The sequence below is a fragment of the uncultured Microscilla sp. genome, assembly GCF_947493425.1.
GTDB lineage: Bacteria > Bacteroidota > Bacteroidia > Cytophagales > Microscillaceae > Microscilla.
Map to the genome: position 1 here is coordinate 1 of NZ_CANLRP010000035.1, position 57671 is coordinate 57671.

The window sequence follows — 57671 nt, forward strand, 5'->3', positions numbered from 1 at the left end:
AAACAGCATATTTTGAAGCTTTCATGCTACAAAGATAACTTTTTAACCAATATTAATATTTTCGCAAGAAGTCTAATGTGGGTTTTTTGTATAAACAAACAGGCAACAATGCCAAGTCGATGGAATATTACCAAAAGGCACTGGCTTTGAGTCAACGCACAAATGGGCAGGATAAAGCCCACTATCAAACTAAAATACTGATTAACCAGGGAGTGGCTTACTCGCAAGTGGGCAATTTTGAACAAGCAAGCACGCAGTTCGACAAAGCTTTGGATTTGTCTTTGAAACAAAAAAACCAGGCACAAACAGCCAATATATACAACTATATGGCGGCCAATCATTATATCAATGGTAAAAATAAAAAAGCCTTGGGTGAGGTAAAAAAAGCCGTTCAACTTGCCCAAACCAGTGGCAATAAACAGACACTTGCCACTAGCTACGAGATTATGGCAAAGGTGTACGAACAAGAAGAAAAGTTTAAAGAGTCGCAAAAGTATTATCAACTACAGCAACAGCTCAAAAACCAGTTTAAAGACGAAGCCAGGGCACAGCAAGAAGATATTTTGCAAAAAGAAATTAACGCCGAAAAGATGGAGAACAATCTGAGGCAATTGCTTGCGGACAAAGATAGACAAGCGGCGGCGCTAAAGCAGGCAAAACTAGAGAAAGAAAAGAGAGACAAAGAATTAGCTTTGCTCCGAAAAAACCGGGCATTGGAGCAAGCTGAGCTTAAAAATCAACAGTTGGAAAAACAACGGGTAGAACAATTATTGGCGCTTGCCGAACAAAAAGCCATTGCCGAAAGGCGCAAACAAGAAACCGAAAAACAAAAGTTGTTGACGATTACCGAAAGGGTAAAAAAGGAAAAAGCAGAGGCAGATCGTAAAAAAGCAGAAGCCGACACAGAAAAAGAACAAAAAGCCAGGCAAGTAGTTGAAGCCCAAAAAGCACTGCAAGACCAAGAGCTAAAGCAAGAAAAGCAACTGCGGTACTATGGGCTAGGCATTATAGGGTTGGGCATTGTGGTGCTTGCGCTCACTATGATTGGCTTTGTAAACATTAGACGAACTGCCCGAAAGTTGCGCACAAAAAATGTACAGATTGAAGAGCAAAAAACGGAAATTTTGACCCAAAACGAAGAGCTACAGCAACAACAGGAAGAACTGGCCGCCCAACGTGATTTTGCCGCACAAAAAAGTATCGCGCTGGACAAACAAAACCAACAAGTAAAGAAGAGTATTGTGTATGCCAGCAATATTCAAAACGCATTGTTGCCTACTTCTGCTACGCTTGCCCAGCACTTTCCTGAGTACTTTATTATCTTTCACCCCAAAGACATTGTATCGGGCGATTTTTACTGGTTTTCGGAGATTGACCAACAAAAGGTACTGGCAGTGGTAGATTGTACGGGGCACGGGGTACCAGGGGCGTTTATGAGTATGATTGGCAACACAGTATTTAATGAAATTGTAAACGAAAAACGGATCACTGACCCTGCCGAAATGCTGCAAAGACTTCACTTAAAAGTACGCAAAGGGCTCAAACAACACGACTCGAAAAACACAGATGGAATGGATGTATGCCTGTGTCGTTTTGCCGATGGTGAACAGCCAGGACAAACCATAGTGACCTACACGGGTGCCAAGCGTAATTTGTACTATGTACACCAGGGAGAACTTGGGATGCTCAAAGGAGACAGGGTATCTATTGGAGGACACCAACATGAAAAAGAACGGGTTTTTACCAACAAACAAGTTACGCTTCACTCTGGCGATACGCTTTACCTAAGTAGCGATGGGTTTGTTGATTCGCCTAGCCCCCAGCGCAAATCTTTTGGTACGGGCAGGTTTGAAGAAACGATTTTGGCTTGCGCCCAAAAAAGCATGAAAGACCAAAGGGCATATCTGGAAGAAACCAGGAAAGAGTTTCAGAAAAACGCTGAACAAAGAGACGATATTTTGGTGATTGGGGTGAGGGTATAGCTTTTGGCAAAGGACAAGCCCCATAAAAGCAGTAAAAACGCTAAAAAAATTACCAAAGTTAAGCCCCACTATACAAAACTCTTAGATTTTACTTATTTTTGAAGCCAATTGGATAGTAAAGTCAAATTAAGAGAAGTATATGTACACGATCATTGATGTAGAAACTACCGGACTACGCCCTACTGACGACAAAATTACTGAAATTGCCATTTATAAACACGACGGCGAACAGGTGGTAGATAGTTTCCATTCGCTGGTTAATCCTGAATGCTATATTTCTGACCGCATTACCCAAATCACGGGTATTACCAACGAAATGGTAGCCAGTGCCCCCAAATTTTACGAAATAGCCAAAGACATTCTTGCCATTACCGAAGGAACCGTATTTGTAGCACACAATGCTCATTTTGACTATGGTTTTGTACGTGAAGAGTTCAAAGCCCTGGGTTATAAATTTACCCGCAAAACCTTGTGTACGGTAAGGGTAAGCCGCAAGGTGTTTCCAGGGCTACCATCCTACAGCCTTGCCAAGCTTTGTAAACATTTTAAAATACAACTAACCAACCACCACCGTGCCTCGGCCGATGCTTTAGCTACCGTAGAAATTTTTGAGAAATTGTTGGAAAAAAACAGCAGCAAACTCACCAAGAATGTGGTGGAAACAGAAATTAAGGCAAAAAACCTTCCGCCTAAAATAAATCTTGACGAATACCAGGCACTACCCGAAGCTACTGGGGTATATTATTTTCATAATGAAGAGGGCGACATTATTTATATAGGCAAAAGCATCAACATTAAAAAACGGGTAGGCAGTCATTTTACCCAAAACCTCAACAATCGTAAATCAATTGATTTTAAAAGTCAGGTAGCGGGCATTAGCTATGAGCTCACCGGAAGTGAGTTACTGGCTTTGCTGCTGGAATCGGACGAGATAAAACGCCACCACCCCAAGTTTAACCGTGCCCAACGTCGTACCCGCTATTTTTGGGGTATCTACACCCGCAATCACCGCGACGGCTATTTGGGCTTGTATGCGGCAAGACTGGAAACCGAGCCTAACAAAACTCCGCTCACCATGTGTGGTTCGGGGCATACCGCACGGGAGATTTTGTACAGTAAAGTACGCGAATACCAGCTCTGCATGAAACTTTGTGGCTTGTATCAAACCAAAACATCTTGCTTTGACTACCAGATTAAACAATGCAAAGGGGCTTGTATAGGCGAAGAAACCCCTGAAGACTATAATGAAAGGGTAGAAGAAGCCATTGCTACTTTTAACCGTTATTCTTTGCGGACTTTTTTGGTGTTGGGCAAGGGGCGTAATAAAAATGAACAATCAATAGTAGCCATAGAAAAGGGACGGTATTTGGGTTTTGGTTATGTTGACAAAGACCTAACCATTGCGAGCTTTGAAGAGGCCAAACAATATGTAAAGTCTTATAAAGATAACCTGGATGTGCAGAAAATCATTTATGGATATTTGAAGCAGCACAAATGGAGTGGGGTGATGGAAGAGAGTAAAGAAGAGAAAAAAAATTAATTCCCTTCGCTTATAAAAGCCAAGGGAATCAATTATAATAGATGATATAAACTAAAAATTTAAAAATCCTTTTTGTACTGAATCTCTTGCCCTGGTAACAAACGATCACACACTATAGCCAAGGTATTGTCATCGCTGTGATGAGTAATAGTGAAGGTCTTTTCTTCACCCGGCAATAACCCCTTGAGCAAAGTAGTAGCCCGGTTGCCACCAATAGAAAAATAAGCATCATAATACAAAGGTGCTACACCATTATTGCGTGCTTTGATGGTAGTAACACAAGCCTCAGTGCTTAGGCTGGTAACTTCAAACTTGTAGCCACTTGCCATACTTGCAGCCTTTATTCTTTCCATAGCGTGATAGTCGGGCTGGTCGTTGCCAATCATGTAAGTAATATGAAAACGCGCAGCGTACGATTCATAAGACTCTCCATACGCCCCGTTAGGTTTCAGTACATTTTGTTGGTCGTAGTCGCTGTAATAGCTAAACTCCCCTCCTGCTGGTGCGGTAAAGTACCTTTGGCGATTAAAAAAATTCCAACTATTTTCATTGTAATCACTGTGCTCTTTATGCATAAACGAATCGTCAAACAAGCCAAAGTTGATATTCAACAAAAAGGGATTGGCACTCAGGGGCGAATAGGTATCACTGGCAGCATCTATAGAAATGCTCCAGGGGGTATGCTCAAAAACCCGGTCGAGGTGTTCAAAAAAACGGGTTTGAAAAACTTTGTCAGGAAAGGTTTTACCTAATTGCACTGGTGTAGGGTAAGTATGGTATTCGGCATAATGCCCAAAACCCAACTGTACAAAAGCCAGGCGTTTGTCTTGGTCATAGCGGGCAGCATACTTTTCGTAAAACTCAAGCACAAAGTTTTTAAGTGCTGTATTTGACCAATCGGGATAATAGGTTTGCTCACCCCATACTTGTGCGGTGGTTTCGTTGTAGTTACTCATTGCCTTGATGTAGTCAGGTACTGAGGTCTGGTAGCCAGGATAGGTAAACCTAAACCTTAAAATGGCTTGGTGCCCTCTGGAGGCAATTTGATTGAGCTTTTGCTCTACTTTGCTCCAGTCATATATGCCTTTTTGCTTGACAATGTCATTGTACAACATATAAGAATACTCCAGCGAAATAGCATCAGATGTATTATGCGGGCTAGTGTCCCAAAACACAATTCCGGTCATGGGTTGTACTTTGGTGATGGTACTGGTGGCAAAAACGCTTTTTTGAGCAGTAGCGGTAGCTTCTGGTTGTACAGTGGCTTCTTTTTTGGCACACGATACCCATAGCATCGCGGCAAGTGCGAAACATGCAATTTTTCTCATTGTAATGGTGGTTAGTATTTAAACTCTCTTTGAGTTTTTTGTTAAAAATAAGTAACAGCAAGCCTTGGTCATCGAATGCATACCAATGACACAATAGTAGGCTAATTTCAGCCACGACTCGGTGCTTCAAAAGATATTATTGTTTGTGTAGCTGTTGTTTTCAAGGATATGCAAAAAAACAAAATCAATCTATTTAACCCTACATTTTACCAAAAAAATACCACATCAGCCCTATAAAAGTGCTAATATGGTATCACATTTAAACTTCAATATATTGAGTGCTTCTTTAATTAGCCTACCACACAGGCGTTGGTGACCAAATCGATGATTTGCTTTGGTTCAGTCACAATTTTACTTGCTCCTGCCTCTTGCAATTCTTCTACCGAGCGAAACCCCCACGCTACTCCTACTCCATACATACCCGCATTGCGTGCCGTGTGCATGTCTGTAGGGGTACCTCCTACCAAGGCTATATTGTTTGGGGCTATTCCTATGCTCTGAGCTATATGCAAGGCAGCATTGGGCGCGGGTTTTTGTGGAAACAAACCCTGATAGCCCATCAGATGAAAAAATCTCCATCGGTCTAAATAAGCCTGGGCTACTTTAAGCGTCATTTCCTGTGGTTTATTGGTCAACAGGCTCAGGGGTACATTGGCAGAACTCAATTCGTCAAGCAGGTCTACAATGCCAGTATACAAGGTAGTATAATTACAACAGTTGGCGGTATAAGTACGCTTGAATTGTTCAAGGCATTTCTCAAATACCCGGCTACCTGGCTCATAGCAAGCAGGCAATATGCTTTGCACAAAGTCTACCAGACCGTTGCCTAAAAAACGCTGATAATCTTGTAAAGTATGGGTAGGAAAATCATAGCTGTTTAAAACATCGTTAGCAGTGTCGGCATAGTCTCGTACAGAGTTTACGAGCGTGCCATCCAAGTCAAAAATAATGGCTTTGATATTCATTTACTTAAATGTTTAGTGGTTGAATGAATACACGCTGTCAGCTTTGCCTTATTCCCTCTTATTTGTAAGAACAACAGATGTCTTACAATACAGACAAAGCCACAGGATGCTTCATTGGGGTTAGAAAAATACATACAAAAAACAGTTTTCCTGGTACTCAGGGAGTCACTGGTAAAACCTTGCAATTGTTGATTTGCAGCTTCTCAAAGAAGCCACAAAAAAAAAGCCTAATAGTACAATATTCACTGTATTTTTATCAAGCCTTTATAACTAACAGGTTTTATGATTGAAAGACTCATAATAGTAATTTGTACTCTTCTAACGTCAAAGTTATATCAAATAATAAGTAAAGATAGCTATAAATTGAGAAAAAATACGCCTCTCTAAAATCTAAAAGTAAAATTATAAAAAAGAAACAGAATGTATCAAAAGCAAAAGCTCTACAAAATAAAATGTAGAGCTTCGGTTGATAAGTAATAATACATCAACGTCTGAATCGAAAAATAAGGGAGAGAATACAGACCAGGAACAATGACGCGAGGCAAGCTAAGTACTAATCCATTGCATCTACTCTTTCGGCAATTTGTATACTTACTTTTACAATTTTTTCTATGCGGTCGGCTTTGTCTTCGTCAAAGGTGTTGGTAGGCTCCTTATAGGTGAGCATGCCGTGGTTCAATTCAAATATTCCTTGTACCAATTCTTGTGCGTCAACGAGTGTATCGCACACGTCATCGTTCAAAAAATGAGCAAAAAAACCATACTCCTCTGATTCAAGCGCATATTTTTCCATCACAAAATCTTCGCGTTCATACGCATCACTGTGGTCATACGCAGGTCTCAAAATTTCGGTAAACATATCTCGTTTATAAATCTTGAAAGCGTGGTGCAATAAATTATGACAGGGCACCTCTACATAAATTTGATGCTTTTCTTCTTTGGTAATGCTGGTATCTTCTACATATACGTGTACTGGACGCTGGTTTATTTCGCCCGATACATCGGGATAACCTATTTTTTGATCTTTTTTGGCAAGAGGTTTTTTATGAAACTCAAGTGATAAGTTACTTGCCAAATAAAGCATAAACTGCTCTACTTTTCTTAGGGTGTCTTTTGCGCGTAAAACAGGGGCAATAAAAATTAACCCAAAAAGGAAAGTAAACATCAAAACAATTGCTAAATTTCCCATACATCTACAATTTTAAATGTCACTATTTTGCTATTTGTTATTGTGTCTTGGTCAAAAATACTGATTTTAGCTCTCAAAAAAGAAAACTTGTCCAGTAAGTTCTTCCAAAAACACGCGGGTATTATCCAAAAAAACATATTAAAGTACTGCAAATAAATGCTTTATGAAGCAAAAGGAGGAGGCAAAGTAAAAATATACAAGGAAGGTTGTTGACACCACTTGATGTGGTAAGTAAAGGTTACCTGGTGATTGTTTTTCATAACTATTAATGTTTGATCTTGTAACTTGAACGCGTCATCAATTGTTTTTGTTGGGTACAACTTAAATGAGCACCCACCTTGGCGTATATTTAGCTTTGAGGAAGTGATTTCCCCAAAACCGCCTCTGGCAAAACGCCCATTGCCTGACCTTGGCTCATCAATGAGCTAAAACCTGACCTTGGTATTAGGCAACCATTTTCTGATCTTGGCTTTTTCTTTTTCGGCATCGTACCCAGTAGCAGACTGCGACTCGGTGGGAGTAGTAAAGTTGCCCCGTAAATCGAGTTCCTTTAGGTTTTTCATCTGTGCAATTTCTTCAGGCAACACGGTCAAGCGATTGTTACGCAGTATCAGTTTTTTTAACTTGGCAAGTTGTAATACCGATTTAGGCAACACAGTCAATTGATTGTTACGCAAGTCAAGCTCTTCAAGGTTTTCTATTTCGCCCAGGCTATCGGGCAACGCCTGTAGTTGATTATTGTGAAGAATGAGCGTTTTTAGGTTCTTGAGCTGTACAATGTCTTTAGGCAAACGTACCAATCTATTTTTGCTCAAATCAAGGGTCTTGAGGCTTTGCAGTTTTCCCAAAAAACGACTTTTGGCAAAACTGCTGTCCAGGCGGTTATTGCTCACATACAAGTGCTCCAGTTTTACCAGGTTTTTCAATTCGTTGGGCAGCGAATCTATCAGGTTATTTCTTAGGTACAAGTACTTGAGACTACGCAACCCTCCTATGGTGTAAGGTATTTGTTTTATTTGATTGCTGTCGAGGTCTAGCACTTCTAACTGGCTCAGGTTGCCCAACTGACTCGGAATAGTTGAAATGCCGTTTTTTTCTAAGTCGAGCACCCGCAACGATTTCAACGCCCCTATTTCGGATGGTATACGGGTCAGCTTATTGCCTTCCAGGTCTATTACCTGTAGTTGAGTCAGCTTTTTAATACTTTTGGGTAGCTTTACCAGCTTGTTATAGTCCAGGTAAAGAAACTTCAAATGCACCAAATTGCCTATAGTATCAGGCAAGTAGGCTATTTTATCTCCCCATAAGTCTAATATTTGCAAAAATTTCAAACTACCAATACAAGGAGGCAAGGTATCTATTTGGTTCAAGCCCAAATCGAGCATCTGGAGCTTTTTGAGTTTCCCAATTTCTTTGGGCACTTTTTTCAAGCCTTTGTTTTTCAGGCTAAGCAAATACGCGTTGGCAGCATCGTGTACAGCATCGTCCATTACTTTGTACAACTCCTTTTGCTCAAGTTCCTGCAAACTTAGCAAGGTATCCTGCGCTTTTACTGGTTGCCAGCACAGAAATAGGGTAATTAAAATAAATACTAACCAGTTTTTATATTGCATGAAAATGTATTGGTTTTGATATGACTCCCCTGCTGATATAAAGTTATACAACCAGCTTGATAGGAAGTTCAAATTATTAATTTTACACTAAATATATAACATAAAGCTATATTAAATTATCGTAAACTCAGACAACTTTTTATTTTGCAGCACCACCATACACAGAAAAAGCTGGATGAAAAGCCACCCAGCTCTTGTCTAAACTCTTCAAAGTAAGGAAGGCTTAGCTTGTTGCCAACACTTTACGCTCAAGCAGCACTACGTTTTCTACATGGTGGGTATGCGGAAACATATCTACTGGCTGTACTGCTATAATGTCGTATTCATCGGCAAGCATAGCCAAATCGCGCGCCTGAGTAGCTGGGTTACAGCTCACATATACAATTTTATCGGGGCTTGCTTTTTTAAGCATATCTACCACATCGGCGTGCATACCCGAACGCGGTGGGTCAGTAATAATTACGTTGGGGTGCCCATGTAGTTCCACAAACTCTTCGTCGAGCAAATGCTGAATGTCGCCCGCAAAAAATGAAGTATTGTTTATGCTATTAATCTCTGAGTTTACCTTGGCGTTTTCTATAGCCATAGGCACATACTCAAGCCCTATTACTTTTTTTGCTTTATGGGCAATAAAATTAGCAATGGTACCCGTGCCAGTATACAGGTCATACACTACCTCATTGCCTTTAAGGTCAGCCATTTCGCCCGCTACTTTATACAATTCATACGCTTGCGAAGCATTGGTTTGGTAAAACGACTTGGCACCTACCCTAAATTTAAGCGTAGGTTTTCCCTCATCAAGCGAAGGCATTGTTTCGGTAATATGGGGCTCTCCGGCAAAAAGTTTTACTGGTAAGTCCTGATAAGCATCGTTTTGCTTAGGGTTAATGATGTACTGCAACGAAGTAATTTCTGGTACTTCAGAATGTAAATGCTCCAATAGGGGAACAATCAGGTTTTGATCATCATAGAAAAAGATCATAATAACCATCAAATCGCCGGAGTTGGCATTACGGATGACCACATTACGTAAAAAACCTTCGTTATTTTTTTGATCAAAAAACGTAAGTTCATTGTCAACTGCATATTTTTTCAGGGTCAACCGTATCTTATTAGAAGGGTCAGGCTGAAGATAGCAATGGTCTATGTCCAAAATTTTATCAAAGCGTTTGGGAATATGAAAACCCAAGGCATTGGGATCTTGAATTTTTTCTTCAGTAGCAATTTCTTCCTTAGTCATCCAACGACGGTTAGAAAAGGTAAACTCCAGTTTGTTGCGGTAATACTGGGTATGGGCTGAGCCCAAAATTGGCTTTACTTCTGGTAAATCCAACTTACCTATTCTTTCCAGGTTGTCAATGATTTGCTGTTGCTTAAACTGCAACTGTTGCTCATACGGCAAGTGTTGCCACTTGCAACCTCCACACGTACCAAAATGGCTACAGAAGGGTTCTATCCGCAAGGGAGAGTATTCATGAAACTGAACAGGTATTGCCTCAATGTAGTTTTTTCGCTTTCTGGTAACTTTTAAATCAACCACATCTTGTGGAGCTACTAATTTGCCGTCTACAAATATGACCTTATCTTCGTATCGTGTTATACACTTTCCTTCGGCCGCCACCCCTTCTATAGTAAGGTTTGGTATAATAACTTGTTTTTTTCTTCTCATGTTAAGAACAAAGTTCAACAGTTTTTAACTTATTACAAAAAAAAGGATACTTTAGAGCTCTTTTAAAATTCACCTAATAGGCACTTTACGCGAATTTTGCCCTCATATATTGTTAAATTTATCTGCAATAGCGTAGCTATTCCTTCAAAATTTAACGCATCTGAAAACAAAATTCATCGAAAATCACGCTAAATGCGAAAATTTAAACAAGCTCTTAGGTAAAATATATAATCCACATACAATGAAAAATTTTTATTTAACGCTTGCTTTCCTGCTGCTAGGGTGTTTTACATTACGCGCCACCCACATAGTAGGGGGCGAGTTTCAGCTTAAATACATTGACGGCTTCAACTACACACTTATACTCAATCTTTATTTCGACGATGTCAACGGCAACCCTCAGGCAGAAGACAACGACATAACAGCTTCTATTTACTCTAAAGGCACCAACACCTTGATGGGGCGGGTGTTGCTAGAAAAAGTAGAAGATCAAAATGTACCTTATACTAACCCTGATTGTTCTATTGGGCAACTGGTTACCCGCAAGATAATTTATGGAGCCAACTTAGAGCTCTCAGCAAATGTATTCGACGATACCAGGGGCTATTATGTAGTATGGGAGCGTTGCTGCCGCAATAATATCATTACCAATATAAACAACCCTGGAGGCACAGGCAATGTGTTTTATATGGAGTTTCCGGCGGTAGTCAGAAACAATGCGCAATTTATCAATTCTTCGCCTGAGTTTTTTACCCTCAAAGGTGACTATGCCTGCATTAACCAACCTTTTACCTTTGAATTTGGCGCTACTGACCCTGATGGCGACCAATTGCGTTATTCTTTTGTGACCCCTTTGGCAGGCAATACCGATGTAAACCAACCTGTATTAGAAAATAGTTCGTTTCCGGCACCCTACAGCAACGTAAGCTGGCAACTTGGCATAAATGCTACCAATGCCATTGCCCCAGGCATGGCTATAGACGCCAACGGACGCATTACGGTTACGCCAGATAAGCTCGGCTTATTTGTCTTCTCAGTGTTATGCGAAGAAATCCGCAACGGAGTAGTCATAGGAAGGGTTCGCCGAGACTTTCAGATTTTGGTGATCGACTGCCCTACCAACCAATCGCCCGCAGTATTTGTACGAGAAAAGGGGAAGGTAAACTATTATTCGAGCAGCGACACCATTTACATTGATTTAGAAAAAGAGAGGTGTTTGGATGTGTTTGTGCGTGACCCTGATTTTGGGCAACAAATTTCTGTGTCGGTCAACCCCATCAACTTTCAACTCAGAGACGCCATATTTAACAATGCATTGCAAACCAACAGCAACCCCAACGACTCGCTCAGCTTTGACCTCTGTTGGCCCGAATGCCTCGCCACCGATGCCACCAATACGCCGTTTATTTTTGATGTAATTGCCTCTGACGATGGCTGTGTGCTACCCAAACGCGATACCATCAGGCTTACACTTATAGCCCGGCGTCCCGCCAATAACCCACCCAACCTCAGCAGTAACCTGACAGGCAACAGCACCACGGTAACAGTAGAAGATGTGATTGGTTTTAGCTTGTTGGGGGTAGACATAGACAACGACAGTCTGTGTATAGAAGCAGTAGGACGAGGGTTTGACCTTGCCGCTTTTGGCATCAACTTTAACCCAATATTGGGCAAAGGCAATATTTCGGGCGATTTTTCGTGGACTACCAGCTGTGTTGCCGTTCCTGACTCCGTCAATGAGTACTTGATTGATTTTATCATTACCGAAAAACTTAAGTGTAACAGCAACCAAGACACACTCACAGTAAAACTTATCATAAAAGACAAGGTAGTGGTGCTCGACCAGTTTTTGCCTGCCAATGTATTTACCCCTAATAATGATGGTAAAAATGATGTATTTAAAATGCCCAACTTGCCCGATGAAAATTGTAAGTATCAGTTTCGGCAAATAGACATTTTCAATCGTTGGGGCAGGCGGGTATTTCGCAGCAAAGACCGCAACTTTGAATGGAGCGGTGGCAACGCCATACCGGGCATATATTATTACCATATCGATTTTAAATCGATCAAATACAAGGGTACAGTTACGCTCAGAAAGTAACCACAAAATGCCCTTTATGCTACCAAGTAGTAGTGCAAAGGGCATTCTTTTATTTTGTATCAATCTGAGAAAACAATCAAGTCTATTGGTCAATAAATTAAGCCTATTTTTATGAAAAAAGCTACCAATGAGCTTGCGTCTCTTTACCGCCTACTCGTGTTTAGTTCAATATACGTCTTGGCATTTGCGGCTCTTTTTCTCGACAGGCAACGCCCCTTGTTTTTTACGATTACTGGAACATTGTTAGCCTTGGGGGTTTTAGTTGGGTGGTTGTATATACGCCGCAAAAAAGGGCTCAGCAGCGGGTTTGCCACCATGGGGCTTATATTGGTCTATATGATTGCCTGGAGCGTGTTCATTATCTTACTATTAGGCTTTGAGCTTCAGGTAGTTTTTAAAACCCTTCATGAATGGCGCTTATATTTTTTTGACCAAACCTGGACTGTAACACTCTTGTTTTTTTTCAAGCTTACTCCTCTGCTTTTATTGGTCATCAATCTGGCACAACTCAGCATTGCCTTTGGCAAAGGTAAGCGCTAATTCCTTCTGTTGGCTTTCGCCAAAAATAATGAGGTTGTACACCTACCAAGTTTTGTGTATTATTGAAGAAAAATAAAACCTGATCACTGATGACAACTACTAACCTTAGTTATCCCATTGGGCAATGTATGATACCCGACTCAATGCCACAAGAATATTTGACCCAATGCATTGCCGAAATAGCTGATTTGCCTAAGCAAATGCGGGCTGCTACCCAAGCCCTAAACGATGCCCAACTCGATACGCCTTACCGCCCTGAAGGTTGGACAGTACGCCAGTTGGTACACCATGTAGCCGATAGCCACATGAATAGTTATGTACGCTTTCACTGGACGCTGACCGAACCCACCCCTACTATCAAGGCTTACGACGAAAAAGCCTGGGCAGCCCTCGACTACCACCAAACAATGCCCATTGAGGTGTCGCTACAGTTGCTCGATGCCTTGCATCAACGTTGGGTCGTATTGCTTCGTGCCCTCACCCCCAACGACCTCCACAAAGCCTTTGTACACCCTGCCACCCAACAACAGGTAAGCCTACGCGAGGCGGTGGCTACTTATGCCTGGCACGGCAAACACCACGTGGCGCACGTTGCTTCGTTGCGGACACGCATGGGGTGGTAAACTCACCGTTTGCCCCATTGCTAGAACAGCTCCAGGTCTAACTGGTTGTCGTTGTTTGGGTTCAAGTACTTAAAACCATATTCAGGAGGTTTGAGCCCGCCGTATTCAATAATTTTGGTTTTGAACCCAGCAAATATTTCGTCTAACTTTTGGTCTACCTGATCGGGCGTAAGGTAATACATAGACCAGCCCAGATTTTCGAGGGTGTTTTTGGCTTGGCGGTATTGCGCTATCTCTTCGTTGGTAAACTGGGTGGCATTGGCAGGCATCACACACTCTACCCCTATGTTTTTACGCTTACAAAATATGGCAAAATCGAGGTGGTGCGATTGGCTACCCTGAGGGTTAGTGTCTACCCTAAATTGGCGCTCTACATAAATTTGCCGCTTTAAGAATGCCTTCCAGACCTTTTCTTCCAACAAACTATTGTCAAATATATCGTTGAATTCCAAGGCGTTGAAGAGCTTGTAAGAAGTAGTAGGCACAAACAATAAACGGCGAGGGCGGGCGCTTACTATAGGCCTATAGAGTACATTGGGGGCTGAAAACGAGATTTTGTAATATTGTTTTTTGGTCTTGCTGTTAGGCGTTTCGTCCGGAAAAAGTTCGATGCGTTTTGCCAGGCTAATGTCGTTTACTTCGGCAAACCACTTGATGGTGTACTTGTCGTTGCCAAAGGCTTTGGTAAAGTAAAAGGCAATGAACTTGAGTTGTCCTTCTTTGACAATGGTGGGGGTGTGGCGTACTGGTATGCGGTACCAGCCCTGGGTTTTGGCGATGTCAAAATCTGCCCGGTTGTTCATCAACACCACGAGGGTATCTTTATAGTTATCCATCATTGAATGTTCAATATTTTATATTTGGATGAAGTATTTTTATCAATTCAATATACCAAAGATTGATACAGGCAACGGAAGTTTTTCGGATTTTTTTATTCGCAAACGCAAGCCTCCCTCTGGCAAGTTCGGCAAGTTCAGAATGTTGGCTTAAATTAATGCGCACTTTGCTATCCTATTTGCAAATATGTACTTCACAAAAGGGAACAGTCCACTATAGCGGCACTGTCGCTACGCTTATCACTTGCGATTTGTAACATTAGTACCTAACTAAGGCTGTAAATCTCCCAACCTTCCCTCATAAAAAAAGCCTTGAAAAACCCTGAAATGTCTAAAAAAACTGCTAACTTAAAGCCAGTATCAAACCCATTCAAAACCTTACGCTCTATGAGATCATTTACGACCAAAGAGTCTACTCCCAAAAAAACGAGTACCAGCTCAAATCTTACCCCTTTTGACAAATCGAAAGCCCGCTCGATAAAGCCACCCAAGTATGGCATTCAAGCAGCAGACAACCCTCAACCCTTGCAAGCCAAGTTTGGGAGCAGTTTTGCTAAGGCGGGTAGTTTGCGGAGGAAGGGGGAAGAAGGTTTGCTTACACACTATGGACCCGGAGATGGTGAAGACAAGCCTGACCCTATCAAAGCTCTCATTCTTATGCTGTTTGCTGTTATTAGATACAAGAAGTACATAAAAAAAAGTAAACATCACATATCACAAATTTTAAATAAAAAACCACCATCTGATGAAGAAATTATTGCCAAGGCTAATGAAAAATCCAAGAATTTCAAATTAAGTGATAAAAAAGGGTTGCTTTCTCCAGAAGATTTTAAAGAACATTTACAAGAATTCGTCAGCTCTGTTTTACGCTACAATCAATCAGGTAAAAACCCTAAAAAAAATGATCAAACGTTGTGGACACTTCTGCGTCAATTAGAAAATAAACGTTGGCCAGGGTATGATGGGCGCAAGAAAAATAAAGATCTAAACTTGCTCAAGAGGCTATTGGTAAGGCATGCATATGATGCTATTGAAAAGGAGGAAATAAAAATGGAACTATTAAATTTGGCCTTGGCCATAGAGCATTACCAAAACCGTGGCCCCAACCTTATATACCCAGACATAGACCCTAACACCATTCGTTACCCGAGAAGACATTCAGAAGGAGCAGCCTTACCTCATGATATAGAAGATTATGACTCTACCCAGAAACTAATTTCAGGTGTGTTCATTACCATGAATTACGCCCTATTGAACGCCTTACGTGCAAAAGCCAGAGTAACAGCTCGCTCAACTTTACGGGGATTTTCTACAAGCTTCGAGAGCTTTTACCCTACATCCAAAGGCTACACATTACGCACAAAGTCTCCTGGCAACCTGATTAACAAAAACAATAACGACTACAGACGGAATGTCAAATTTTCTCTGAAAATTGCTAATAAAACGGTTCAACTTAGTGCAATGGTTGTTTTTTATCATGCCACATCCAAAAACTCAAACCAAGATGCTCTTAATACCATCGCCTATGTAGGGCATATTAATCCAAGTATGGAGCTTGTTGGAGGTACAAACTTAGGAGTATTGTATAGTGAATTTAGGAAAAAAGGGGAATTACCTCGAGTATTGTATTTTTATAGTCTCAACAAACGACGCATAGGCTACCTTAAAATGAACCATAAAGATGCCGAAATTTATGCTACAGCTCTAGAGCGGTGGTATGAAGAAATAGTTTTGGATGAGATACTTTTGCTGGCAGAAGAACAAGCTTACAAAAGTACAGATGAAATAACTAAAGAACAGTTAAGAAGAATGTACCTTCATCTAGCAAAACAATACAAGAAAAGGAAAATAGACCCTCACGGGACACGACAAAAAGATTTTTCACCAATGCTGGATAAAGTCAGTAAGAATATTCCTGAACTAGATGATTAAGTGGCATACTCTCAATACAGGTTGTGTTATTATACCGTTACTTTAGAGAACATGGCAAGTAAGCAGTTTTTTTCACGTATTACAAGTTGTGTTTCTATCTTGTCTATCATTTTTAGTTGCAATACAAGGCAAAACCAACCTAGAAACACCCTGGTAGAGCTGAAATGGCAAAAGGGTCTTTTACCTCTTCGTGAGTTTATCAAAACGATCGGCATTTCACCAGAAAATCAAGAAAAGATTAATTTGGCAGGATACAACCGTTATGGAAAGTTAAGCATCATTAATAATTCTAATTGTAGAGTTTTGATTCGCCCCTTCAAACATAATTACTTGAGTCCGTTACAAACCTATTATTTTTCTGATGGTGTAGGTATTACTAATTTGGAAGAGCCCACAAGTTTCTTTTTTGCTCCAAGTAGTCTACAAGTACTTCACCCAAGCGACAGTTTACAATCTTTTATAATGTTTAAAACCCATGCCAGGAAAAATGAATCAGCAAACACCTTAACATTGGTTGATTCTGTCAGTAATACTTTTAGATATTTCATAAAATATACTGATATAGGTTCCAGAAAAGACTCTATGTTTATAGTAAAATTGATGCTAAAAAGACGAGGCACAGCGTATCAAATGTCGAGCAAAATATATTCTAGACACGTTTACCCCCACTAAGCCTTTAGATAAAAGAAGGTTTGTCACTTTCGTTGAGGAGCAACACACCCCGCTCTTTCAAGTCTTCCGAAGGAGACTTGAAAGCATAAATACAGGGAAGTCTCCAGGCTTCCTTGCGTAGCAAAACCCACATAGCGCTTATATCAATCGGGTAAGGGCTGCATTCGCAGATTAAAAATCCTCTGTGAACAAGCTGGGAATTGTGAACCTAACTTGTTTTCGGGAGAAGTCCGGAGACTTCTATCCATCCATAGTGTCAAGTCGCCCTACGGGAACACTTGACACAGCAAGGTTTTGACGCTGCTCTTACGCCGTTGCTTGTGTCTTCACAAGCAACCAAAAAACAGTGCGTCATGAATAATCGCAGAACAACCTTCTATGCTCGTTTTTCGGAATACTGAAAAACGCCCTCAGGTGCTGGAATCGAGGTCGGTTGTTAAAAACCTTCCGTAGAAGGCTTAGATGAATGAAAGTCTCCAAACTTACTTGACAAAATACTATGGAGCGCCAAGCAATGAAATTTACTACGCCAGGGCAACCATAAAGGATTGCCCCTACAAAAGGCACTTGAATGGGTTTTGGGTGATGTGATAAAACCGTTAACCACATACTTGTAATTCAATTGAAAAATTCGTAATTCAACTTTGTGTCTTCACAAGCAACCAAAAAACAGTGCGTCATGAATAATCGCAGAACAACCTTCTATGCTCGTTTTTCGGAATACTGAAAAACGCCCTCAGGTGCTGGAATCGAGGTCGGTTGTTAAAACCCTTTCGTAGAAGGCTTAGATGAATGAAAGTCTTCAAACTTACTTGACAAAATACTATGGAGCGCCAAGCAATGAAATTTACTACGCCAGGGCAACCATAAAGGATTGCCCCTACAAAAGGCACTTGAATGGTTTTTGGGTGATGTGATAAAACCGCTAACTACATACTTGTAATTCGTAATTTGTAATTAGGAGTGTACGAAGTCTTGGGTGACTTGCGTAAAACGTTCATTTTTAGTATTTTATATATCTATGAAATCACAAAAATACGCAAAAAATATCCAAGTATCAGACATCTTAAGCCTTATACCAGCCGAATTAACGGCTAAATTAGGTGAAAAACACCGGGTAGACCATAGTATTCAGCGCCTTCGTGGTCGTGTTTTTTTTGATTTGTTGCTGTATGCTATGATCCGTTCTCCTCGCCCAAGTACTCACATACTGGAAGAATTTTATAATTCTCCATTATTCGAACATTACTCGGACAAAGATGCGGGACATCAAACTCGCCATTCCTCCCTGGCGGACCGATTAAAAACGATTCCCTCGGATTACTTTAGGGAGCTTTTTGAGTGGATGAGTGATTTTTTTCCGAGGCGTTATGGGGGCAATAAAAAGCTTAAGAATGTGCAACGTTTTGACTCTACCCTTATCCAGATAAGTAGTGCCTTAGTGGATTGGGGGATGCGCGTGGGCCGTCCCCCAAAAAACAAACCTCGTAAAGTGCAACTTAAGGTCACATTAGGGTTGAAAGGGCGTTTTCCTAAAACAGTGAAAGTACACGCAAAACAAACCTACCTGTCGGAAGAAGTGGCACTGGCAGACATTATTAGGCACAATGGTAATAATTCGGATGAAATGATTTGTTTTGACTTGGGACTCCAGGGGAGAAGAAAGATGAAATCATTTGATAATGAGGGAATTAAGTTTGTCACCAGAGGTGCGCAGAATTTGAGATACAAGACCTTAGATTCCAAAAGGGAGCTACCTGAAGATACGCAACGTCTGAGTTTCAAGCAGGATAGTACAGTATACCTTTATGCGGACTCAGATCAGGCAATTGAACATCCATTTAGGCTGATAGAAGCCTGGGACAAAGAGAACAAACAAACCTTGTTTTTTATTACCAATATGGAGGATTTAACAGCGAAGGAAATTGCTGAAATCTATCGCCACCGATGGGATATTGAAGTCTTCTTTAGGTTCTTAAAACAAGAGCTTAAAATTGAACATCTCCTGAGTCATTCAGTCAACGGAGTGAAAGTCCAAATTTATGTCGCATTGATGGCTGCAATGTTGTTGACTGTTTTCAAAATCGCTAATAATCTCAAGGGGTATAAGAGACCTAAAATAAGGTTTGAAGACCAACTCATTGTACATATTGTCGGACAAATGCATTACGGAAAGTGGCTCGTTGAGTCTATGAAAAATAAAGAGAAGAGTGTACAGAAAAAAAACTTCGTACACTCCTAATTTGTAATTGAAAAATTCGTAATTCAACTTTGTGTCTTCACAAGCAACCAAAAGACAGTGCGTCATGAATAATCGCAGAACAACCTTCTATGCTCGTTTTTCGGAATACTGAAAAACGCCCTCAGGTGCTGGAATCGAGGTCGGTTGTTAAAAGCCTTCCGTAGAAGACTTGAAAGAGTAAATACAGGGAAGACTTCTATTCATCCATAGTGTCAAGCCTTCCCATAGGGCGACTTGACACAAAAAGTTTGCTTGTGCAAGAACAGTTGCTCCGAATCAAGCTCGGAGTGCAAGCACAAACTGTTTGTTCATCATCGTTAGATTGAAGTTACCGCTGCACTTAAACTTAAATCAGTGTGGTTCAGAACAACCTACCCTCAACTTTTACTCTGGCAGAGATACAACAAGGGGCAATGTATTACATTAGTTCCTCAAACAATGCATATAACGACTACATTAATTTATGAAGAATATAATAATGTTTTATGTTGGTGCTGTAAACATGGCTGAGTTAGAAAAAAAGCTACAGCAAAGATTAAATCTCAGATACTTTTCTCACATTGACTTGATTTGGGAAGAATATGAGCTGAAGAGTGAACTGGGAATAAAAACTTACAAATACATCAAAGAACAATATCTGCCCGAAACAGATGTGATATTCGAATTGTTGGAGTCATATTTTATGAGACCCAATGATCTGCCAGGAATGTTGTTTAGTCCTTTTTTTGAAAAACAAAATTGGGTGAAACTTTTGAAACTCCACAAAGTTTGTCAGCATCAATTGTGTATTATTCACTTTCATGAAACAGTTGAACAGCATTACAAAAAATCTTTGGAAGACCTCAACCCTTATGCTCATCAAATTCCTAATTATGAAGAAAAGCTATGGCAAAGAGCACAAGAACACAATCAGGTTATTCAGGAAAGGATAACCCTGACAAGCAAGTACCCAGATAAACTTATTTTGGATGCTTACCTTCCATTGGAGGAGCAATACAAACACATTGTTGCACTTTATGAGGCAAAATAAGTAATTGACCTCTGCTCCCCACCTGGCGCAAGCGTCCCTCGCTTGTGCCTTTTTTCGAGGAAGCATCTTGCTTCCATGTTTTTGCAAAAAACAAATACTCAAGCTTGCATTGGCTACCTTGGGTTTGCTTGTGCAAGAACAATTGCTCCGAATCAAGTTCGGAGTGCAAGCACAAACTATTCGTCATCGTTAGATTTAAGTTACCGCTGCGCTTAAACTTAAACCAGTGTGGTTTTGAGTTGGAGCGTCAACTACTAAAAGATTCCTCGTTTTTTCAAGTCTCGGGTGAGCATTGCTCAGGTCACCCTGCGGTAAGACCTTCGCGGGAGGTAGAAGCCTCCACCTCAACCTGGCAGGTTTTCGAAGGCAACTCAAGCCCAAAATCCTACACAACAATCGTTTTTTCAAGTCTGGGATGAGCATTGCTCAGTGACGTCAATAAAAACAATTTTGAAGCTAAAGTAAATTTAACTTAATTGCATAAAGACATAATTTAAATTACTGGTTTTCAAACCTGCAAAATGAAAAAAAGAAAAGTAGCCCTCTCCCTCCTTCTAATCATTGTTTTACTTCCAGTGATTGGCTTTAGGTTTTATTTATACCCTCGTTTGCCCATTCTCAACGGGCATGCTGCCAAAAACATGTGCTCTTGTGTTTTTTTGGCAGACATTCCAGCAAACACTGTCAAACAACAAGAACTTGATTTTTTTCCGGCGTCGCTTACCAGCATCAAAGTAAATAAAAAAGAGAAAAGCGTGACCGCCAGTGTATGGGGCTTTCGCCCAAAAACCGCTTACTATCGTGAAGGGTTTGGCTGTGCCCTGTTTAACCAGAAAAAACCTGCCACTCAAGCTACGCTCAACCTAAACCCTACTAAATACGACTCGCTCGCCCACTGGTTTGAATACCAGGCCAAGGACAAAGCCAAGCTGTTGGACGCTCAACAACAACAAAAACTAACCGCCGCCATGGATTGGGCTTTTCGAACTACCAATCCCGAAAAACTCTATACCCGTGCCACCCTGGTAGTATACAAAGGGCAATTGGTAGGCGAGCGTTACGCCAAAGGTTTTGACAAAAACAGTCGTTTGATGGGCTGGAGTATGACTAAAGGCATTACGGCCATTTTATATGGTATCTTGATCAAAAAAGGGGAACTCAAGCTAGACCAACCGTTCAATATGCCCGGCTGGAAAGGTACCGACAAAGAAAAAATCACTTTAAGGAATTTGCTCAATATGCAAAGTGGGCTTAAGTGGAACGAAGACTATGGCAATATATCAAGTGTGACCAAAATGTTGTATGAGTCTGATGCTTTAGGCATTACGGCAAGCAAAGCACCTCTTGAGTTTCAGCCAGGTACTCGCTGGAAATATAGCTCGGGCACTTCTAACATTTTGTCTTTTGCCTTGGCGAACTATTTCCCCGATAAAAAGAGTTATCAACTGTTTCCTTATCAAGAGTTTTTGTATCGCATAGGCGCCTATAGTATGGTCTTGGAAACCGACGCCAACGGCTACTTTGTAGGCTCTTCTTACTCTTGGGCTACCGCACGCGATTGGGCAAAAATAGGCTTGTTTATGCTCAATGAAGGAAGTTGGGCGGGCACACAAATTATTGATAAAAGCTATGTTGACTTTATGAGAAAACCCCTGCCTAAATCACAAGGGCACTACGGGGGAGCTTTTTGGCTCAACGACACTACCGACCCCAAAGAACTCATGCCGGATGTACCCAAAGATGCCTATTCTTTTCGAGGTTTTCACGGGCAACGGGTACAAATGATTCCCTCAAAAGATTTAGTGATTGTACGCTTGGGCGAAACCCACAACGATAATTTTAACTTTAACCTTTGGACTAAAAAAGTAATAGAAGCCATCGGGAAATAAGGCAAAAATTTAGATATGTAGTAGCAAGCGATTCATCAACACATAAGCAAAACCTGCTTCTGTTGGTGCTATCCACTAATAAAAATTTTGTTACCTTCGCCTCTCAAATGACCCAACCATACCCATAGCCACAGGTAATTAGGGCATTTGGTATTTTTGTCATTGGCTAAAAACTACATGAGCATTGTCTAACTTCACGACAAATAACATACTCTCTACTCAAAATCTAAGTATTGGGTACGACAAAGGTAAAAAGAGAGAAAAAAAAATTGCCCGTGACTTAAGCCTCAAACTACACGCAGGCGAGTTTGTGTGTTTGTTAGGAGCCAATGGTTCGGGCAAGTCTACCCTTATGCGTACCATTGCTAAGGTACAACCTGCGCTGGCAGGAAAAATTTTATTGGATGGGGCTCCTATACATCAGTTCAAACCAGCCCATATTGCCCGAAAACTTAGCTTGGTGCTGACTGATAGGGTAACCATTGGCAATTTGTCGGTGTATACACTGGTAAGCCTGGGGCGGGTGCCTTATACAGGGTGGTTGGGCAAGCTCACTACACGCGATAAAGAAGTGGTAGACTGGGCACTGCACGAAACCGAAACTGCGCAGTTTGCCCACCGAAATATTGATCAATTGAGTGATGGCGAACGCCAAAAAGTGATGATTGCCAGGGCACTGGCGCAAGACACTTCACTTATTCTATTAGATGAACCTACCGCTCACCTTGACTTGCCTAACCGGGTAATGATTTTTAAACTTTTGCGTAAGCTGGCCAAACAAACCCAGAAGGCTATTTTGCTCACCACCCATGAACTTGACCTTGCTTTGCAGGCAGCGGATAACATCTGGCTGATGGGAAAAAAAAGCGTGCAGGGTTTATGCAGCATTGCCACTGGAACTCCCGAAGACCTGGTATTGAATGGCGTATTTGAAAAGGCTTTTCAAAAAGATGGTTTTTATTTTGACAAACACACCGGGGCTTTTAAGATCAATGAATCAGCACGCAAAGAAATACGCTTGCAAGGCAAAGGTATTCAAGCTTTTTGGACCCAAAGGGCGCTTGAACGTGAAGGATATACGGTAGTTGATACCAACAACGAAAATGTAGCCTGTGAAGTAGTGCTGTTAGATAAACAACCCACAGGTTACGGTTGGCAAATAAACGATCAAGTGTATAGTTCGGTGGCACAATTGCTCAAAGAAATCGCTTTTTTTTAATGGCAAAAAAAATGAAAAAACTCAAGCCTTTAATGTTTGTGGGCACTGCCTCTGATGTGGGCAAGAGCATAATTAATGCAGGATTTTGTCGGATACTCGCTCAAGACGGCTACCATCCAGCACCTTTCAAAGCGCAAAATATGTCGTTGAACAGTTACGTAACCAAACAAGGACTGGAGCTGGGCAGGGCGCAAGCAGTGCAAGCCGAAGCAGCAGGCATTGATTGCCTCTCCGACATGAATCCAGTATTGCTAAAACCCACCAGCGAGCAAGCATCACAAGTAGTGCTTCATGGAAAACCTGTAGGCAATCGTTCGGCGTTTGATTATTTTGCCAACGACAAAGCTGAATTGTTTACCGCAGTTACCCAGGCTTACGATCGTCTGGCACAACAATACAACCCTATAGTGATAGAGGGGGCGGGCAGTATTTCGGAGCTTAACCTCAAAAAACGTGATATTACCAATATGCGCATTGCCTTGCACGCCCAGGCAAACACTTACCTTATCAGCGACATTGAACGGGGGGGTGTATTTGGGTCGGTGTATGGTACTATAGCCCTGTTACCCCCTGAAGAACGCCGTCTGATCAAAGGAATTATTGTCAATAAATTTCGGGGCGATTCGCGTTTGTTTGAAGACGGACGCCAAATGCTGGAAGAAATAACCGGGGTGCCAGTAGTAGGGGTTTTGCCTTATTTTACCGATATTCACATAGAAGAAGAGGATGCTCTAGGGCTCGAAAAGCGCAGCAAGCAAGCTCAAGCAGGGACAATAAATGTGGCAGTAGTACTGTTGCGGCGCTTGTCTAACTTCACCGATTTTGATGTACTGGAAAAAGACCCTAGAGTAAACTTGTACTATACCAATCATCCTGAAGAAATACGGAAAGCAGATATTGCCATTTTGCCCGGTTCTAAAAACGTGATTCAAGACCTGAGCGACATCAAACGTAATGGGGCTGCTCAAGCCATTATTGAGCTGCATAAAAACCATAAAACAGTCATCGGAATTTGTGGGGGGTATCAAATGCTGGGGCAATACATAGAAGACCCACACCGTATAGAGAGTAATTTGACGCATTGTCGGGGGTTGGGTATTTTGCCGTTGAAAACAGTGCTTACGACAGAAAAAACTACTTTGCAACGTGATTTTCATTTCGACCAAAGTCAAGACCTTTGCCAAGGCTATGAGATACACATGGGCAAAACTGAAGTGATAGAAGAGGTGCCGGGTTTGCAACCTTTGAACAGGTTTGCTGACAGCTCTACTGAAGGATACCAACTAAATAATGATACTTGGGGTACCTATATGCATGGTATTTTAGATAACCCAGTGGTGATTGACCGTTTGCTTGCCCGATTCAACCCCCAAACCAGTACCCAGCACTTTGATTATCAATCGTTTAAAGAAACACAATACAACAAATTAGCAGACTACTTACGTACCCATCTGGATATGGACTATATTTATAAAGAATTACTGGATTAATTACGAACCGACCGGAGGGAGCTCTGCAAAGCTAATTACAAATGAGCCCAAAGCGACTATGGACTAAATCACGAATATACATGAAAATACTTATTGTAGAAGATGAGGCACTTGCGATAGAAAAGCTACACCGTTTGCTTGATAAGTACCCTCAAACTATAGAGGTAATAGAGACGCTCGACTCGGTAAAAAAAACCGTGGAATGGTTTGGCGGTGCCACTACCCTACCCGATTTGATTTTGATGGACATTCATTTGTCTGATGGATTAAGCTTCGACATTTTCGCAAAAGTCGACATCAAAACTCCGGTAGTTTTTGTAACTGCTTATGATCAGTACGCCCTGAAAGCTTTCAAAGCAAACGGAATTGATTATTTACTGAAGCCTATAGACTATAATGATCTTAAGGGAAGCTTAGATAAGTTTCAGACACAGTTTAAGCAAAAGGAGGCAAACCCTACACCAGCAATGGCAGCACAAATGACGTCTTTGCTGGAGCAATTTAAGCACTTGAAACAGGAAGATTACAAAACCAGATTTTTGGTAAAAGCGGGCAACAAGTTGATACCAATACTAAGCAATCAAATAGCTTATTTTTATAAAGATGACCTGGTGTTTTTATTGACCCAAGATAACAAAAAGTACCACGTAAATTATTCGCTTGACGAAATGGAGCGGATGCTAGACCCTCGCTTGTTTTTTAGAGCCAACCGTCAATTTATGGTCAATGTACAAGCCATCGAGAGCATTCACCCTTATTTTAAGGGCAAACTCAAACTAAAACTTAAACCTACGCCTACCATTACCAATGAAGTGATTGTAAGCCAGGAAAAAGCCAGTAAGTTTAAAGAGTGGGTAGATAGTTAGTGTTCTGGCTTCTAAGTGGGTAAAGTGAAAATTTTGATATTAGTTTATTGGTTAGGAATAGTGAGAAATTAAATTACCATTCTTGAGGTAGAGGTTTTGTTTTGAGACGAGGCTATTTTTTGCGCCCATAGCAGCGCTACGGGTAATAAAAATAACGAAGTATCAAGGCGAAAAATCACCCCTCAGAGTGTAAATTTATTTTTGAACAATTCCTTAGAAGATGGGCAACCAGCAATTCACCTTGGCTAAAACCATTGCAGGGTAGAAAACAGTAAAACCTGTTTCAGGCATATTTACTTGCCCAAAACAGGTGAAGTTAACTACTCATTCTTAGATGATTGTCTTTTGTCTTCCAAATCTTTTTTACGCTGTTCATAATCCCTATGCATTTGCCTCACATCTTCCCCAATCTCAAACAAACGTTCAAGTTCTTCGGGAGTCAACTTTTCAAAATCCATTTTGGCAATAGAATCCTTGATAAAATAGCTAATATCATTGGCTTTTTTGATAACCTGCTGCGCCTTTTCTAAATCTTCGGGTGAAAATTTACTTAAATCGTGATCTTCCATGTGTTTGCTATTGTTTAATTTAGTAGACTACAAGATACTAAAGTTTAGTAACGTGTTCAAGGAAGAAAGTGTTATATGATTTGTGCAGCTAAAAACCATCATTCCATCAAGGGTAAATCTATAAAAAAGCTCGTCCCTTTGTCTTCCTCCGTCTCGAACCAAATATGACCACCTGCGTGTTCAATACCACGTTTGGCAACCGCCAAACCAATGCCTGAGCCCGACTCTTTGGTAGTAAAATTGATGACAAACACCTTTTTTCTGATATCTTCTGGTATGCCACTTCCATTGTCTTTTACCTCAATTCTGATGTTTTGCTGGGGCAAACGGGTAAGGTTAATTGTTACCTGAGGGCGAATGTCAGAAGGTACCGCCTGGATAGCATTGAGCACCAGGTTGGTAAAAATACGTCCCATCAATTTTTGGTCACCCATCACAAAAAACTCCCCACTGGCAATGTCCGTTTCCAGGTCTATGTTTTTATTATTGGTATACAGATTTACGGTTTCTTTCAATACTGCCGAAATCTCAAATCGTTCACTTTTAGGGATGGGCATTTTGGCAAACGACGAAAACGATGTAGCAATATCGCTCAAGGTATCTACCTGGGTGAGCAAGGTCTTAAAATAACGGGCAAACGTTTCTCTTACTTCCTCTTCTTGTTGTTGCAAACGCATTTCCAGCATTTGCAAAGTGAGTTTCATGGGCGTTAGCGGATTTTTGATCTCGTGTGCTACCTGACGAGCCATTTCGCGCCAAGCCGATTCTTTTTCGCTGCGTGCCAGAGCTTCTTTACTTTTTTCGAGATTGATCAACATCTTATTATATTCATCTACCATTAGACCTATCTCATCTTTTGAGTTCCATTCGAGTGGCTCGTTTTTCTCGTGTAACGTAGTTTTTCGTATTTTTTGGGTAATCAACCGTAGTGGGTCAGTCAAAATCTGGGAAGCAAAATAAGACACAATCAAAAACACAATAAATATAGTAGTGAATATATTCATAATTGTTGATAATACATTCACCATTTTTTCGTCCAGCTCATTTTTAGAATCAAAAAATGGAATACTTAAAATGCCCAGTGTTTTTTTGGTTTCGTAAGACTTCAGTGGTATGTATACCGACTTATAGTTGAGCTGCCCTACCGATTCGCTCAACAAGACTTTTTTTACCTGATTGCCCGAAAGGGTTTGGTATGCTTTGTAATTGAGGTACTTAGACAACAAACCGTATTTTTCGTAGATAGAAGGCTGAGTAGAGGTGATGAGTTTGCCTTGGGGGGTAAAAATATTAATGTCTACCTCAAGGTATTGCCCTATTTGGATGAGCTTATCGAACAACTGGCTTTGGGTAAGCGATTTTTCCTGGTAACTCTCTACATAAGGTAAAATATTGGTGGCAACGGTTTCTGTTTTCTCAAAAAACGCATTATCAAAATCATTTTGATATGACGAATCAATCAGGCTCAACATAGCCAAACTTACCGTGATAAGCGGCAGAAAGAAAGCAACATTGAGGTAAAACTGGATGCGGGTAGCAAAGTTTACCTTGATCTTTCTTACCCTGGTGAGTAGGCTAAACAATAGAATAATGTTGGTGATAAACAATACCAACAACAAAAACAGGAAAGAAAAATTAGAGAAAAATTGTGACAACGGGTAATGCTCTTTTGAGATCACCACAAACTTTTTGCGCCCACCATTGGTCACCAGGTGTTTAAAGTTTTTATGTACCAGGCCTTTGGTAATTGCCTGATCATTGGCCAAGAACTTAATATCAAAATCACGCTCATAGTTATAAGTACCTGCGCTATAGATCAACTTGTTTTTTTCAAACACCGCATAACTGTACTTTTTAAGTTCCGAAGTACGCAAAAACTGCTTGTCTACCAGTAACTCAGGGTATACATTGGTGGAAACAGCCCTTTTTTGCTTAAAATTTAGAATAATATACCCTTTTGGGGATTTTTTATCACCTATAGCTATAAACCCCAGGTATTGTTTAATCAGGTTGGCTCCTAAATCATTGATAAAGAAAATGTCAGGATGTTCGGTTTCGTAAAATATGCGGTCATACTTCTTTTTGTACTCAAAGTAATTGGTAAAAATCACATCATCTTTGGTCAACGAAGGGTCTTGTGTGTTTACTTTGTTGATAGGTGGGTTGGTGTAAGTATTGCCATCTTTACCACTAAACAATAAAATATCTACCAGGTACTTATTAAAATCGTTGCCCAGGTGTTTGACCACTTGTGCCCTTATTTGCTTGTCTTGAGAGGTGCTGTCGTTAAAGGCAGTAGTAAGCGTAGAGTCTTGTTTGATCGATTTGATAGCGTCTTTGAGGTAAAATTCAGTACGCAAGTCGTTTTCAGCAATCAAAAAATCTCCAATTTTGCGGCGCTTCTCTATAGCTTCCCTTTCGCCAAAGTCTACCACTACATACGCCCCCATACTAGCGCAGGCAAGCGCTCCCAAAAACATATAAATGGTAGAAAGATATTTGAAACGATAAAGTTGACGGGGCAACCTGATGGCTACCAATATAGCAAAATAACAACCATTGATAATCAAGACCATTGGTTGTAACAATTCGGCAAAAAAACTAATGAGTACATAAGCGCCTGTGCCCAATACAAACAACACAATAACCGATATGGAGTCGCGGGTAACATAACGATTGGCAGCCAGGTTGAGCCTGATAAAAAGACGGCTGAATATATGGGTGGCAAAAAAGTAAAAGCCCGATACCAACAAAAACACAATGCCTGCCACCAACTTAGCAGATGTTACCTCTATATTTTCGGTAATGTCTACATTGATTTGCTGAGAATCTACAATGATGGTTTGCAGTATATAAAAAGTGAGTTGCAAGGCAAAAAAGCTCAAAATCACCAAAATGATCGACACCCGCTGTTTTTTGTTATAAGGCAGGTTAATCAAATAACGGTACGACCTAGACCTGAAGTAATATCCCGAAAAATAAACGACCAATCCTACCAAAATGCTCACATTGATGAGGAGGTCGCCAATAGAAGGTGAGAGCTCCGACGAAGCATAAATATGGGGGCTAAATAATTGACTGCTGGTAAAGTTACCCGGAAAGCCGAACTGTAGCATCAACAACCTTACTCCCACCAAGTACGCCGCAAACAATAAAAAGCCCAGTTCAAATTTTTTGCTTCGCACCAGTTGCTTCGCCCAAAGATTGACCTGTAGCCCCAAAAAAAACACACTTAGGCTAATGAGTATAATAGTAATAAACGAAGTTTCGGTTTGTTGAACCATCGGCTTGCCAGAGGGCTCCAGACTAAATAAAAACTGTTTGTTTTTGCTAAATATATTGCGGTGTCGTTTATTTTTGGTCAGCGAAATTTTCACTGTATTATCAGAAATAATGTGGGCATTGTACCCCGACTTAAGGTAGGCGTTGCTGATGGGGTATTGGGTATATACAGGCAATAGGCTAAACATCTCTAGTTTGCCCTCTTTGGGGTGTGCTATGATGGTTTTTAGCGCCAAATAATACCCATTTCTAAACTTAAACATCTCGGTAAGGTACTGCCCTTTTATATCCTGATAATCAGGCACAAACCTGTAGTTAGTCCAATACTTTAGCTCGCTTTGTTTATAAATATAACAATGGTATTGCTGCTTAAAATTTCCGTTGGCAAAAGATTGCAAACCTTGGGTAAGAATAGCCTTGGCTACAGTACCCGACTCCTCTTTCATGGCAGCTATTTCACGCTGCACCCGCAAGGTAATCTCCTTTACCCTTTGTTCATCTATGGTTTTGGGTTTTGAGGGCACAATATAGCCCATACCCAAAGCTCCCAAAAGGGTAACCACGCAAAGAGTAATATATATATAATTAAAATACTTTCTGGAATTTGATGCCATCATAATTTGTTAGGCATATTACAAAAATTACATAAAAAACAAAAGTAATGCCTCAATCCAGCTTGCCCAAACGAAGCAGAAATTGGATCATTGCATCACAGCGTTCTCTTAACAAAATGTTTTGAATAATAGTTGACCGGAAAACCGATCAGATATGGCATCATTTGATCTGGTATATTACCCCTTAAAAAACTGCGCCAATCTGTGTATTTAGCCCGGAAAGTTACCAAAAAGTTACACAATCCAGGCAAACAGTGTGGCAACCTTACTTTACATCTATGCTCAACATTTTTTTATCCTCAAAGTAAGCCGTCATCGTATCACCTATTTGTACAGGTCCTACCCCGGCAGGCGTACCCGTAAAAATAAGGTCGCCTTTTTGAATCAGGAAAAATTGAGACAAATAAGCAATAATGGCGTCAAAGCTAAACATCATGCGGTTGGTATTGCCCGCTTGTTTTACCTCTCCGTTAATGTCCAGTCTGAAATTAATATTGTGTACATCAGGAATATCCTCTACCTTGATAAATTCATTAGACAATGGAGCCGATCCGTTGAAACCTTTGGCTATAGCCCAGGGCAAGCCTTTTTTCTTGGCTTTAGCCTGTAAGTCCCTTGCGGTGAGGTCTATACCTACCCCTATAGAGTCATAATATTTGTGGGCAAACTTTTCGTCTATGTATTTACCATTGCGGCATATTCTCAGTACCAGTTCTACCTCATGATGAATGTCTTTCGAAAAATCGGGGTAATAAAAAGGCTTGTTATTGGTGAGCAAGGCAGTATTGGGCATAGTAAATACTACTGGTTCATCGGGGCGTTCATTGCCCAATTCTTCAATATGAGCCACATAGTTTCTGCCAATGGCGAATATCTTCATAAAAAACTTACTTTACTAAAACAAATCAAGCCCCGAAGATGGGCAATTGTGGGTTAAATAGCAAGACATAAGCGCAGCGTTATGATGGCTAAAAAAACGAAATCATGTATATTGCCCGTTATTGCTCACCAACAAAAGGTGCCACCTTTGGGTACACCCCCTAATCAAATTTGAGTAATAAAGGAGGTAAACCCAAGGAATGGTGAGAAATTAAATTACCATTCTTGAGGTAGAGGTTTTGTTTTGAGACGAGGCTATTTTTTGCGCCCATAGCAGCGCTACGGGCAATAAAAATAACGAAGTATCAAGGCGAAAAATCACCCCTCAGAGTGTAAATTTATTTTTGAACAATTCCCAAGGAAGCTCAATAACAATCAACCACTACCAGTCAACCCTGGTTTTGACCGGGCATTTATAACAAAAGCTTTATGAAAATACTCTTACAAAAAATTCAACTGCTAACCCTTACCCTTACTTTAAGCATGGCTACTTTTGCCCAAAAAAGATTTGAAACTATAAAGGTAGCCCCAGGGTGTTTGTCATACACCAATACCATTCAGGTAAAAATTCTTAATTTTAAGGCATTTGATCAGTGGTGTACCCAATATTTGCCTCAAAACAAAATCAAGCAATTGTACCCCAATATAGCACAAGTAAGCAATGCCTGCCACCAAACCATTGCCAAACTCGCTGCTTGCCCACAAGTATTGTTTATAGATCGTGGCAAGCTCTCCGCCAAAACTGAATTGAGTTTTGACAGCCGAGGAATATGGCTTAATAAAATAAGTGCAGTTCACCAACTCTACCCCCAACTCAACGGCGATGGCTTGTTTGTGTCGGTGCGTGAAGACCCTTTTAATATAACAGACATTGACTTTGCCGGGCGCATTGCAGACACCACCAACCTAGGCAAAACTGTAGACACGCACGCTTCTATCATCGCCAGCGTTATTGCCGGAGGTGGCAACAGTTCGTCGGGCGCTCTGGGGGTAGCCTGGAAAGCCCAACTCTACTCTTCTGGGTTTAGAAACGGACTCGCTCCCGACAATGGCAATACGCTCATGAAACAAAAAGCATACGTGCAAAACCACTCGTATGGTGTAGGGGCTATAGAAAACTATTATGGCATCGAAGCCGAAGCTTATGACCAGCACGGCATTGACTTTCCGCAATTGTTGCACGTATTTTCTATTGGCAACTTTGGCAATCAGGCAGATGCGACGGCTCACACTAAGTATAACATCAAGGGTTTTGCCAACCTATCAGGACAGTTTAAGGTAGCCAAAAACGTGCTCACAGTAGGCGAAATAGACACCAACTCGGTAGTGACTACCCTTAGTAGCCGAGGGCCTGCTTATGATGGGCGGGTCAAGCCCGAATTGGTTGCTTACGGAGGAGGTAATGGCTCCTCGGAAAGTGCAGCTATAGTATCGGGCATTGGTTTGCTGGCGCAACAAGCCTACCAGCGCAAAAAAGGGCAAACTCCACCTGCAGCTTTGCTCAAAGCGGTACTCATCAACGCAGCTGACGACTTAGGCAGGACGGGGGTTGACTTTGAATACGGGTTTGGTAGTGTTGACGCCTTGGGTACTATTAAAACCTTGGAAGACAACCGCTATGCGACCGAAATTTTAGCAGCTACCAACGACCACAAGACGTTTAAGATTACTGTACCCACCAACGCCCAACACTTGAAAGTAACCTTGGTATGGCACGATCCAGCGGCAAAGGCAGGCAACACCAAAGCATTGGTCAATGACTTAGACCTCAGTGTAAAAAAGGTGGGTACGGGCACCATTTGGAAACCTTGGACACTCAACACCTTTGCCCATGCCGACTCTCTGAAACTGCCTGCTCAACGAGGCGAAGATCACCTCAATAACATAGAACAAGTAATGCTTAGTTTTCCGGAAGCTGGCACATACGAAATCAATGTCAAAGCCTTTAGTCTGGCTGTATCCAACCAACGCTTTAGCATCGCTTATGAGTACCCTACGGGTTTTGAGTGGGTGTATCCTTTGCAAAACAATGTATTACAAGCCGCTCGCACGAGTCGCTTGCAGTGGAACTGGCACAAGGTAGCCGAACCGGGTAAGCTGGAATACAAACTCGCCAATAGCAACACCTGGCAACTCATTGCCCACCTGAACGACCTGTCAAAAGAATACCACCACTGGGCAGTACCCAACCTGTTTGCTCCTATACAAATACGCTTGACCGCCCAAAGTGGCTTTAGCTTTACATCTGACCCTTTTCAGGTAATGGCAGGGTTTGCCCCCAATGTAGGGTACAACTGCCCACAAGCAATTATGTTGTTTTGGCCACCGTTGCCTGGCGTGAGCAGTTACCAGGTATATAAAATGGGCGAAAAATACCTCGAACCAATCGCTCAAGTACAAGATACGCTCGTTGTGATCAACAAAAGTACCCACTCCAGTAAGTATTTTGCGGTTGCTCCTTTCATTGACAATACCGCGATAAGGTGGGGCAATACAATTAATATTGATTTTAAGGGGATCAAATGCTATTTCAAATCGTTTTTGGCAACCCCTGGGTTTAATGACACTACCCGCTTACAACTTGCGTTGGCCACCGACTACCACCTTAGCAATATCGCCCTACAGCGTAGCAACCGTTCGGGTGAGGGTTTTAAAACGATCGCCAACACTCTCCCAAATGGGGCTTTGTATACCTTTAGTGATGCTTCACCCTTGGCTTATCGCAATGTATACAGGGTGGCGCTTACCAATGCCCCAGGCAACACATTTTATAGCGACGAAGTAGAAGTATTAGTGGTAGCGCAAAACGAGTTTTTTATGTACCCCAACCCTACTCGGCTCAACCAACCCCTGGTAGTGACTGACCGTCGCAATGAGATTGAAAAAGTGAGGATACTCAATCTGGCAGGCAAAGTACTGCAACAATATGTGCCCAACGGCAGCGACCAAAAAGAGCTATTTACCGATGGACTGGCTACTGGTGTATATTTGGTTGAGTTTATGCTCAAAGACGGTAGCCGCAAAACCAAACGTTTAGTAATCAAATAACAGGCGCGCAATACCTGTGTGATTGAGGAGCTTTAAACAAAGTATTTTAAATACTCAAAAGTTGCCTGTAAGTGAATGTAAGCAATATTTCCAGGGTTTCCTTAACGCCCTTAGGCTGACGCCAATGTGAGACATCGGGGAAGCATGACAGAAAGAATTTAGTCAAACAGAGTAGGCTATTTTTGTAGTTTTTACTAAAGCCCAGCGGAGACTGCACCCACATCCTATTGAGACGCCTTATATTTTAACTAAATATACCCTCTCCTACTCCCTTTAGTACTTAGCCTTGTCTACCTAATAAGGGAGCAAACGAGAAATAGTATACGCATTTTTAGGTACTTTATTTCTTGATCCCTCCCTAAATACTCACAGGGAATTAACCAAAAAACATTTCACCCTCAAAAACTTCATGTATTATGAAAACAAGCATTCAATTAAAAAACACCCTGCTTCAGGTGCAGTTATTTGCCCTGATGCTGTTGATTGGGTTTGGGGCACAAGCACAAAAAAAGCCCACTAAAACACTTTCGCCCTACTTTTTGGTCAAAAGCAAAAACTCTAAAGTAGACCAGATGCCTCTAAAAGAAACATCGGTAAATGTAAACGTGGCAGGGGTCATTGCCGACGTAACCGTAACCCAGGTATACAAAAACGAAGGTAAAAATACTTTGGAAGCCATTTATGTATTTCCGGGGTCTACTCAAGCGGCAGTATATGCCATGACAATGACTATAGGCGAGCGCAAACTAATTGCCAAAATAGAAGAAAAAGGCAAAGCTCGTGCACAATACGAGACTGCCAAAAAACAAGGCAAGACGGCTTCGTTGCTAGAACAACACCGTCCCAATGTTTTTCAAATGAATGTGGCGAATATTTTACCCAAAGACTTGATCAAAGTAGAGTTACATTATACCGAACTGTTGGTGCCCACCGATGGTGTGTATGAGTTTTCGTACCCCACTGTAGTAGGTCCGCGCTACTCTGATACTCCTGTCGCTAAAGCAACCTCTAGCGAAAAATGGGTCAAAAACCCTTACCTCAAAGAAGGAAGTAAGCCTACTTATACTTTTAATATCAACACCACCATCAACGCTGGCATGCCTATTCAACAAATGGCGTGCACTTCGCACAAAGTAAATGTAAACTATCAGGACAAATCTACGGGGGTAATCAAACTAAAAAAATCAGAGAAATTTGGTGGCAACCGCGATTACATTGTACGTTACCGTTTGGCAGGCAGTAAAATTCAGTCAGGTTTGCTTTTGTACGAAGGTGAAAACGAAGTGGCAAGCGGCAAAGAAGAAGACGACGAAAATGCCGAGAAGTTTTTCTTAATGATGATGCAGCCCCCAAAAGCACCCAACAACAGCCAGATTCCTCCTCGCGAGTATGTATTTATTGTAGATGTATCAGGTTCTATGCATGGGTTTCCTTTGAGTGTGTCTAAGCGGTTGTTGAAAAACCTGATAGGCAAGCTACGCCCCAAAGACAAATTTAATGTGATGTTGTTTGAAAGCAGCAACCAGATGATGTCGCCCGAATCTATGGAAGCAAACCAGGCAAATATCCAAAAAGCTTTTGGGGTAATAGACCAACAAAGAGGCGGAGGTGGCACCCGCTTATTGCCTGCCCTCAAAAAAGCGCTTGCATTTAAACAAACCAAAGATTACTCACGCTCTTTTGTGGTAGTGACCGATGGATATGTGACCGTAGAAAAAGAAGCTTTTGACTTGATTCGTAATAACCTGAACCGCGCCAATTTGTTTGCTTTTGGCATTGGCTCATCAGTCAATCGTTTTCTGATAGAAGGAATGGCACGTGCCGGAATGGGCGAACCTTTTATAGTAACTCACGGTACAGAAGCTGACGTAAAGGCAGAAAAGTTTCGTAACTATATTCAAAACCCAGTGTTGACCAATATCAAGATCAAGTATGATGGGTTTCAAGTATACGACACTGAGCCCTGGACAGTGCCCGATGTGTTTGCTGAGCGTCCTATCATTGTATATGGAAAATATAAGGGCAAGCCTACCGGCAAAATCACTGTTACGGGTTTATCGGGCAACAAAACCTACCGTAAAACTATCAAGGTAAGTTCGGCTACTCAGGAAAACAACCAAGCAATTCGCTACTTGTGGGCAAGAGAACGCATCAAACTACACGATGATTATCGTAAATATTATGGCGCCAACCGCCAAAAACACGTTAAAAAAATTACTGAGCTAGGACTCAAGTATAACCTGCTTACTCAATACACTTCTTTTATTGCCATATCGCCAGAGGTCAGAAACAAAGAGGGCAAAATAGTATCGGTAAAACAGCCTTTGCCCCTGCCCAAGGGAGTGTCTAAACACGCTGTAGGCAACACCCGCTCAGTAAACTATAGCCCTAGCTCAGGAGCAGGCTACAAAAAAGTAAGAAGGTATCGTCCTAGGAGAACACAGAGTTTAAAGAAAAACGACGTAAAAACATCTGTTCCATCTACTACCATACACCTAAGGGGCTCAAGCTCAATAAACACTGAAGATAAAGAAGTGGGCTTGCAGGAGGTAGTAGTAACAGCCATAGGTAAGCGCAGTAAAAAAGACAGCAAGCCAAAGCCACCTGCCCTCAACCGGGTATATCATCGGGTAAAAACTGGCGAGACACTTGCCGTTATTGCTAAAAAGTACCGCATCAGTGTTGCCGAGCTTCAACTTTGGAACAACTTGGGTAAAAGCTCTTCGCTCAAAACAGGTAAAAAACTAACAATATATATTTCTAAAAAAACATATACTGTAAAAGCAGGCGATTCGCTCAGAAAAATAGCTCGACGCTTTGGAGTAAAAGCCCGTCAAATAAAAACCTGGAATAAGTTGCAAAGTAAGCAACTCAAGGTGGGGCAAACCCTTATCATTTATGGTAGGTAGTCGTTATTTATACACCTTTATTTATTTTGATGCACAAAAACAACCGTCCACTGGGCGGTTGTTTTTTTTATCTGGGTACTCAACCCTGCGCTGCTTGAACAAATATCAGGACAAAAACCGGATAAACACTTACCTAAAAACAGGTACATACCATAGGCTGTTTTTTAGATAAAAATCAGAGGTAAAATGCTCCCAGGGAAAACTAATGATTGTCTACTGGCTAAATGACAATTATCATTTTAATAATTTGCCTAAACTTCTATATTTGTATTAGTTTATTAGATATTACAATAGTCCATAGTATTTAGTTGATAGTCCATAGCTGATTCGAGTAAATGCTCACCTTGTTAAATACTGCAAACCAGTGTTTTATATTAGGATTGCTTACTCACTTTATTTTTAAAAGTGTTTCGGTTTTACGCCCAAACACCCAATTAAATAGTTTTTAAATTCATCAATAACTGATCACCAGCAAACAACTTTGACTAAAATCACTGCAGAGTATTGTATTATAAACAATCAAATTATCAACACACTGAATAAAATTACCGTTATGAAAAAAATACTTGTCCCCATCGATTTTTCTGAGCAATCAATCAACGCATTTAATGTAGCAAAAAATATAGCAAAAAAAGCAGATGCAGAAGTGCTTTTGCTGAATGTAATAGAACCTTATATGCCGTTTTCTGAGGTAGGCTATACTGCCACCGAACAAGACTATATTTCGCACTTGAAAGACACCTCTGTCAGTCATTTGAAAAGAATGGCAGAGGAAGACAACGGCATAAAAGTAAGTTCTCAGGTAGAGATAGGCAGTATTTTTAAAGTCATTAAAACTTATATTAATGATCAAGCCATTGACCTGGTAGTAATGGGCACACAGGGTGCCAGTGGGCTGGAAGAAATACTGATTGGCTCGAACACCGAAAAAATAGTAAGAACTTCTGCCTGCCCCGTGCTTACGGTGCGCAATACTGCTGATAGTTTTGAGGTAAAGGCATTGGTATTTGCCACCAACCTACGCCAAGAGCAGGTAAAAGCAGTAGAGATACTCAAAGAGTTCCAACAATTTTTTGGGGCACATATTCATCTGGTATATGTGAATACACCCAATGCTTTTTTGAGTTCGCACGAAATCAAAGAGCAAAGCGACGAGTTTGTAAAAAAAGCCAATCTCGAAAACTTTACCTTGCACGTAGAGTCTGACGTAAACGAAGAAATTGGGGTAATTCACGCGGCCGAAAACCTGGGGGTAGATATGATTGCTATGGGTACACATCAACGTAAAGGCTTGGCGCATTGGTTTGCGGGTAGTATAGCCGAAGATGTAGTAAACCACGCCAATCGTCCGGTACTCACTTTTGGCTTAAAAAACTAACCGCTTGCAGGTTTGTATCAACTATCCCAATCATTTAGATACAGTGCCCACAAGCACTGACTCAATTATATTATAAATAAGCACAATGTAACATCCGGCAGGTTTTGGGGCAACCCTTATCACCTGTCGGTTTTTTTGTGCATCGTAGTTGATTGTTTGAAGGAACTACCTGTATATTACAACTAAACTTTTAATATACCTGAAAACCCATTCAGTCACTCTACTCTTGTTTTATAACCAAGACGGCAAAAGGCTAAAATGCAAAGCGTTACTTCTCCCAATACTTTGCTTTCAAATACATTTTTAACCCCTCAAATAAAGGGATGTTTTCCTTAAATACAGCAAATCAACTCAAAATAATTTATTATAATTAAAATTAAATACAATATAAACTACCAATAAAACAAACAAAAACCCTATAATAAATGTTACAATTTGTATTTTAAAATCAAAAGTACTACAACAAAATATTTCATATCACGAAATAAGCTACCTCCCATATTTTCCTGGTGTTAACCTGGCATTAAGTCAGTTGTTTACCTAATATCCCCCTGCTGGATGTATAAGCCACTGATTTATTTACTACTTACAAAAGTGAGTATTATTACGGTTAACTGCTATTTACTTACGGTTCATCCCAAAGTTTACTTATTGCATTATACAATCATTTCCACAAAATGTTTCTGCTTACTTTTTGTATACCTCCTTTTTTGCCCAAAAAACCCTAAAAAATCTAACCTTACAGCCATTGTTTTACACAAACAATTAGTACTCCAGACACTAAATACGTAAAGCGGTATTCTGCACCTTTTGCCCTTTGGCTTCTCTTCAAAAATATCACGTAACTATGGCTATGCTCTATTTTTGAAGATCACCAAAGAACAAAATTCATCAAAATCCCTACTTTACCTACTTAGAAGCTAGAGTACTAGGGGTTACGACTCAAAATATTCGAGCATCGCCACCACCCAATTATATTACACAACTATTTACAAATAAAAAGTTATGAACAAACCACCGCTATTTAAAATCTACCTATTGTTGATATGCTTGCTGGGTTGCGTACTGAGCACAAACGCACAACAAACTGAGGCTCACCGTCACCAGGCAAGTGGTGCTTTGGCATCAGGACAGTTTTATGCTACAGCAGACGCCAAACACGCACTCGCTTTGAAAAAAGAGTTACCCAACGATATCTTTATTCTTGCCACTAAGTATGGGGTAAGTGCCATAAAACTGACTGAAAAAGGAGCACACGAACTGCACCACAAAGTATTGGTACACGGGCCTGGCTATGTATATAAAAACAGTCTGGCAAGCGCGCTTGAGGCATTGAACAACCCAGTAAGTAAAGCCAAACAGCAAAGAAAAACCGTTGCCTTTAACTACACCATTGACCAAGACGCCAAGGTATTGCAAAGCCTTGGAATGGTAAACAACATCAACGTTCAGAATACAATTCTCGACCTGGTAAGCTACGGTACGCGTTATCATACCAAAAGCTCGGCTACCCAATCGGCTATAGACCTCAAAGCCAAATGGGAAGCACTGGCTGTAGGTAGAAGCGATATTTCGGTACGTTTGGTAAACCATACCAGCTCTAATATGCCTTCAGTCGTCATGACTATTCAAGGAGCCGAAAACCCGGACGAATTTGTGATTATTGGCGGGCACCTCGACAGTACCAACCCCAGCAACAACAACAATGCACCTGGAGCAGATGACGACGCTTCAGGCATTGCCACCATTACCGAGGCAGCCAGGGTATTGATAGATATGAACTACAAACCCAAGCGCACTATAGAATTTATGGCGTACGCCGCCGAAGAAGTGGGTTTGAGGGGATCTAATGAAATAGCTCAAGACTACAAAAACAGGAATGTAAATGTGATAAGTTATGTGCAGTTTGACATGACCAACTACAATGGTTCTTCAAATGATGTGTACATTGTAAACGACTCTTATACTGACAATGCTTTGAATACGTTTTTGACCCAATTGATGGATCATTACAACGCTTCGGGTGTGCACAAGCTTACTTATGGTACTACCAAATGTAACTATGGCTGCTCTGACCACTACAGCTGGGCACAAAAAGGATACGATGCGGCTTTTCCACTAGAAGCCAGCTTTCAGGGCTCCAACCCTCACATACACACTGCCAACGATACTTATCAGAATTTCCCTACAGCAAACTCGGTACATGCCCAAAAATTTGTAAAACTAGCCCTTGAGTTTTTGATAGAGGTAAGTAAGTCGAGCGATGTTAACAATAACTGTGCAATACCTAGCAACCTCAACGCTTCTTCTATAGGCAATACCTCGGCTACCTTGTCTTGGTCGGGCAACGCCAATAGCTACAATATACGCTATAGAGCTCAGGGCAGTAGCAACTGGACTGCACTGAACACCAGCAATACATCTGCCAGCATAAGCAACTTGCTGCAAGGTACTGGGTATGAGTTTCAGGTGAGAGGGGTATGTACAGCAGGTAATTCCAGTTATTCGGCTTCAGCCAATTTTACTACTACCGGTACTCCCACCTGCAATGGTATCACGGTTTTTCCTTATACCGAAAGTTTTGAATCGGGTACGGGGGTGTGGACACAAGGCAACAGCGACAATATTGACTGGAGCCGTGACAATAACGGGACTCCTTCTAACAATACGGGACCATCAAGTGCTGCAGACGGCAATTATTATATGTATATCGAGGCTTCGTCGCCCAATTACCCCAGCAAAACCGCTGACTTATTAAGCCCTTGTATCAAGCTTTCTGACTTGTCGGCTCCACAGCTTAGTTTCAAATACCACATGTATGGCGCAGCTATGGGGACTCTGAAAGTGCAGATAAGTACTAATGGAGGCAGTAGCTGGACAGATTTATGGTCTAAGAGCGGCAACCAAGGCAACAACTGGAGCACGGCAAATATTGACTTACCTACTTCGTCAAGTGTCATTACTTTACGCTTTCGCGGAATTACCGGAAACAACTACACCAGTGATATTACCATAGATGAGCTACGCATTGGAGAAAAAACCGTTGCCCCGCTCAATTACTGCGCCTCTAAGGGCAACACAGTAAGCGATGAATGGATAGGCAGGGTAAGGGTTGGCAGCATTGATAATAGCTCTAACAATTCTAACGGAGGCTACTCTGATTTTACAGCACAATCTACCAACCTGAGTAAGGGCAGCAGTACTAACATTACCATTAACCCTGCCTGGAGTGGACAAACTTACTCTGAAGGATACGCGGTATGGATAGATTACAATCAAAATGGGGTATTTACTGATAGTGGTGAGTTGGTATTTTCTCAGAGCAGCACCAGTTCAAGCCAGGTAAGTGGTTCTTTTACTGTGCCCGCAGGCGCGGTTACTGGTAGTACCAGAATGAGGGTATCTATGAAATACAACGCCACGCCTACCGCTTGCGAGAGTTTTACTTATGGTGAAGTAGAAGATTATACTGTAAACATTGGAGGAAGTAGTTTTGCCAAACAAACCGCTTTAGCAAATTATGTAGAGGACAACCGCGTGTTGGATCAACTAGAAAATACTACCTCAAGATTTGCTCCCAACCCTACTTCGGGCTTTACGAGCATAGCAGTAGGCAAAGAAATGTTTGAGGTAAAGGTGTTTGACTTATATGGGGTAGAGTTGAAAAATATAGCTTATAAGCACAAAAGCGAGCACATTGTATTGGATGTGTCAAGGTTACGTGCTGGACAATATTTAGTAATTATGAAAAATAAAGATAAAGTCAAGGCAGAACGACTGGTGAAGGAATAAATATACTGCCTTTTCTGATAACAGACATAGGTTTTTAGTTGGCTGCCTGATTGTATTGTACAGTCAGGCAGTTTTGATTTTTGGTAAATGCTTTGGCGGTATTTGCTATTTTTTGTGTTAGCCTATGGTTGGCACACGGCGTTCTGCAAAGACAACTCAACCTAAACTACCCAAGGTAAAAAGAAGTGTAGCCGTAGGGACGATGCCTTGTGTATATTTTTACTTTCAGAATCATACTCGTTGATACCTACCAAAAGCGCATAGATTTTTTTTACCATAGTTCATATTGTTTAAATAACTACACCCGCCAACCCCCCAACTCTTCCCCTGCGGCAAAATCACGCAGTAATTGTTGAGCAGCGTCTAATGCTTGTGATAAATGAGTGTGCCCGCCAAAATTGAGAAAAACCAATAGCACTTTTTGGGTTTCGTTGGTAATACAAGTACGGGTAGAGTCGCTGGTGGGGCTACCAAAAGCTCCTACTGCATCACGAAAAACCGGCAAATGTTCAATGTTGATATTGCCTCGCCCGATGGCTTCATAGGGTTCGTTTGCCTGCCCCAAGTCTAGCAAAATATCGCCTTCTATTTTTTCCAGGTCATAGCCACCAATCGAAAACCCGGTATCAATAGATAAGTAGTTGATAATGTCTACTACGTTATTGATTTGATACAAGTCTTGCCCTTTCACAATACGTCTGTGCAATGCTTCGGCTGACAAACGGTAACGGCTGGGAGCCTTGCCCAATGCTTTGTAAGCCACGCGTGATGAAGCAATGGCCGGAATATCCTTGATCTGCTCCATAGGGAGATCTTGTTTTGCCTCGTACAACGCCAACATTTTTTGCCACAAGGCGTCATTTTTTGACTGAAGCTGTATGCTGGCAGACAAACACCCCAGCTCTAGCTGAGGGCAAAGTGCTTTGATATTGTCTGTAATTTTTATTTGTTTCAATGGGAATTATTTTTAATGTGTTGATGATACCACGAATAAAAAGAATAATCTGGGCTTTAACATTCCGTTAAGTGAATTATTCTCTGAAACCTACCATGTTTGTGTGAAAAAAATATTATTTTAACCATTCCTCAGGCAATCAATTTAAAAAAGTTACCACCATGCGCAAAACTTTATTGAAATGGGCTAAACGCCTGCTGATCACTCTGGTAATTCTGTTAGTGCTGGTACAAATCGTTTTTTTGTTTATGAAGTTTCGCATGAGCGACCAAAAAATAAAAGCCTACTTTGAGGCACGGTCTACTCCGGTAAAAATTGAACGCTATAAGGCAAGCAACCGCCAGATACGCTACATTGCTACTGGAGCCGACACTTTGCCGATGGTAATATTTGTGCACGGTGCTCCAGGTGGGTTAGACGCCTTCAAGGAGTTTTTGGCAGATAGCAATCTTACAAATAAGGCTCACCTGGTAGCAGTAGACCGCCCTGGCTACGGGTATTCAGGTTTTGGCAAGTCAGAACCCTCTATTCAAAAACAAGCCGAATTGCTGAGACCACTGCTAGACCTCAACCATTCGGGACGTCCGGCTATATTGGTAGGGCACTCGTATGGAGGACCTATAGTAGCACGCATGGCTATGGACTACCCCCACAAAGTAGCAGCTTTGGTGTTGGCTGCTCCAGCCATTGACCCTGATAATGAGAAAGTGTTTTGGATTTCTTATCCTATAGATTATGCGGTGTTGCGCTGGATGGTACCGCCTGCCTTTAGGGTAGCAAATGATGAAAAGCTCCATCACGCTCAACAACTCAGCCTGCTAAAAAACGACTGGAAAAAGCTCAAGTTACCCATTACCTATATTCACGGCAAAAAAGATATACTGGTGCCTTTTGCCAATACTGCTTTTGCAAAAAAAATGATGGTGAACGCCCAGCTAGAGGTAATTACAAAGGACAAAATGAATCACTTTATACCTTGGACTCACCCCCAATATATTCATCAGGCAATTCATAAATATTTAGCACAAACTCTATGACCTATTTTTTTCTCAGGCAACGCCTTGTGTTTATTCTTTGTTTGGCAAGCATTGGTATGCTAAGTACTGGTTGCATGAAAATGCGGGTAAACGACAGCGAAATCAAAGCATACTTTAGCAAAAAAACGACTCCAGTAAAAATCAAACGTTATAAGGTGGGCAAACGCACAATACGCTATATAGCCACCGGAGCCGATACTTTGCCGATGGTGATATTTGTACATGGTGCCCCTGGCGGGCTGGAGGCCTTCAATGCTTTTTTGGCAGATAGTGCCCTCAAGGGCAAGGCTCACCTGTTATCGGTAGACCGCCCTGGTTATGGGTATTCTAATTATGGTAAATCGGTGCCCTCTATCCAAAAACAAGCCGAACTGCTCAAGCCTTTGTTAGACAGCAACCGTTCGGGGTATCCGGCTATTCTGGTGGGTCACTCTTACGGGGGACCTATCATAGCCAAGATGGCTGCGCTCTACCCCAAGCAAGTGGCGGCGCTGGTACTGGCGGCACCTGCGATTGATCCGGCACACGAAAAAATATTTTGGATTTCTTACCCTGCCGACTGGTTGCTTATTCGCCTGATAATACCACGTGGCTTTAGGGTAGCAAACGACGAAAAGCTCAGCCATGTTGACGAATTGGAGCAAATGTATGACGATTGGTACAAATTGCGATTGCCAATTACTTATATTCATGGCAAGAGAGACATTGTAGTACCCTTTGCCAACGCAGCTTTCGCCAAGAGGATGATACGCAATGCTCCACTGGAGATGATCATTGATAAAAAAATGAATCATTTCATCCCCTGGACTCACCCTCAATACATTCGTACTGCCACCCTGAAGTATTTGAAAAATTTGAAAAAGTGGAAGAAATAAGGCTTTTACGATCACTCTTGCCTCGTCGTTGATGATGGGCTATGAATCAATCATTAAATATTTTTCATTTTTATGAATTGACCTGGTTATATTGGCTATTTATACCATTACTCTATCAAACAAAACCTTTTTTTATGAATCAGTTTTTACCCCACCTGAGAGTCTGTTTGTTGCTGAGCCTTTTGGTGGCCATTTCGTGCCGCTCTAGTTCTCAGAGCAATACTTTTGTAGAAGACAACTATCGCAAGTATGAACATCAAATACCTATGCGTGACGGCACGCGTTTATACACTGTGGTGTATGTGCCCAAAGACGCCAGCCCTGCCAACCAATACCCTATACTCATGAAACGTACCTGCTACAGTTGTCGTCCTTACGGGGCAGGTAAGTTTCCTTCTATGAGCCGCCTGGGACCATCTAAGTTTTTGGTACGCGACAAGTACATTTTTGTGCACCAAGACGTGCGCGGACGGTGGATGTCGGAAGGCAAATACGACAATATGCGCCCTCAGCTTCCTAAGGGAGCGAGAGAGAGTGCCAAAAATTTTGACGAAAGTACTGATACTTTTGATACTATAGAATGGTTGATAAAAAATGTAAAGCATCACAACGGCAAAGTAGGACAATGGGGCATTTCTTACCCAGGGTTTTACGCTGCAGTGGGTACCCTTGCCAACCACCCGGCTTTGAAGGCTTCATCGCCCCAAGCACCTATTGCAGATTTCTTTTTTGATGACTTCCACCACCGGGGCGCTTATACCTTGAGCTATTGGTTGGTTACGCCAGCATTTGGGATTCAGAAAAAAGAAAAAACAACTGAGCCCTGGTATAACTTTGTGCGCCCCAAGGAAAGCAATGGGTACGATTTTTACCTGAAAATGGGAAGCCTCAAAAATGCCGATAAATACTATGGTAAAGACAATTTCTTCTGGCAACAGTTGGTCAACCACCCCAACTATGACGAGTTTTGGCAAAAACGCAATTTATTGCCTCATCTCAAAGACATAAAACACGCTGTAATGACAGTAGGAGGCTGGTTTGATGCTGAAGACTTATCGGGTCCTTTGAACATTTACAAAACTATAGAAAAAAACAGCCCAGAAGCCCACAACACTATAGTAATGGGTCCTTGGTCGCACGGTGACTGGGCGAGTAGCAAAAAACAACAAATCATCAATGACATTTATTTTGGGGATGATATTTCTGAGTTTTATCAAAGTACCATTGAATTTAATTTTTTCAGTAAGTTTCTGAAAAACAGAAAAATGCCTCCATTACCCGAAGCATATATGTTTGATACTGGGCTAAAGAAATGGCAAAAGTTTAATCAATGGCCTGTGCCTAAAGCCAGTAAGGTGAAAATGTTTTTGCAGGAAGGCGAAAAGCTGACAATGAATGCCCCCAGTTCAAAAACTGCTTTTACGGAGTTTATGAGCGACCCCAACAAACCAGTGCCCTATACCGAAGACCACCGCATTGTGTTTACTCCCCGCCCTTATATGACAGACGACCAACGATTTGCCAGTCGCCGACCCGATGTATTGGTTTTTCAAAGCGAAGTACTCAAAGAAGATATAACGCTGGGGGGCGAGCTAATGGCAAAACTGAAGGTATCTACCACGGGTACTGATGCTGATTGGGTGGTAAAACTGATAGATGTGTATCCTGATGATGCCAAAGGGCACCCAAAACTTGCCAAACATATAAAAATGGGAGGATATCAACAGATGGTACGCAGTGAAATTATGCGAGGACGCTTTCGCGAAAGCTTTGAAAAACCGAAGCCCTTTGTACCTAACCAGGTAACCGAAGTAAACTTTCCATTACAAGACGTATTGCACACCTTTAAGAAGGGGCACCGCATTATGATTCAGGTACAAAGCACATGGTTTCCGTTATTTGACCGCAATCCGCAAAAATATGTACCCAACATATTTAAAGCCAACGATGACGACTTTGTAAAGCAAATGCACAGGGTATACCATAATGCCAAAAACCCGTCTTATATAGAAGTAGAAGTACTAAAAAAGTAGGCTGTTAAGGCTGTCAAAAAAACTCCCCTTGAATTTGAAGAGATGACTCGACAATTCAAGGGGAGTTAATTTATAAAAACAGCCGTACTGTCCGCTCTGGTAAAGGGGCTTATATCCATCATTGGGTATATAACCCTCTTCATTACACAACAAAGACAAAAAGTCTTCAGGAAAAACAGTCCTGTGGGTTATTTGTCAACATCTGGCAAATGTTGCACTACCACCCCCCCAAAGCGCCCTTCTTCTGCCCTAAATGCACTTTCGTTGATATAGCAGGTCAAAGAGTCGTAAGGCACTGGCGGATTTACATCTGTATAAAACCCTTGCACACTGTCCGAAAACTCGTCGTTGACATAGGCGACAGTACGCCCTTCTTTATCTGTCAATAATTGATAACAATCGTTGCAAATGCGACGAGGATAACGACCAGTAAGGTCAATGGCTTGTTGGCAATGGCTACAATACTGGGGTTGATTCTGATCTTTCATTATTTTGTATCTGATATTATGTGGCCGATTATTTAGTTTTGGGTCATTACTACCCTTGTATAGGGGCGTTTGTCATTGGGTACATTGTCTCGGTTATCATTCACCCCAGGAGTAACCGCCGTTACAGTGAAAGTAGTACCAGGTTGCAACAATACTTCTTCTTCTGCCTGATACCTCGAAATAGAAGAAACATCTTTACCCGTATTGACCTGCATTTCTATAAGCACAGGAGTCGTAATGCGCCCTGTCTGCATAAAAGGATGTGTACGGTCAATATTTTTGGTTGTACTAGTAAATTTATGCAGGGTTTTGGTTTGCCCTAATGTAAAAGTATCCCAAGGTAAACTACCTTGCCCCCGGTATACACTGCCAACGTGATCTGGTAAATCTCTTAAGGCATTGTACAATATGGCATTATGTGTTTTGCCTTCTTTCAACAACTCACTTAAGCTTACATTACCTGCTTCATAATCATTTTTAAGGTGTAGCAATTCGTGCTTATTCTCTACTTGGTGCTTTATTTTTTGTTTAGCCACCAAATCACCACTTTCTTTGGCTGGATTTTGCACCAAATACCCCCCACCAGTATACAACCTGATAGCAGCAGCAGCGGCAGGACTTAAACGATCTTGTAAGTCTGGTGCCAGCGTACCATAAGCAGTCCAAGGGTCAATCATTTCATTTTGTACCAAAGCAAAATCTGCCCGGTGCCCATCATATACAATCTCATCGGGGAACATGCCATTTTCACAAACATTGGCTCTGATTTGTTGGATAGTCAGTGGAGAAATTTTATGGTAGGCATAAGGACCTTCTTCATACTCTAGTCCAAACGACTTGGACACCGACATAATCTCATGAAAGCTATGATCGTTGCTGGTAAGCATCCAACCCAACAGGCCTAAACGAAAATTGGCTGCTTGTCCTGACAATCCCAGAAAGTTTAAAGCACTCAACATTCGGTCGGTAGTGCCTGAAGGCCCGGCTACTACTGGCATTTTCAATTCTTTGACTGCTTTTTTCATCCAACTGTTTTTAAGGTTGGGGTTAAATCTGGTTCCCCCCTCTTCCCAAGGCAACTCCTTGTCGTGGTCATAAGTATCTATACCCATGAACCTCGATAAATGCCCTCCAAATATGGTGTCTTTTTCATAAGAGGGGTTTTGCTCTTGAATAAACAACTTTTCCCGATCGCTTAGCTCTGCGCTAAAGCCTTTGGTGTTGGTCAAATCGCTCGACTTGCGGGTGCTCCCACTGTATACCTTATTTAACTCTCTCTGCAAAGCCTCTATGCTTTGACGTTTGGTCTGCACATCAACTTCTTCTTGTCCTTGGTGATCTTTGAGCCATTTCCAGCTCAAGTTTTTCATCGTTTTATAATTTCTCAACTTATCATTGCTATTGACAGCATTGGTAAAGCCCGTCAAAGCAGTTTGTATCTTGGCAAAAGTACTGGTATTCAAGGCATTGCCAAGCATACCATTGGGGTCTCCTTGTAAGTCTTCCGGGCGAAAGCCAAATTGATCAAAATTAAAATTGAAAGCCTCCGGCGAAAAAGTGCCTAAATCAAAGGCTTCTGAACGCCCCTCTTTTTCAAATATTCCTTTTTGTCCTTGCTTTAGCGCATCATCATTGCCCCTTACATAAGGATCGGCAGCAGCCGTATACAAATCCTGCATTTTTTCCTGGTGCCCCAAAAGCCCTAAAGCGCCCCAGCCAAACTGATTGGGGTAATCTTCTATTTGGTTTTTGCGGGCTTCAATACTATTGATGCCTTCATTGCCAATGCCTTTGTCGCTCAAAGACTGTCTGGCCTGTTGCCAGGTTTGCCCATCCATGCTTCCGGTAAGTTTAATGTGCTCAGTCACCATGTTTTTAAATGGCCCTAGCGAAGCATTATAAAATGCAGTGAGTTTTTCACGTAGGTTGCCCTGGTTAACTACTTCCATTACCCGATTTACATCGTTGCCTACATTGCCGGCATATTTGGCATTATTCCCGCCAAAAACATTTCCTGCCAAGCTATTGTCAGCTTCCACTCCCATTACTTCGCTCATTTTGTTGAGCGCAGTAGTGACTGCTGCTTGAGCGCCTCCATGATTAAAAAGGTAAAGCCCTAAGTTATGCTCAAACTTTTTGGCTTCTTTAAAGTATTTTGCGTCATCATTTCTCGACGCCATCTCTTCGTTTACCAGGGCAAGTAAGCCTCGTATGCTGTCTCTTTTGGTATTGGCATTGGCAGAGTGGGCTTTTTGATTGTCTTTCAACCATTTTTCTGACAGTTGCTTGATTTGTTTGAGCAACTGATCTTTTTCTGATTGGTTGGCAGATGCCTGATAAGTCGCCAATTTAACGCTGATTTCCTGAAAGGTGCTGGTACCAAAAAGATTGCCTAACATACCAGAACCTTGCCCCGACAGGGCATAGGCGCCCAGGTTAAACTGTATGGGAGCTTCAGAGCTGTTGCTGTCAGCTACCCGCTGAACTGGAGCATCGACATTGCTTTTCATTTGCATGGCTTTAGCTCCTATATCATCTGCTTCTTTTTCTAGCTGGGGGTCGTTGTTAATGCCTAACCCATTGTTTGCCTGAATCGTGGGTTGCACCCGCCCCTGTTTTTGTTGGGCTACGTGGGTAAGTTCATGCCCCAGGTGACGCTCTTTGCCCGGAGCCAGGTGTACTTGGTTGCCTTGAGCAGTAGCTTCGGCCTTCATTTGGGTGGGCAGGCTTGAGTTGTAGTGTACCTGGGCGTCCGAAACATCGGTACCCATGAGGTTACTTACGTTGGCTTTTACCTGTGCTTCGTTTGCTCCTCCGGTTTGGCGTTGTACCGGGCGTTGTTTTGCCTGAATGGGTGGTGGTGTTTTATCTTTTCGCTGTACAGTTTGCTGCTTTGCCTGAATGGGTGGCTTACCGCTTTCTTTGGTTTGTTTTGCCCCAGGTGCTTTTTTTTGTTGTACAATGTGTGGAGAGGTGTTTTGTTCTTGTGCCTCTTTACTTTGATCTTTATGCATATTAACAGGTATTTTGTGGTTTTAGATTGAGTCCTGAGCGTACTCCTGTATTATAAGTGTAATTATTTTAATAGTATTAAAACTTGATGCAATTAAACAAATTCTCTATAATAATGGTACACGTTTCTTGTTTGTGTGGCAATTAAACATACATTGTGATTTTTTATTAAAAATAGTAATTTACCTCGTTGGGTAACCAAGCTTTTTTCTTAGCAAATATCTACGTAGTTTTAGGTGAACAATTCACCCAAACTATATCTTATTACAAACCACCCATGTCTAAAGTTATATCAGTAGCCGACCTCAACCAACTAGCCACATTTGCCAACATCCCTGACCACCAACTACAATGGCTTATTGAACACTCCACCGTGGTAGAGTTGCCCGATGGAGGGGAGTTTTTTAAAAAAGGCGACCCCATAGACCATACCCATTTTGTATTGGAGGGTAAGATTTCGTTTAGAACCGAGCAAGCCGGACAATTTAGAGAGATCGCTCAGGCAAGCAAAGGTGAGGTAAGTGGTATTTTGCCTTTTTCACGGGGCACTACCGCTACAGGCTTTGGGATTACTTCTAAAAACACCACCATTATGTCATTGTCCAGAGCATTTTTCAAAGAAATGATTCGCGACCATTATGAGCTTACCGAAATGCTGGTACATACCATGACCAATCGGGTACGTAGCTTTACCAAACAACAAGAACAAAACGGTCGTATGATTGCCTTGGGTAAGATTTCGGCAGGCTTGGCGCATGAACTCAACAACCCTGCCTCGGCGGTAGTACGCAGCGCTGCAGAACTCAAACGGCAACTTCAATTACAGCCCAACAACTTTAAAAAAGTAATGTCTATAAGAATGGAACCCACTCAGGTAGACGCAGTCAATGAATTGTTGTTTGCCAAAGCTGGTGCAGGTCCTCGCACTGATATGAGCCTGATGGAGAAAACAGACTTGGAAGATGAGCTTACCGACTGGCTGGAAGAACACGGCATAGATGATGGCAGCGAAATAGCCGAAACACTCGCTGAGTTTAATTGTGATATAGATATGCTGGAACAAATGTATGTGCATGTACCTGACGAACACTTTCCTCCGGTGGCCAATTGGATAAAAAGTGTGTTAAGTACCGAAAAGCTTGTCACTGAAATAGAAGAGGCCTCTTCGCGCATTGCCAAGCTGGTAACTTCGGTGAAGTCGTACACCCACATGGACCAAGCCCCCGAACAGCAAATGGCTGATGTACGAGTGGGTATTCGCAATACGCTGACTATTTTGGGACATAAGATTAAAAAACAACAAATTGCCCTCAAAGAAAAATTCCCGAAAGGGATGCCCCAAGTAAAAGTATTTGTAAGTGAACTGAATCAGGTATGGACTAACTTGATGGACAACGCCATAGATGCCATGCCTGAAGGGGGCACCCTGGAAATAGCGGCTGATTTCGACGATGACTACTTGCGCGTCTATATCATTGACAATGGCACGGGCATACCCGAAGACGTTTTAGGTAAAATATTCGACCCGTTTTTTACTACCAAGGCAATGGGCAAAGGCTCTGGCATGGGGCTAGATATGGTGCAACGAATTGTACGCCAACATCAGGCTGAAATCAGGGTAGAGTCTGTTCCTGGGCGCACTCAGTTTATGGTGTGTTTTTCACGAAATATATAATATAGCTGGTAGTATTTAGGAACGTGATCGCAATAACTGTCCGATTTAGAACAAATTAGCTTCGCAGAGCTTGAACTTCGTTCTGCGGTTCTCTTTACTGGGTTTCGTTACTTTTTTCGCCGTAGCTATGGCTACGCCTGTAAAAAGCGCCTCAGTCAGTTTTGAGCATAAGCTCTCAATCTCGACACTTATTTTGAACATGTTCCTTAGTCGAGAGTTGAGAGTTTCTACACGAAGCTGAAAAACTGTCGGCTACAGACCCCTGACTATAGACTAAAGTACTAAACTATCATGAGTAAAAAGAAACCCATCATTTTTGCGGTAGATGACGAACCGCAAGTATTAAGCGCACTGCAACGCGACTTACGAAAGCAATACCGGAAGGAGTACAAAGTAATGAGTACTACCTCGGTAAAAGAAGCACTGGAAACTTTGCAGGAATTAAAAAATAAAAACGAAGTGGTTGCCTTATTTTTGTCTGACCAACGCATGCCCGAAATGCTGGGGGTTGAATACCTGGAGCAGGCGGTAGAGGTTTTTCCGGAAGCAAAAAGGGTATTGGTGACTGCCTACTCAGACATAGAAGCTGCGATTAAAGGTATCAACGATGTACAACTCGACTACTACATTACCAAACCCTGGGACCCACCCGAAGAGAAGCTGTTTCCAGTAATACAAGACTTGCTCGATGTCTGGCAAATGAATTACAAACCGGGGTTTAATGGCATTCGAATTTTGGGTTATCAATTTTCTCCCAAATCGCACCAAATCAAAGATTTTCTGGCAGGAAACCTGGTGCCTTATCAGTGGTTAGACATTGAACAAAGCGAAGAAGCCCAGCAACTGGCCACCCTGAACAATATTGATTATAAAAATTTGCCTGCGGTATTTTTTGAAGACGGTGAGTTTTTGACCAACCCCAGCCTGCTTGACATTGGCAGCAAAACAGGGCATCAATCGCAAGCCTCTGACACTATGTATGATGTAACCATTATAGGTGCTGGACCTGCCGGGTTGTCGGCAGCAGTATATGGAGGGTCGGAAGGACTAAAAACTCTTTTGATAGAGCGGAGGGCGCCAGGTGGTCAAGCAGGAACCAGCTCTCGTATCGAAAACTACCTGGGCTTTCCGTCGGGCTTAAGCGGGCAGGACTTATCGAGGCGCGCCATTACTCAGGCTACCCGCTTTGGCATTGAGTTTTTGTCTCCGGTGCAGGTGACTAATATAGAGACCAAGGACAATTACAAAATTATTACTTTAGACGATGGCAAAACCATTCATACCCGTGCGGTAATAGTGACTACTGGAGTAGACTACCGAAAGCTGGAAGCCCCCGGAATGAATGACTTTACCGGAGCCGGTATTTATTATGGGGCAGCTACTACCGAGGCCGCTGCCTGCCGCGACAAAGATGTATATATAGTAGGCGGTGGAAACTCTGCCGGACAAGGTGCCATGTATTTGGCAAAATTTGCCCGTCACGTATACATTGTTATTCGCAAACCCAACCTCAACTTTAGCATGTCGCAATATTTGATAGACCAAATAGCAGGCACCGAAAATATTACCTTATTGCCCTACACCACCATAACGGCTGCCAAAGGGAGCGACCACCTTCAGCAAATAGTATTGCAAAATGTTCAAACCAAAGCTGAGGAAGAACGTGAGGCGGGGGCTTTGTTTATTTTTATTGGCGCCAAACCTTATACCGAGTGGATAGACTTAGAGGTGTTGCGCAACCAACGGGGTTTTTTAGAAACCGGACGCGAACTGCTCAAGTACCATGAGTTTCATAAGGCCTGGATACCACAACGTGAGCCTTTTTTGCTCGAAACCAGCGTGCCTGGCATATTTGCCGCTGGCGATGTACGCGCCGGGGCTATGAACCGGGTAGCGTCGGCAGTAGGTGAAGGGGCTATGGCGATCAAATTTGTGCACGAGTACCTGGCTGAGAACTGATGTATTGTAAATAATCTAAAAAGCCCACCTCAGGTAAAAATGAGGTGGGCTTTTACACTTAATCATAAAATATCCTGCGCCAGGTAATAAAACCTTTGTCTACTTTCATTGTATCAATTCTTTTATGAATACTGGCAGGCTTTAGTCTTGAATACAAAAGGTTGTTAAAGCCAGGAAACCTTGTAGAGTGAATTACCGCGACATAATCCCCTTTAGAAATATTGTGACTATTACCTATATCCTGACAATCCTGATATGTTTTGTTCTTCCAAGAAAAACTATAACACACCCTGACGTCACTAACGGATGTTGTGACAGCAACGGCATATTTACCATAGTTTCGCAAATCATAGTATCTAAACCATACCAGGACTGCAACAAAAACAACACCCAATACAATTGAATAATAAAAAGACTTTATGTTGGGCTCAGGCATTGCTTTTTTATTGTTCATGTTAAGATTGATGAGTGTTAAAAATGAGTAACTAAGCTTTCGTAGGTTACAAGTTTGTTCTTTTATAAAATTTAGCAATGTATTAAGATTCGTTTAATAATTTAAGAATCGCATGTTTGTAAGCCGTTCCTTTTGCTCCAGGTCAAAAGGAACCAAAACCCCGCAGCTGTAGTTTGTTTTGTCTAAATCTGTGGCACTACGCCGAACCGCAGGGCGAAGCCCAAGCTCTGCCTTTTTCGGCTAAACAGCTCAAACTCGCTTCGCTCAAACAGTGATCTGTTTTTACGGCTTCGTTTCACAGATTCCCCGAATACAAGTTCGGTTTACAACTCCGAGCTTGTACTCGGAGGATTTTCAACTTAACGACAACAAACTAAGGCTGAATCTAGCTAACGCACTCATAAAACAATGCTGTATTTTTATGAATTAACCAAAAATTATCACTAGGAAAGGTCAGTGAGTAATGGGGTCAAACTAAATGCCTGAAGGTTGGCCTCCAACTTACCCGACGATTAATAATACCCATAACCACTATTTTTTTTCTGCTCTTCAAACCGCTCATGAAGCCTATTGGAGCCCAACGCCCTGTTATGATACGAAATGCCTTCCACTGGATCGTCTTTAAAAATACTTTTCCCAAAAGGGATAGAGGGAGAGTTATTCCAATAATCTAATTTATTTGTGATGATTTTTTCAATCCTGGGGTTTATCAAGCCCATTGTTTGTATGGCAGTAATTGCAGCACGAGAAACAGCCTCCGAATTACTCTCTATTTTTTTTAACAAAATGGGCAGGGCAGAGTGAGCCTTCAAATCTGAGAGCGCCTCTATAATATCGACGGTCAAGGAGGGGCGTTTACCCTCAGGAATACGAGATATATTTTTTATTACAAACTGCAAGCTTCCAATGTTACCTTGAGCTTTCCACTTCGCTATATCTTTTACCAGGGGTTCGTACCAACCACAAAAAAACAAAAACTTGTTGATTAGGTGCATGTTTGACTCATGTTTTTATACCTGCCACGTACTCAGAGGGTTGTATTTTTGGGCGATGTTTGGACTCTTTTATTTTCATTCACCTTCGCTTCAACAAGTGGGCTTGTTACGACTTTACTTTGGATGGATCAAAGCCTATTAACCAAAAAAATAAAACAATCGCCAGTGTACTAACGACAATAGATAGTACTTTTTTTATTGTGAACCAGTTTTCTTTATATTCAATAGAGTACCAAGTGAGTGTTATCACTTCTGCGAGGTTTTTCGCCAAAATAAGTGAAGGGAAGGTAATTATAATAAAGTTAAATGTTTTACTAATAGACCCCGAACTTATGGTTAGTATAATAACTCCTAAAATAATTATGAAATTGTCTAATAAAAAATCTGATGCTTTTTTCATCTTTTGAGCGTGTGACTATAAGCAAAGCACTACCTTCGGCAAAAGCCCATCTTTAATCAACGAATCAGGCTTTGTTTTTTTAACGCACAGCCGATGACGTGATTATGTAAAAAAACTTGTTTTATGAAGGGTTAAACTTGTTGTCGTTTATTTAGTATGGGGCAAGAACCTAAACTAGGCTGGAAGTGTTACCAATTTGGTTGATAACCTGATTCAAATTTTATTGGCGAAAAATGCCCAAAAGATTGTTTTTTAGTAACAAAAGTATCTATGACGGTTTTAAAGTCTCTTTCGTCTAAACGATAGAGTAACTTTAAAAACCCTGATTGTAGATCGTATACTTTTACAGCTTGTTGCATACCTATCACATTGTCATGAACTTCAACAATTATTCTTCCATCATCTCGCACCGAGTAATAGCCATAACGAAACATATCTACATATTTCTCTCTCAGAGAATCTAATGGAGGACAGTTCTCCTTACATTCATAGGTACACGCAATATAATGTCCCGATTCAAAGAACCTATCAAAAATAAAATGCTTTGGTAATTTCTTACGATTTGAGCTAATATATATACCATCTGTTCTTACGGTGTTTGTACCTGACAAATGTAAGTTTTGACGATAAAGCTTGAATCTCTTCTTCCTAAAACGTTTTTTTGAAATATGCCAATGCGTGCTGTACTTTGGGTGATTACTGTCTATGATAATCCAAATCCAACAAGAAGGCAAAAACAAGAATGCCAAATACACTGCTATTTTTAATGACTTCAATTGCACACTTTCTTTGTTACTCAATTATTATTACTTTATGATTTTTATTCTGTAAAGAAAACTGACCAACAAAGGTTCAAAACTTTCTTGTTATTTGTCTATTTGTTTAAACAAGTGCTACATCATTCAAAAGATAATCTGCATACCCCTTTCTAAAAGCTACATAAGTAACACCAGAATACAAACAAGCTGAAGTAATAAAGGTGATTTTTTGCACAAGGGTATCGTTTCCTAACCATAAGCCAGGAATACTAAATACCATCAATGTACAGATCAAGTGCAAAGGCAAAAAAAGTTGCGCCAACACTTGCTCTGATTTACCATTCATAATGCCATCTTCCTCCCCTTCTTTCTTTACTTTCTGTTTGCCCTTAACTTTTCTCACTATGTACCGAATAAGCTTAAGAATTAACATAATCATCCAAACCAGGAAGGTTCCTGCATGCCAGACTTGTACCAATATAATAAAAAGGAATAATGATATTTGACATAGTATAAAACCGCCCCAAAAGCCACCTGCACCAGATACATTAATCACATCCATAAAAGCAGAAATTAATAAAGGTATAACTACAAAGGTGAGCAATCCTACTCCTATTTTCTGCTCTGATGTCCTAATTTTATTTTCTTGCATTTTTTTCAGTGTAAGCTCTTAACCAAAGCAAGATGAGATTGTCTTTTAAAACTTTTGGATAGTCTTATATTTGCATATTTGACAAAAATCACTTCAGGTTCGCTGTTATTTCGCTAGATTATTTATTTTATCACCCATTTCTTCTCGTTGTTGTTTGGATGAACCAGGCAACCTGAAAGCA

The 57671-nt window shown here is 41.4% G+C and carries 38 protein-coding genes; 22 read left to right on the forward strand and 16 right to left on the reverse strand.

The genetic code is table 11. The features are described 5' to 3' along the window. The first annotated feature begins 77 nt into the window (after positions 1 to 77). Together Q0954_RS11595 and Q0954_RS11600 are read left to right on the forward strand one after the other, a co-directional pair. A complete protein-coding gene (locus tag Q0954_RS11595; protein ID WP_299456968.1) occupies positions 78 to 1982 on the forward strand; it encodes a SpoIIE family protein phosphatase in 1905 nt (634 codons plus the stop codon). 139 nt (positions 1983 to 2121) lie between these two features. Then, a complete protein-coding gene (locus Q0954_RS11600) occupies positions 2122 to 3522 on the forward strand; it encodes an exonuclease domain-containing protein (protein ID WP_299456969.1) in 1401 nt (466 codons plus the stop codon). 59 nt (positions 3523 to 3581) lie between these two features. Here Q0954_RS11600 and Q0954_RS11605 read toward each other — a convergent pair whose 3' ends face one another. The 5 genes from Q0954_RS11605 to rlmD form a co-directional block, all read right to left on the reverse strand. Then, entirely contained in the window at positions 3582 to 4850 is a 1269-nt protein-coding gene (locus tag Q0954_RS11605) for a hypothetical protein (RefSeq protein WP_299456971.1), read from the reverse strand. 290 nt (positions 4851 to 5140) lie between these two features. Continuing rightward, positions 5141 to 5815 (reverse strand): HAD family hydrolase, encoded by a 675-nt coding sequence (locus Q0954_RS11610; protein WP_299456973.1) that lies wholly within the window; start codon positions 5813 to 5815, stop codon positions 5141 to 5143. A 553-nt stretch (positions 5816 to 6368) separates the two neighbouring features. Beyond that, entirely contained in the window at positions 6369 to 7004 is a 636-nt protein-coding gene (locus tag Q0954_RS11615) for a hypothetical protein (protein ID WP_299456975.1), read from the reverse strand. Positions 7005 to 7429: 425 nt separating this feature from the next. Further along, a complete protein-coding gene (locus Q0954_RS11620; RefSeq protein ID WP_299456976.1) occupies positions 7430 to 8617 on the reverse strand; it encodes a leucine-rich repeat domain-containing protein in 1188 nt (395 codons plus the stop codon). Between the two features lie 223 nt (positions 8618 to 8840). Then, positions 8841 to 10286: a 23S rRNA (uracil(1939)-C(5))-methyltransferase RlmD gene (gene rlmD / locus Q0954_RS11625; RefSeq protein ID WP_299456977.1), complete on the reverse strand. Its 1446-nt coding sequence runs from the start codon at positions 10284 to 10286 to the stop codon at positions 8841 to 8843. A 241-nt stretch (positions 10287 to 10527) separates the two neighbouring features. Here rlmD and Q0954_RS11630 point away from each other — a divergent pair, with 241 nt between their 5' ends. The 3 genes from Q0954_RS11630 to Q0954_RS11640 all read left to right on the forward strand — a co-directional run bounded on the left by Q0954_RS11630 (position 10528) and on the right by Q0954_RS11640 (position 13550). Next, a complete protein-coding gene (locus Q0954_RS11630; RefSeq protein WP_299456979.1) occupies positions 10528 to 12387 on the forward strand; it encodes a gliding motility-associated C-terminal domain-containing protein in 1860 nt (619 codons plus the stop codon). Positions 12388 to 12498: 111 nt separating this feature from the next. Next, the gene (locus Q0954_RS11635; RefSeq protein WP_299456981.1) at positions 12499 to 12927 is read left to right on the forward strand and encodes a hypothetical protein; all 429 of its coding nucleotides are present in this window, start codon (positions 12499 to 12501) and stop codon (positions 12925 to 12927) included. A gap of 89 nt (positions 12928 to 13016) precedes the next feature. Further along, positions 13017 to 13550, forward strand: a complete 534-nt coding sequence (locus Q0954_RS11640) for a YfiT family bacillithiol transferase (RefSeq protein ID WP_299456983.1) — start codon at positions 13017 to 13019, stop codon at positions 13548 to 13550. Positions 13551 to 13570: 20 nt separating this feature from the next. On the opposite strand, the gene Q0954_RS11645 is transcribed toward Q0954_RS11640, so the two are convergent. Beyond that, on the reverse strand, positions 13571 to 14389 hold the full coding sequence (locus tag Q0954_RS11645; RefSeq protein ID WP_299456985.1) for a hypothetical protein: 819 nt from the start codon (positions 14387 to 14389) through the stop codon (positions 13571 to 13573). Between the two features lie 309 nt (positions 14390 to 14698). Between Q0954_RS11645 and Q0954_RS11650 the strand changes: the two genes are divergently transcribed. The 8 genes from Q0954_RS11650 to Q0954_RS11685 all read left to right on the forward strand — a co-directional run bounded on the left by Q0954_RS11650 (position 14699) and on the right by Q0954_RS11685 (position 25726). Then, positions 14699 to 16318 carry a hypothetical protein gene (locus Q0954_RS11650; RefSeq protein ID WP_299456986.1) on the forward strand — a complete coding sequence of 540 codons (1620 nt, stop codon included), beginning with the start codon at positions 14699 to 14701 and terminating at the stop codon, positions 16316 to 16318. Between the two features lie 51 nt (positions 16319 to 16369). Then, entirely contained in the window at positions 16370 to 16990 is a 621-nt protein-coding gene (locus tag Q0954_RS11655) for a hypothetical protein (protein ID WP_299456987.1), read from the forward strand. 1021 nt (positions 16991 to 18011) lie between these two features. After that, positions 18012 to 19232, forward strand: coding sequence for an IS4 family transposase (locus Q0954_RS11660; protein ID WP_299456988.1), 1221 nt, complete (start codon positions 18012 to 18014; stop codon positions 19230 to 19232). A gap of 463 nt (positions 19233 to 19695) precedes the next feature. Beyond that, positions 19696 to 20262, forward strand: coding sequence for a hypothetical protein (locus Q0954_RS11665; RefSeq protein WP_299456989.1), 567 nt, complete (start codon positions 19696 to 19698; stop codon positions 20260 to 20262). A gap of 521 nt (positions 20263 to 20783) precedes the next feature. Beyond that, positions 20784 to 22151: a serine hydrolase gene (locus tag Q0954_RS11670; RefSeq protein WP_299456991.1), complete on the forward strand. Its 1368-nt coding sequence runs from the start codon at positions 20784 to 20786 to the stop codon at positions 22149 to 22151. A gap of 184 nt (positions 22152 to 22335) precedes the next feature. Continuing rightward, positions 22336 to 23370 carry an ABC transporter ATP-binding protein gene (locus Q0954_RS11675; RefSeq protein ID WP_299456993.1) on the forward strand — a complete coding sequence of 345 codons (1035 nt, stop codon included), beginning with the start codon at positions 22336 to 22338 and terminating at the stop codon, positions 23368 to 23370. A gap of 11 nt (positions 23371 to 23381) precedes the next feature. Next, positions 23382 to 24860, forward strand: a complete 1479-nt coding sequence (locus Q0954_RS11680; protein WP_299456995.1) for a cobyric acid synthase — start codon at positions 23382 to 23384, stop codon at positions 24858 to 24860. Positions 24861 to 24940: 80 nt separating this feature from the next. Continuing rightward, complete coding sequence (locus tag Q0954_RS11685; RefSeq protein ID WP_299456997.1) at positions 24941 to 25726, forward strand: LytTR family DNA-binding domain-containing protein; 786 nt, start codon at positions 24941 to 24943, stop codon at positions 25724 to 25726. A 320-nt stretch (positions 25727 to 26046) separates the two neighbouring features. Here the strand turns inward: Q0954_RS11685 and Q0954_RS11690 are convergent, their stop codons facing one another. From Q0954_RS11690 to Q0954_RS11700, 3 genes are all read right to left on the reverse strand, one after another. Continuing rightward, positions 26047 to 26295 carry a hypothetical protein gene (locus tag Q0954_RS11690; protein WP_299456999.1) on the reverse strand — a complete coding sequence of 83 codons (249 nt, stop codon included), beginning with the start codon at positions 26293 to 26295 and terminating at the stop codon, positions 26047 to 26049. A gap of 98 nt (positions 26296 to 26393) precedes the next feature. After that, positions 26394 to 30194 carry a HAMP domain-containing sensor histidine kinase gene (locus Q0954_RS11695; protein WP_299457001.1) on the reverse strand — a complete coding sequence of 1267 codons (3801 nt, stop codon included), beginning with the start codon at positions 30192 to 30194 and terminating at the stop codon, positions 26394 to 26396. A 262-nt stretch (positions 30195 to 30456) separates the two neighbouring features. Further along, positions 30457 to 31071, reverse strand: coding sequence for a fumarylacetoacetate hydrolase family protein (locus Q0954_RS11700; protein ID WP_299457003.1), 615 nt, complete (start codon positions 31069 to 31071; stop codon positions 30457 to 30459). Between the two features lie 428 nt (positions 31072 to 31499). Between Q0954_RS11700 and Q0954_RS11705 the strand changes: the two genes are divergently transcribed. The 4 genes from Q0954_RS11705 to Q0954_RS11720 all read left to right on the forward strand — a co-directional run bounded on the left by Q0954_RS11705 (position 31500) and on the right by Q0954_RS11720 (position 42197). Next, the gene (locus Q0954_RS11705) at positions 31500 to 34118 is read left to right on the forward strand and encodes a S8 family serine peptidase (RefSeq protein ID WP_299457004.1); all 2619 of its coding nucleotides are present in this window, start codon (positions 31500 to 31502) and stop codon (positions 34116 to 34118) included. A gap of 416 nt (positions 34119 to 34534) precedes the next feature. Next, positions 34535 to 37027: a VIT domain-containing protein gene (locus Q0954_RS11710; protein WP_299457006.1), complete on the forward strand. Its 2493-nt coding sequence runs from the start codon at positions 34535 to 34537 to the stop codon at positions 37025 to 37027. Between the two features lie 553 nt (positions 37028 to 37580). Next, positions 37581 to 38405: a universal stress protein gene (locus Q0954_RS11715; RefSeq protein WP_299457008.1), complete on the forward strand. Its 825-nt coding sequence runs from the start codon at positions 37581 to 37583 to the stop codon at positions 38403 to 38405. Between the two features lie 1005 nt (positions 38406 to 39410). Next, on the forward strand, positions 39411 to 42197 hold the full coding sequence (locus tag Q0954_RS11720; protein WP_299457010.1) for a M20/M25/M40 family metallo-hydrolase: 2787 nt from the start codon (positions 39411 to 39413) through the stop codon (positions 42195 to 42197). Positions 42198 to 42495: 298 nt separating this feature from the next. Here the strand turns inward: Q0954_RS11720 and Q0954_RS11725 are convergent, their stop codons facing one another. Continuing rightward, a complete protein-coding gene (locus Q0954_RS11725) occupies positions 42496 to 43152 on the reverse strand; it encodes a phenylalanine--tRNA ligase beta subunit-related protein (RefSeq protein ID WP_299457011.1) in 657 nt (218 codons plus the stop codon). A 161-nt stretch (positions 43153 to 43313) separates the two neighbouring features. On the opposite strand from Q0954_RS11725, the gene Q0954_RS11730 reads away from it, so the two are divergent. The 3 genes from Q0954_RS11730 (at position 43314) to Q0954_RS11740 (ending at position 47097) form a co-directional block, all read left to right on the forward strand. Then, positions 43314 to 44189: an alpha/beta hydrolase gene (locus Q0954_RS11730; RefSeq protein ID WP_299457012.1), complete on the forward strand. Its 876-nt coding sequence runs from the start codon at positions 43314 to 43316 to the stop codon at positions 44187 to 44189. Continuing rightward, positions 44186 to 45064, forward strand: coding sequence for an alpha/beta hydrolase (locus Q0954_RS11735; protein WP_299457013.1), 879 nt, complete (start codon positions 44186 to 44188; stop codon positions 45062 to 45064). Before Q0954_RS11730 ends, Q0954_RS11735 begins: the two co-directional genes overlap by 4 nt. Positions 45065 to 45198: 134 nt before the next feature. Beyond that, on the forward strand, positions 45199 to 47097 hold the full coding sequence (locus Q0954_RS11740; RefSeq protein WP_299457014.1) for a CocE/NonD family hydrolase: 1899 nt from the start codon (positions 45199 to 45201) through the stop codon (positions 47095 to 47097). A 188-nt stretch (positions 47098 to 47285) separates the two neighbouring features. Here the strand turns inward: Q0954_RS11740 and Q0954_RS11745 are convergent, their stop codons facing one another. Beyond that, entirely contained in the window at positions 47286 to 47585 is a 300-nt protein-coding gene (locus tag Q0954_RS11745) for a hypothetical protein (protein WP_299457016.1), read from the reverse strand. Positions 47586 to 47617: 32 nt separating this feature from the next. Further along, positions 47618 to 50599 (reverse strand): DUF4157 domain-containing protein, encoded by a 2982-nt coding sequence (locus Q0954_RS11750; RefSeq protein ID WP_299457018.1) that lies wholly within the window; start codon positions 50597 to 50599, stop codon positions 47618 to 47620. 275 nt (positions 50600 to 50874) lie between these two features. Between Q0954_RS11750 and Q0954_RS11755 the strand changes: the two genes are divergently transcribed. After that, the gene (locus tag Q0954_RS11755) at positions 50875 to 52272 is read left to right on the forward strand and encodes an ATP-binding protein (protein ID WP_299457020.1); all 1398 of its coding nucleotides are present in this window, start codon (positions 50875 to 50877) and stop codon (positions 52270 to 52272) included. A gap of 291 nt (positions 52273 to 52563) precedes the next feature. Beyond that, positions 52564 to 54231: an FAD-dependent oxidoreductase gene (locus tag Q0954_RS11760; protein ID WP_299457023.1), complete on the forward strand. Its 1668-nt coding sequence runs from the start codon at positions 52564 to 52566 to the stop codon at positions 54229 to 54231. Positions 54232 to 54289: 58 nt separating this feature from the next. Here the strand turns inward: Q0954_RS11760 and Q0954_RS11765 are convergent, their stop codons facing one another. The 4 genes from Q0954_RS11765 to Q0954_RS11780 all read right to left on the reverse strand — a co-directional run bounded on the left by Q0954_RS11765 (position 54290) and on the right by Q0954_RS11780 (position 57490). Continuing rightward, on the reverse strand, positions 54290 to 54685 hold the full coding sequence (locus tag Q0954_RS11765; RefSeq protein WP_299457026.1) for a hypothetical protein: 396 nt from the start codon (positions 54683 to 54685) through the stop codon (positions 54290 to 54292). 512 nt (positions 54686 to 55197) lie between these two features. Beyond that, complete coding sequence (locus Q0954_RS11770; RefSeq protein WP_299457029.1) at positions 55198 to 55680, reverse strand: hypothetical protein; 483 nt, start codon at positions 55678 to 55680, stop codon at positions 55198 to 55200. Positions 55681 to 56268: 588 nt separating this feature from the next. Continuing rightward, a complete protein-coding gene (locus tag Q0954_RS11775; protein ID WP_299457031.1) occupies positions 56269 to 56880 on the reverse strand; it encodes a hypothetical protein in 612 nt (203 codons plus the stop codon). Between the two features lie 82 nt (positions 56881 to 56962). Further along, positions 56963 to 57490: a hypothetical protein gene (locus tag Q0954_RS11780; protein WP_299457033.1), complete on the reverse strand. Its 528-nt coding sequence runs from the start codon at positions 57488 to 57490 to the stop codon at positions 56963 to 56965. Positions 57491 to 57671: the final 181 nt, after the last annotated feature.

Excerpts from the sequence above, each read along its gene's own strand:
- Q0954_RS11610 (WP_299456973.1), bottom strand. The coding sequence starts at position 5,815 with ATGAATATCAAAGCCATTATTTTTGACTTGGATGGCACGCTCGTAAAC.
- Q0954_RS11665 (WP_299456989.1), top strand. The coding sequence starts at position 19,696 with ATGAAGAATATAATAATGTTTTATGTTGGTGCTGTAAACATGGCTGAG.
- Q0954_RS11780 (WP_299457033.1), bottom strand. The coding sequence starts at position 57,490 with ATGCAAGAAAATAAAATTAGGACATCAGAGCAGAAAATAGGAGTAGGA.
- Q0954_RS11660 (WP_299456988.1), top strand. The coding sequence starts at position 18,012 with ATGAAATCACAAAAATACGCAAAAAATATCCAAGTATCAGACATCTTA.
- rlmD (WP_299456977.1), bottom strand. The coding sequence starts at position 10,286 with ATGAGAAGAAAAAAACAAGTTATTATACCAAACCTTACTATAGAAGGG.
- Q0954_RS11605 (WP_299456971.1), bottom strand. The coding sequence starts at position 4,850 with ATGAGAAAAATTGCATGTTTCGCACTTGCCGCGATGCTATGGGTATCG.
- Q0954_RS11730 (WP_299457012.1), top strand. The coding sequence starts at position 43,314 with ATGCGCAAAACTTTATTGAAATGGGCTAAACGCCTGCTGATCACTCTG.
- Q0954_RS11655 (WP_299456987.1), top strand. The coding sequence starts at position 16,370 with ATGGCAAGTAAGCAGTTTTTTTCACGTATTACAAGTTGTGTTTCTATC.
- Q0954_RS11630 (WP_299456979.1), top strand. The coding sequence starts at position 10,528 with ATGAAAAATTTTTATTTAACGCTTGCTTTCCTGCTGCTAGGGTGTTTT.
- Q0954_RS11645 (WP_299456985.1), bottom strand. The coding sequence starts at position 14,389 with ATGATGGATAACTATAAAGATACCCTCGTGGTGTTGATGAACAACCGG.
- Q0954_RS11740 (WP_299457014.1), top strand. The coding sequence starts at position 45,199 with ATGAATCAGTTTTTACCCCACCTGAGAGTCTGTTTGTTGCTGAGCCTT.
- Q0954_RS11635 (WP_299456981.1), top strand. The coding sequence starts at position 12,499 with ATGAAAAAAGCTACCAATGAGCTTGCGTCTCTTTACCGCCTACTCGTG.
- Q0954_RS11615 (WP_299456975.1), bottom strand. The coding sequence starts at position 7,004 with ATGGGAAATTTAGCAATTGTTTTGATGTTTACTTTCCTTTTTGGGTTA.
- Q0954_RS11765 (WP_299457026.1), bottom strand. The coding sequence starts at position 54,685 with ATGAACAATAAAAAAGCAATGCCTGAGCCCAACATAAAGTCTTTTTAT.
- Q0954_RS11715 (WP_299457008.1), top strand. The coding sequence starts at position 37,581 with ATGAAAAAAATACTTGTCCCCATCGATTTTTCTGAGCAATCAATCAAC.
- Q0954_RS11745 (WP_299457016.1), bottom strand. The coding sequence starts at position 47,585 with ATGAAAGATCAGAATCAACCCCAGTATTGTAGCCATTGCCAACAAGCC.
- Q0954_RS11770 (WP_299457029.1), bottom strand. The coding sequence starts at position 55,680 with ATGCACCTAATCAACAAGTTTTTGTTTTTTTGTGGTTGGTACGAACCC.
- Q0954_RS11760 (WP_299457023.1), top strand. The coding sequence starts at position 52,564 with ATGAGTAAAAAGAAACCCATCATTTTTGCGGTAGATGACGAACCGCAA.
- Q0954_RS11700 (WP_299457003.1), bottom strand. The coding sequence starts at position 31,071 with ATGAAGATATTCGCCATTGGCAGAAACTATGTGGCTCATATTGAAGAA.
- Q0954_RS11670 (WP_299456991.1), top strand. The coding sequence starts at position 20,784 with ATGAAAAAAAGAAAAGTAGCCCTCTCCCTCCTTCTAATCATTGTTTTA.
- Q0954_RS11680 (WP_299456995.1), top strand. The coding sequence starts at position 23,382 with ATGAAAAAACTCAAGCCTTTAATGTTTGTGGGCACTGCCTCTGATGTG.
- Q0954_RS11640 (WP_299456983.1), top strand. The coding sequence starts at position 13,017 with ATGACAACTACTAACCTTAGTTATCCCATTGGGCAATGTATGATACCC.
- Q0954_RS11695 (WP_299457001.1), bottom strand. The coding sequence starts at position 30,194 with ATGATGGCATCAAATTCCAGAAAGTATTTTAATTATATATATATTACT.
- Q0954_RS11720 (WP_299457010.1), top strand. The coding sequence starts at position 39,411 with ATGAACAAACCACCGCTATTTAAAATCTACCTATTGTTGATATGCTTG.
- Q0954_RS11735 (WP_299457013.1), top strand. The coding sequence starts at position 44,186 with ATGACCTATTTTTTTCTCAGGCAACGCCTTGTGTTTATTCTTTGTTTG.
- Q0954_RS11685 (WP_299456997.1), top strand. The coding sequence starts at position 24,941 with ATGAAAATACTTATTGTAGAAGATGAGGCACTTGCGATAGAAAAGCTA.
- Q0954_RS11705 (WP_299457004.1), top strand. The coding sequence starts at position 31,500 with ATGAAAATACTCTTACAAAAAATTCAACTGCTAACCCTTACCCTTACT.
- Q0954_RS11710 (WP_299457006.1), top strand. The coding sequence starts at position 34,535 with ATGAAAACAAGCATTCAATTAAAAAACACCCTGCTTCAGGTGCAGTTA.
- Q0954_RS11755 (WP_299457020.1), top strand. The coding sequence starts at position 50,875 with ATGTCTAAAGTTATATCAGTAGCCGACCTCAACCAACTAGCCACATTT.
- Q0954_RS11600 (WP_299456969.1), top strand. The coding sequence starts at position 2,122 with ATGTACACGATCATTGATGTAGAAACTACCGGACTACGCCCTACTGAC.
- Q0954_RS11690 (WP_299456999.1), bottom strand. The coding sequence starts at position 26,295 with ATGGAAGATCACGATTTAAGTAAATTTTCACCCGAAGATTTAGAAAAG.
- Q0954_RS11750 (WP_299457018.1), bottom strand. The coding sequence starts at position 50,599 with ATGCATAAAGATCAAAGTAAAGAGGCACAAGAACAAAACACCTCTCCA.
- Q0954_RS11620 (WP_299456976.1), bottom strand. The coding sequence starts at position 8,617 with ATGCAATATAAAAACTGGTTAGTATTTATTTTAATTACCCTATTTCTG.